Origin of the sequence: Chlamydia ibidis 10-1398/6, assembly GCF_000454725.1 — a bacterium.
Taxonomy (GTDB): Bacteria; Chlamydiota; Chlamydiia; order Chlamydiales; family Chlamydiaceae; genus Chlamydia; species Chlamydia ibidis.
In genome coordinates this window covers 57,672-115,342 of record NZ_APJW01000003.1, presented here as the reverse complement: position 1 = coordinate 115,342, position 57,671 = coordinate 57,672, and the positions used below count along the sequence as shown (strand labels likewise).

The window sequence follows — 57,671 nt, the reverse complement described above, 5'->3', positions numbered from 1 at the left end:
GTATTACTACTTTAGTTGCTAGCACTATAGCCAGTATTAGACGGGCTCTAGATTTCGTATCCGATGACGGAGCGATCACTGTTGTCTGTTATCCAGGCCACGAAGAAGGTGAAAAAGAAACTAGGGAGATAATTGCTTTTGGAGAAACCCTAAGCCCAAAGATTTGGCAAGTGAATTTATTCCGTTTGATAAACAGAACTAAGGCTCCTCAGTTAATTTTATTTCGTCGGGTTAGTCGTTCAATTGATAAGGAATAATACGAATTTCTTGTCGTAAATCTACACCCGTTGCTCTCAGTTTATCACGAATTATTTCAATTAGTTCCTTTACTTCTGCAGAAGTTGCCTTCCCATCATTTATAATAAAATTAGCGTGTTTGCGTGAAACCTGAGCGCCTCCGATCGAGAAGCCTTTGAGTCCCATCTCTTCTATCAGTTTACCTGCAGACTGGCCAGGAGGATTTTGGAAAATGCATCCAGCAGAGGGTTCTTGATAAGGTTGGGTTAACAATCTTCGATGTAAAAGATCTTTTGCTGTTTGAGAAGCCAACGAACTTCTTGTTAAATTAAAAGTAGCTGATAAGATAAATTCTCTGCGATTTTGGAAACAGGAAGTCCTGTAACCTAGTTCCAGAGTTTGGGAAGAGTAGGAACGAATTTCTCCCGATTCGTCAATAACTTCTACACTATCAAGAACAGAAGCTACATCATGCATTCCAGTTCCTGCATTCATAAAAACAGCTCCACCAACTGACCCTGGGATCCCTATAGCAAATTCTAAACCAGAATATCCAGAATCAGATAAAGCTTTTCCTAGTAAAGAAAAAGAAACCCCGGAGTATACTTTAATGCGATCGTTGTCGAGTAGTTCTTTACCTTGGATGTTGTTATATAATACAAAGCCATCTACTCCACGGTCATCAAACAAACAATTTGATCCTTTACCTATGATAACGAAGGGATAGTTTTCTTTTCTAAGGTAGCGAATAACTTGTTTAGCTTCTTCAACAGATCGAATTTCCTTAAAGTAATTGGCAGGGCCTCCAAGACGAAAGGTAGAATACCTGCTTAACCAGACGCCTCGGCGCACAGAAAAAGGAAAATGCGGGATAATAGACTGTTGCACGTTGGAAATTCCGCTTGAAACAATTCAAAGTTGTATTAACAACACATGAGAGAGTGTTCAGGTTCTGCTATTGGCGTATCTAAACAAAAAACATCATTCAAGACAGCGTGTACAAAAGAGCAAGCTTCTTTGTAACTAAATTTTTTCACTAAACGTGTAGCTTCTGCAATTAATACTGATGTACTAATCGGTTGGAGGTAAAGATACTCAAACAGAACAAGGCGCAAAACATTCTTCTCCATAAGATTTAATCTATCAAAGGAGGTATTTTTTATCGTCTTACTAATTAAACTATCTAATTCGGGAGATTTATTCAGTATTTCCCTGGACATATCTAGTGCAGAAAAAGCATGCTTATGAGTGACAGAATTCTGTGCCATGAGGAGAGAGACAAGACCCTGATCCCCACTCATATCCATATTGAGCGCGTAAAGCATTTGCAAAACAATTTCGCGCGTCTTTTGCTTAGGCAGAGGACGAGGAAAACCAATACAAGACTCCGCGGGAGTCTCAGAAGCCAGCGCAGACATGATGACACCAAATTAAATGTTTACAATCAAGCAAGGATTCAGCGGTCGCTAAAGAAAACCCCAGTATGAAAGAGTTCAGAAAATATCAGATAAAGAAGGTTATATGTTGGAAAGTTTTAATTGCAACTAAAAAACTTGGTGGTCGCGGATATAACAAAATCCCCAGCTAACCGAGGTTTAACAGGTGGATGTTCTAAAATAAAATTATACGATTATTTATTTAATCTAGGCATTATCGATGCAATTGTCCATGGATTGGCGTTAATTAAAATATTATTTAATTTAGTTTTTGGTTTGGACTGATAGGAGCTCTAAATTTGGCATTCTACTACTTAGTAGAACATACTCTTTTAGAAGATCTTGGCGGGAAAGTAGTGAATACGTAAAATGTGTGGAAGCTGTAACTAGATAGTTAGATGGTTGATGGTGGTAGATCAAGGCTATCTCTCAATTATTGATGATCTAAGTCAGATTGATTTCCTAAATTGTCAAGGGATTTCAATTGCTTTTCTTTTAAGAATGCTCTAAGATCTTGTGCTTCTTGTCTACTTGTGTGAGAAGTCTCCATTGAATCTTCTTACTAGGACAAAAGGTAGCTCTGATCATTATACAAACCGTGATAACGAGAAATCGGGATAGAGTGTGGCGTTAAATTTAAAAATTAATAGACAGATACGAGCTCCTAAAGTCCGCGTGATAGGGTCTGGAGGTGAGCAGTTAGGCATATTAAACATAAAAGATGCCTTAGATTTAGCCAGAGAGGCTAATCTGGATCTTGTGGAAGTAGCCTCTAATAGCGAGCCTCCTGTCTGTAAGATCATGGATTATGGAAAGTATCGTTATGATCTGACAAAGAAGGAAAAAGATAGCAAGAAGGCTCAGCATCAAGTTCGCATCAAAGAAGTTAAGTTGAAGCCTAATATTGACGACAACGATTTTTCCACAAAACTGAAGCAAGCACGTTCTTTTATTGAGAAAGGTAGCAAGGTAAAAATTACGTGTATGTTCCGAGGTCGGGAACTTGCTTATCCTGAGCATGGTCATAAGGTTGTTCAGAAGATGAGCCAAGGCCTCGAAGATGTGGGGTTCATAGAATCTGAACCTAAATTAAACGGTCGTTCCTTAATTTGCGTTGTAGCTCCGGGAACACTCAAAACTAAGAAAAAACAGGAAAAGTTCCATGCCCAAGATGAAAAGCAATAAGTCCGTTGCGGCTCGTTTTAAGTTGACAGGCTCTGGCCAATTAAAGAGAACCCGTCCGGGAAGAAGGCATAAGTTGTCAAAGAAGTCTTCACAACAAAAGCTCAGTCTATCTAAGCGGCCTCTCGTAGATAAGGGGCAAGTAGGTATGTATAAGCGTATGATGCTTGTTTAAAGATAAAGGATTTTATTATGGTAAGAGCAACAGGTTCAGTAGCTTCTAGACGTCGTCGTAAGCGTATATTAAGACAAGCGAAGGGTTTTTGGGGGGATAGGAAAGGTCATATTCGCCAGAGTCGTTCTGCTGTCATGAGAGCCATGGCTTTTAATTATATGCATAGAAAGGATCGCAAAGGAGATTTTCGTAGCCTTTGGATCGCCCGTCTTAATGTGGCTTCGAGAATTCATGGTTTGTCCTACAGCCGTCTAATTAATGGCTTGAAATGTGCTGGTGTAAATTTAAATAGAAAGATGCTTTCGGAGATGGCGATTCATAATCCGCAAGGGTTTGCTGAGGTCGCTAATCAAGCAAAGAAGGCACTAGAGGCAGCTGTTTAGGAAAAGATATCTTATGACGATCCAAGAAGAACTTGAAGCTACAAAGCAGCAATTTCTTATCGATTTGCGTCGAGTTAGTTCTTCTAAGGAGCTTTTCGACCTCAAGGTACGTTACCTAGGGAAGAAAGGTGTTTTTCGTTTTTTCGCGGATAAGTTAAGGGAGTGCCTTCCAGAGGAGAAAGCTCTGTTTGGTGCTTCTATTAATGAATGTAAGTCTTATGTTGAGGGGCTTATAAGGGAACATGGTCACTCTATTTTAGCCTCAGAGCAGGCTGCGGAATTTTTTAAAGAAAAAGTAGATGTTTCTCTTCCCGGAGAACCCTTTCCTTTAGGAGGCAGGCATGTTATCAAGAAGGTCCTTGATGACATCGTTGATGCTTTTGTTTGTATGGGCTTCTGTGTTAGAGAGGCTCCTCATATTGAAAGTGAAGAAAATAATTTTTCTCTACTAAATTTCGAGGAAGATCATCCAGCCCGTCAGATGCATGATACCTTTTATTTAGATCCCTCTACAGTATTACGTACACACACTTCTAATGTACAAGCAAGGGAAATTAGCGGGTGTCGACCTCCCGTAAAAATAGTTGCTCCTGGCTTATGTTTTAGAAACGAGGACATTTCTGCCCGTTCCCATGTTATCTTCCATCAAGTAGAGGCTTTTTATATAGATCGTGATGTTACTTTTTTTGATCTAACCTCAGTTCTCAGAGAATTTTATCACGGTTTTTTTGGCAGAAAAGTAGAGTTGCGTTTACGTCATAGCTATTTTCCGTTTGTTGAGCCGGGTATTGAAGTAGATGTTTCTTGTGAATGTCAGGGAGATGGATGTGTATTATGCAAATATTCTGGTTGGCTAGAAGTCGCTGGAGCTGGTATGATACACCCTCAGGTACTTCGTAACGGTGGTATCGATCCGGAGTTGTATACGGGTTATGCTCTTGGTATGGGTATCGAGAGATTAGCCATGCTGAAGCATCGTATTTCGGACATTCGTCTTTTTAGTGAAAACGATGTAAGGTTTTTACGTCAGTTTGTTTGATGTTTTTAAGGAAGAATGGCAGAGCGGTTTAATGCACCTGTCTTGAAAACAGGAGATCTGAAAGGGTCCGGGGGTTCGAATCCCTCTTCTTCCGATTCTCAGCTTCTCAAAGTTCTTTAGGTCATTGTTGCGCTACGTGTCTCACATAACACAACAACAATTTCCTTTACGCTGATGCGTTTATGAAGGCTAACATACGGATGGCTTGATCCGTTCCCGGATTTTTTTCGTTACTTTGTGATAGCCATATTTTCCATGTGAATGTGTCATGTGTTAACGTGCTTTTAGATTGTACAGCTTGCATAACTATGCAATATTCTCTTTCTCGATCCTTAATAATATAGATAGCTCCAATTATATCTTTTGGAATGTCAGTAACTAAGGGGATATCCATGATGTTGTCATGTAGCTTCTCTTTCTCCCATATACTTACTTGTTCTTGACTTCCTATATCTGTGCAAGATTTGAGTAAATGATAAGTGTCTAAGGAATACGCAATAATGAGTTTTCCTCCTGCATCCCTTAATTGCCTAATAGTGATTTCCCGTAAATCTAGGGTGAATTGACAAGAACGTTCGAAAATACGATCAGATAGATTTGTAGTTGCCCCATGTTTTCTTAGTGGTGTAATTGGCAAGGGAGTTAAAAATATAGCATCTACTGACTCTAATTGTCCTAAGGATAACATTTTTGCTAGAGAAGATTCTAAAATGCCCTGCAAACTAACACAAATAGACCGACATAATTGATCGTTCCCAAATTGTTCCTCATATCCATAAGTACATAGATTGATGATCATAGCTTTAACGCGATTTACATTTATTCCTTCCGACGACAATTTATCTTCGTTAGAGTCCATGTATTTTAAAGATACATGTTCAAGATTTTGTATTGTGGGGGGTGACATAGTTTTTAAATCTTGATCAGAGGCTATTATCGATGTAACGTGAGCCACACTTAATGTTAATAACAATATGAATTTCATAGTATTTCACTTATTTTGAATTTTCCGACGCACATTCTAACCATGTATTAGATTTATTAGAGAGAAACTCTTTTTATTTTGTAGTGTTTATTATCTATGTATTTGTGTATCAAAGAGTTTTATAAGAAAAAAATATTTCCATATTTTTAAAATAGTTTCTGTTTTTTATTTTTGTTTAATTTTTAATTTTTAATTTCTGCAATTTAGTTACTTGTTATCTGTTAATTATTTTTTCTTATAAAAATTAATTGATATATAATTATTTCTTCTAATAAATTAGAAAGACGATCTCGCGATAATAATTTAAGTTTTTTTGATTACTTGGGGGAAGTATGAGAAAATCTTGCTATAATTTTGAAAAGGCCTTAGAACACCTGGAAAATCTTAAAAAGATGTCCTACGGATCTTCAGAAGCAGGTTTTCTTAACAATCCATGCACCGTCTCGAATGTATCTAGAGGTAACCATTCTCTTGCCGAAATGAAAAATTCTCTTAAAAGTTTAGAGGATTATCTAAAACAAGCCGCGACTTTACCAACAAGTAAAGCTAATAAAGCATTGCAGGAATCTCATTTTTTGATATCTGGGGTTCAAAATATCTCATCTTTTTTAGAAAGCAGAGAAAGAGATTTGTACCACTCTCTTGCTAATGATTTTTTAGAAATTAATAAAATTTATTCTCAAATCCAGGAGGATCTGAGTAGGAAAATAGTAAAAGAAGATCATAGTGAACCTTTAGCTAGAGAACTTACGGGAAGACCCGAAGATGATATCAATTTCTTAAATAATTTGGTCGAAGTAAAAAGAGACCGCTCTTATGAACTTTTTTATATATTAGACGAAAGGAATAAACGATTCTATACGGATGCGTTAGCACAAATTATTTATAAGCAGGGGAAGATTCATGAAACAGCTCATGAAAATGATCCTCTCACTAAAACCTTATTATGGAACAGTGAAGAGGTTAAGAAATTAGCTTCCTACTTAGTATTTACTAACGACATGCCGATACGCCTTTTCTATGAGGAGGCATTGCAAAACTTAGATATTGAGTCCACAGTAAAAGTCCATAATTCCGTAATGGCCCTATTTTTCTCAAGGTATGATGCTACAGCTTTACGTAACAATCCTAAGAAAAATAATACCCACTATTTTAATGATTTTATTCTTTTTCTAAGAGAAGCATGGAAGGCTTTCTTTTCTGAGAGTGTTAAAGACTCTAATCATGTAAAGCAATCGCAAACATTGCTAAATGCTTTGAGTATAGGATTATTTGAAAGTCGGCTAGTGTTTGAAGATGCTGCTCACTATTTGTACTTCCACATCACTAAAAAGTTACAAAGAACGGGAGATAAAAAAGAGTTATCTCCGGGACATTATATTTCAGAAATATATGATGAACTTTATAGATTTTTTGCCCAATATCCTAATGGACCCTTATTTAAAGCAATAGATAGGCTCTTAGAGCCAAGTTCTATCGTTTTCGATCCCATTATTTTGGGGGTGCTACCTTCACTAGAAGGCAAACTACAACTAGGTGACAAATCAATAAATGTTATCCGTACTGCTAATCCTATCACACAAAGTTCTATACTCTATGCTAATTGTAATGACGAATTTTTAGGTTTCTTGAAAGCAAAGGGTGTATTGAATGAGAAAATTCTTGTTCTTAACATTCAAGATAGACAGTCAAAGAAGGATCGTGCTCGCAGTCGTGTTTTAGAAGAAAATCTAGGGCAAGTTGAATATAGAGACTATGTAATTAGTTTCTCTTTTCCAGAACCGGAAGACACTTTAAAACTTCTAGAAAAAGAGCATGGAGAACAGGAGACATTCTCAGGATTTTTCGATGTATTAAAACAAGAGTTTCTGAAGCCTGATGCGCAGTCATCGTTTTTCTTATCTAAAGATATTAAGAAAGAAATCTTAGAATTTTTGAATGACAGCTTGAAGGAGTTAAAAGAGATTTTCTTTTCTAAGAAAAAAATTCTTTTTAAAAACGACAAATTTTTGTTACTTCATATAATTTACTACCTTATAGTTTTTAAGTTAGTTGAAATAACTGACCCGGATAATATCATCGTTACTTCTAAAGATGGGTTAGATTACGCTGCTGTGTTCGTTTCTGGGTTTATCTTCTTTTCAAAAGAGAAAGATTGGGATGAACATCAATTAAAGTTATTTATGACAAAGTTGTTGTCCCCTACCTTAATTGCTAGAGATCGATTGATATTTTCTCAACATATCGATCTTTTGAGTAAATTTGTAAATTGCTTGAGAAAAAACAGACATCATATTTGCAATTTGCAACCTTTTTTCAAATATAATTTGGAACGATGGGATTTTTCAAACTATCTTAATGAAATTATAGAAGTTTCGCATAAGCATAGTTTGTAAATATTATCAAAGCAACCAAAGGAAATAGCATTGCTGGTAAAGTTGGGACAACACTACTGTTTGCTAATACTATGCCGGCTTTTAGAAGTACAAAAAAGATATTGATGGTCCCCAAAGGAACCAAGTAAGCCAAAGTGACAACAGGAACACGACTAAAGCGTAGACATAGATATGCTGATAGTATCATTGCAGAAATACATGCCAAAGGCGATATCAACATATAGTAGAATTTAGATAACAAAGATAGAATGCGTTGAGGAATGGTTGTTGATAGTCCCAGTCCTGTTGCATTCCATGGGATGGCTTGAAAGGATTCAGAAAGTCTATTTTTCCCACCGGCTGTAAATATTTTCGAAAAGGGGTTGTCGTAAAATCCAAACTCAATTTCTGGAAATTCTTTCATGTCAAAAAAATTAGAAATTTCTATCTTCCCAGGACTGGTTTCAGAAAAACAAATAACATCCAAACCAATAGGTAGAGAGCGTGTTGTACACGATAACTTTTCTATGGTGTAAATTGTTTTAGAGTTTTTTATCCAAAAACAATTGTTTAGAGCCAAATTCTTATGATCAATAGAAGAGTATAGTAGTACACTTTGGTCTTTGAGATACAATGCAGGAACCTTATCGTGTACCTTGTTCAAAGTTCCTCGGTCCATGTGTTCTTTAGTAATGGAAATTTTCTCACAAATAGGATGTAGCCATTGAAAATTGGCGTATAAAAAAAGAGTTATCACAAAACTGGAGAAGATTAAAGGAGAAGTTAACGATTTTAGAGACAGCCCAGAAGACTGTAACAGAAGAACCTCCCTTCTATTTTGCATAGAAAATAAAGTGATAGTTGTTGCCACAGCGACAAGTTGGGGCATTAGAAACTCTGCTTTTAGAGCAATTTGTGAGAGGTAGTATAGAACCGAGAGTCTTAATGATGCAGTAGCAGCGATATGTGTAGTATTGCCTTTAATTGCATGTAAAGAGTGGTGTATTGACGCATAGAAAATAAAAGCTAACAATACTAGAGAACCTAAAGCTAGCCAAAACCTTGTAAGTAAATAACGTTTCCAAATTAGCATTTATGCATAACCTTTATTTTCTCGATACGAACGACAAGCAAGTACGCCCCAAGTAATTAATTGGGGAAGAATGAATAACACAATCGCTGAAGGTATTTTTGCAGTATTTTTTCCCACAATCAATAGAATAAGGTTCATTACCGGGAAACTATAGTAAAGAACATTGGCTTTACGGAATCTTGGTTTGTAGGTCCCCAATATCATGCCCGCATAGGTGAGAGTAATACATAAAAGACCTAGAGCAATTCTTCTAAGAATTTCTGGTAAATTGACATAATTATTAAAAGATTGTTTAAACAGCTGTTTCCAAGGTAGGTAATCTGTTCTTGTTTTCATATACGATCTTCCAGCAAATAATGTTGATGTAACCTTGGGAATCAACATTTCTTCTAAAGATTCAATATAATATTCTTTGTGATTGATTGTATCTCGATTGGATAAAGAAGGAGGCAGTTTAGAAATCATTAGGACGTTTTTTGCTTTCACGGAATCTTTTGTGGTATCGGGAATAATCGTTTCTATAATACCAACATTTGAAATTAGATTGTCTCTTTTAAAGGCAATAATTACATTGTCAAATTTGCTTTTTGCACAATGGTCAACAGCAATAAATATCCTGTTATTTTCTTTCTTTTGAAGAGTTTGTAACAGAAGGGCGGGCGAGTTCATTGCCATATTGGCGATTTCTTTGCAGGTTTGAAAACGGCAAATGGAAGCGAGTTCAGAACATGTATAAAAATTAAAACAGCAAATTGCTGAAGAAATCATTAAAATCGGGAAAGATATAATTCCTTTAGATGCTCCAGATGCTCTGAGAAAAGTAATCTGATTGTTTTCAGACAATCCTCGGAAGAGGGTTAGCGCAGATATAAAACAAGATATTGGTAAAATAAATGGTAAAAGATAAGGGATCTGATATGCTGTTAATCGTAAAACTATCGAATAAGGCACAGCTTTGGCAATATAGCTCACAATCTCTTGTAGAGAGCTGATAATTGAAATACAAATTAAGCTGAGTGTACAAAATATAACAGTTTTTAAATAACGGAAAATTAATACTTTCCATAGAATAGGCATGACTTACCCAATTTATGCAGTTACTACTAGAAAACGGGTGTTATGACAATAGTTGTTTTTTCGAAAACAAACACTTATTGACAATTACGTTTGTAAAGGCTTTGTAATTATGGCGCCCTTTTCTTTACTTGAGGATGATAAGCGATTAGAAGTTTTTTTTTCTTCTTTAGATCGCAAAAAAAAGTACCTATTAGGTCTATCGGGGGGAAGTGATTCTCTGTTTCTTTTTTACCTCTTGAAATCTCGAGGAGTTTCTTTTACTGCAGTTCACGTAGACCATGGATGGAGAGAGACTTCCAAGCAAGAAGCTGATAACCTAGTTTCTTTATGTGCTCGTGAAAACGTTCCTTGTGTTGTAGAACGTATCCCTGATGATGTAGATCATACTAGGGATCAGGAGAATACAGCTAGGCAGTATCGTTACAATTTTTTCGAGCGTTTGTGTCGTGATGATGGTTTCGTAGGTGTGTTTCTAGCACATCATGCTAATGATCAAGCAGAAACTATTTTGAAACGTATATTAGAAGGAGCACATCTTCCTAACCTTAAAGGAATGTCTGAGGTTAGTAATTACCAAGGTATTTTGCTTCTTCGTCCTCTATTACATCTTACTAAAAATATATTAGTTGATACTCTAGAATCATATGATATTAGATATGTTCACGATGTATCTAATACCGACGAGAAGTATCTTCGTGCTCGTATGCGTAACAAGTTGTTCCCTTGGCTAGAAGAAGTTTTCGGTAAAAATGTTTCACATCCTTTGATAACATTAGCCGAGGAATCGCAAGAACTCTCACAGTATTTACGGAAACAATCTATGCCGTTTTTATCGTTAATCCAAAATAAAGATGGCATTTGGTATATCGAAATCCCTGATATTTTGTTGGATGAGATTTTTTTAACTAAATGGGTCTGCAAGGAATTTTTCAATCGTGCGGGAGCTAGTGCTTCAAGGTATTTTCTGCAAACGATTTACGAACATTTACAACGTCGGCATACTATAAAAGTTCGTCTCAAGAATAAAACAGTGACCGTAAAAGCTGGGGTGGTAATGATAGAATAGAACATATATAATGATTTCATCCATCTGGTTGGAAGATGATGAATAGTAGTTCATTGTAAGTATTATGTTTTATCTTTTTTGTTTTTAAAACAAGGTTTTTAAACAAAATAATAAAAAATATGATATATTTAATAATTACCTGTCTGATTGATTAGCTTAGTTGTGAAATTTATGTCTAAAGATAAAAAGATGAAGCCCGAATCGAAAAAAAATTTCCCTTCTGTATTTTTTTTCTTTTATTTGGCGTGATTTTTGGTGTGATCGCCGTTCAAAATTTTCTTGTTGTTAGGAAGGCTCGGGTTAGTTTTAGCCATCAGTTGGAACATTTAGTTAACTTGAAGTTAATTGTTCCTGAAGACAGTCGTAAGATGGCTTTGAATGATAATTTAGTTTCTTTTAGTGGACGTTTTCGTGAATCTCCTACACCAGAGGGTCAGTTACGATACCGTTACTTGGAACTTATTGATGAGAAGCATCACTTAGACTTTGATGGTCAAGAGATTAGCAAGAATTTAGTATCTCTTTCCAAAGAAGTGGAAAACTCTATTTTATGGTTTTCTTCAATATCGGGTTCCCCGATACCTGAGACAGGCTATGTCATCAGCAGTGATACAGAAATATCTTCTTCGTCTTTGGATGGTTTGGTTATTTATGGTCCCAGTAAGCACCAGATTATCAACTTAGATGCTCTGGAAAAAAGATTTGTTACGCTGACCAAGTCAATCGAAAGTTTCCGAACTTTTGGATCAGATCTCTACGAATTATTGGGGAAATACTTATCTCCTGTTCTAGGAATAGGTTCTGAGAATTTAAAACGAGAGTTGAAGAGTCTTTATCAGCAAGTAGAAACTTCTCTTACACAGCCGATGAATTTGGTAGAGCTAGAGGTTTTATATAAACAAGTTCTTGTCTCTCTAGGGAACATTTCTTCTTCTCTATCCCTATCTCAGAGTGGGGAACGTTTCGAGCAGCTGCGTTCTGTACGTTTATACAGAGAAGAACGTAGTAAATACATAAAAGTTTTGGAAGCTATTCAGGTTAATCAGGCACAATTAGAGAAGGTTCGAGGAGAGTTGAACCAGGCTGTATGGTATTTTAACAATCAGGAATTATCTTCTCGTGCCCTTGAAAAACAAGATCCAGAGGTGTTTGCACACTGGTTTTCTGGTGCCAAACAGGAATGGTCAGAATTTTCTCACAATCGTTCCTTATCTTTTAAAGCCCCGGATCAACCTCGTAACCTGGTTTTAGAGAAAACCTTTAAGAGCGAAGAACCTGCTCCTCATTATATTGGGTATGTTTTTACTTTCATGCCTATTCTATTTGTTCTTGCTTTTGTGTATTTCATTTTCTCTCGTCAAGTGAAGGGAATGAATGGCTCGGCCATGTCATTTGGCAAATCACCAGCACGTTTATTAATGAAAGGACAGAATAAGATAACGTTTGCAGATGTCGCTGGTATTGAGGAAGCAAAGGAAGAGTTAATCGAGATAGTTGATTTTCTTAAAAATCCTACGAAATTTACTAGTTTGGGTGGTAGGATTCCTAAAGGCGTTTTGCTGATTGGTCCTCCTGGGACTGGGAAAACTTTAATTGCTAAAGCTGTTTCCGGAGAGGCTGATCGTCCTTTCTTCTCCATTGCGGGTTCTGATTTTGTTGAAATGTTTGTCGGAGTCGGGGCCAGCCGAATTCGTGATATGTTCGAACAAGCAAAAAGGAACGCTCCTTGTATTATTTTCATTGATGAAATTGATGCTGTTGGTCGTCATCGTGGTGCTGGTATTGGAGGAGGACACGATGAAAGAGAGCAAACGCTCAATCAGCTATTAGTAGAGATGGACGGTTTTGGTACAAACGAAGGCGTTATTTTGATGGCTGCAACCAACCGGCCTGATGTTTTGGACAAAGCATTGTTACGTCCAGGACGTTTTGATCGTCGTGTTGTTATGAATCTTCCTGATATTAAAGGAAGACAAGAAATTTTAGCTGTTCATGCTAAAAGAATTAAGTTAGATCCTACCGTAGATCTAGCGGCTGTGGCTCGTAGTACTCCAGGTGCTTCTGGAGCTGATCTCGAAAACCTTTTAAACGAAGCAGCTTTATTAGCAGCACGTAAAGATCGTACTGCAGTTACCGCTGTTGATGTCGCTGAGGCCAGGGATAAGGTGCTGTATGGTAAAGAACGACGCAGTTTAGAAATGGATGCTGAAGAACGCAAAACAACAGCTTATCATGAATCTGGTCATGCTATTGTGGGGTTGTGCGTACAGCATAGCGACCCTGTTGATAAAGTTACTATTATCCCTCGAGGTCTGTCTTTAGGAGCAACTCATTTTTTACCAAAGAAAAATAAGTTGAGTTATTGGAAGAAAGAACTTTTTGATCAGCTTGCTGTGCTAATGGGAGGACGTGCTGCTGAAGAAATTTTCTTAGGAGATATTTCAAGCGGTGCCCAACAGGATATTTCTCAGGCTACTAAACTGGTTCGTAGTATGGTTTGTGAGTGGGGCATGAGTGATCAGTTGGGTAAGGTTACCTATGATGAGCGTTCCGATATGTCTACCGGCTATGGTGCTTATCATGAAAAGAATTACTCAGAAGAAACAGCTAAGGCTATTGATAGTGAGTTAAAAACTTTATTAGATTCTGCGTATCAAAGGGCTTTGGACATTATCAATGAACATCGAGCTGAAGTTGAGTTGATGACTCAAATGTTAATAGAGTTTGAGACTTTAGATGCCAAAGATGTCAAAGACATTATGGATCATACTTGGGATCCAGAGAAGAAAAGGGCTCGGTTGAAAGAAGAAGGTATGTTATTTAAAAAACCTTCTGATGATCTTCCTCCGCCACCTCCTCAAGAAGACTCCATGACAGATGGCACTGGTCTAAAACTGAACGCGACGTAGTCGTGCTACCAAAAAGGAAAAGGTAGCCGAAGATTTATCTCCGGCTACCTTTTTATCACAATTTAGTAAAAGAAAGAGCATTTTATAGATTACTCAGACAGAACTGCCTTATGGCTGAGCTTAAACTGTCCTTTTTCATTCACGCTAAGAAGTTTGACGTCCAACATATCACCTTCCTTAACAACATCACGAACATTTTCGATTCGTTGCTTTGAAAACTCTGAAATATGACAAAGTCCTTCTTTCCCAGGGAGAATCTCAACAAAAGCTCCAAACGGTACGACAGAAGTCACGCGTCCTTTGTAAATTTTACCCACTTCTACTTCACCAACTAAGCCATCTATAATTTCCTTAGCTCGATTAATAGCTTCCAGTGAAGATGCGGTAATGCTGACTAAACCCAAGTCATTAATATCAATTTGCACGCCAGTCGTCTCGATAATCTGGCGAATTTGTTTCCCTCCAGGGCCAATGACAGTTGCAATTTTTGCAGGCTTAATCTGCATTGTCTCAATACGAGGAGCATATTTTGAAAGATCATCCTTAGGTTTAGATAAAGCTTGGTACATTGTTTGAAGAATATCTTGACGCCCGTATTTTGCTTGAGCTAAGGCAGCACGCATAATTTCCGGAGTTATACCTTCAACTTTGATATCCATCTGAAACGCGGTTATACCCTCCACATCACCAGCGACTTTAAAATCCATATCTCCAAGATGATCTTCTATTCCGGAGATATCTGAAAGGATGGTAACACTATCTTCATCTAAAATTAATCCCATAGCAATACCAGCTATGGGAGTCTTTATTGGAACACCAGCATCCATTAGAGCTAAGCAACCACCGCAGACAGATGCCATTGAAGAAGAACCGTTGGATTCTGTGATATTAGACTCTATACGTATAGTGTACGGAAACTTATCAGATAAAGGAAGGATATGACTTAATGCTTTTTCAGCTAATTTACCATGTCCAATCTCTCTACGTCCTGGTGATCCAATTCTGCCAACTTCTCCCACGGAAAAAGGAGGGAAGAAATACTGAAGATAAAACCTAGAAGTACCTTCTCCATTTAGATCCTCATAACGTTGGGCCATAGTTTCACTGCCTAACGTACAAACCGCCATGGTTTGAGTTTCACCTCTAGTAAACAGAGCACTACCATGTGTCCTAGGAAGAAAAGCTGTGTGGATAGAAATAGGACGGATTGTAGTCACGGAGCGCCCATCGATACGCACACCTTCTTTGCGTATCATAGAGCGCATGTAATCGGACTTTGCTGTTTTGAAAGCTGTTTTAATATTCAAAGATGAAAAGATCTCATCATTTTCTACCTCTAAAGCAGAAAGGACTTCTTTCTCCAAACTTAAAGAAGCAGACTCAAGGGCTTTTTTTTCTTTGATCTTCAGAAGAGAAGAAAATTTATCTTTTAAAAAGTCATCTACCGCACTTCGAACCTCACTTGGCAATGGAATAATGGCCGAAGTATTCTTTGGCTTCCCAGATTGTTGCTGCCAAGCTAGTAACGCAGAGCATATGGTTTTAATATGCTTGTGGCCGTAATCAATCGCTTCAAGTACTTGCTCTTCTGTGAAGAAGTCACAATGACCTTCGATCATTAATATGGCATTCTCACTGCCTGCTAACACCAAGTCTAGACGCGAATTCTCCATTTCCGATCTGGTTGGGTTTACTACCCACTTTCCATCGATATAACCCACGCGCACCCCAGCAACAATGCTTAGCTGAGGAATGTTTGAGATTGTTAGAGCTGCTGAAACACCGCAAATAGCGAGAGGATCGGGTAAGGTTTGACCATCATACGACCAAACATAAGACAATGCCTGAACATCTTGCATCAAGCGATTTGGGAAAGAGGGGCGAAGCGACCTGTCTATGAGGCGAGAAACGAGAATTTCTTTTTCAGTAGGGCGGCCTTCCCGTTTTACAAATCCACCGAGAGTCTTACCTGTTGAAGAGAACTTCTCTTGGTAATCTACTCGAAAAGGCAGGAAATCCACAAAATTTTCTAAATCAGAGGAGCATACTGAAGAAAATACCCAAGTTTCCTGGCACTTTGTGAGAACAGCTCCATTAGCTTGTCGAGCTATCTGTCCCGATTCAAATACTAGAGTTTTACCCTCTTCAAGGGTGACAGAGATACTTTCAAGCGTCATAGAGCTCTCCTAGGGCATGGCAAAATGTCAATTTAAAACTATTTTCTTAAGTTGAGGCGTGTAATCAAATTTTTATATCTCTCGGTGTCGGTAGAATTTAGGTATTCTAAAAGTTTTCTTCTTTGACCTACAAGTTTCAATAATGCTAAACGAGAGTTTTGATCTTTAGGAGATCTTTTAAGGTGCTCTTTAAGCTCAGTGATGTGTTCTGTCAAAATGGCAATTTGCACATCTGCAGAACCAGTATCTTTCTCGTGTAATTGAAACTTTTTTGTGATTTCTTCTTTAGTTCCCTTATCCAAAGACATCGGATGTCTCCTTAAAATAAAATAATTGCCACAAAGGCCAATTATACTTGAGAGGTTTGTTAATGTACACCTTTTGGTATATGGTAGGGCATTTTTTGGTTGGTGAATAAAAAATATAATCCACATGACTCTATTCTTATCTGCCTAGATATAGATAAGAATATTTTTATTGTTTACTAGTTACTATCCCTTCTAGATATATTGTGAGAGGCAAATTCTTAAATTATATTTCGTGTGTTAACTATTTTCAGGGGGATGATAGATGGATATTGTTAGAGATATGTTTTTTATGAAGGAGGCTATAAAAGAAGCAAGAAAGGCTTATACAAAAGATGAGGTTCCTGTAGGCTGTGTAATTGTGAAAGACGATAAAATAATAGCCAGGGGACATAATGCTGTCGAAGGATTAAGAGATCCTACTGCCCATGCTGAGATTTTATGTATAGGCGCAGCATCAGAATATTTAGAAAATTGGCGTTTGATAGATACCACGCTCTATTGTACCTTGGAGCCGTGTTTAATGTGTGCTGGTGCCATACAACTAGCTCGCATTCGAAGAATTGTTTGGGGAGCACCAGATTTACGTTTAGGCGCAGCGGGAAGTTGGATTAATGTTTTTACGCAAAAACACCCATTTCATGCTGTTGAATGCACCTCAGGCATATGTTGTGAAGAGTCGGAAAGAATTATGAAGGATTTTTTCTTAGGAAAGCGTAAAGGAAAGCATGAAAAATAAAATTAAAAATTTATTGGATGACTTATACAACAATCAACAAGAAAAGTTACACAATCTTGGACAAGAAATTATTCCAAATTTAACAACAGATGACGCCCTACAACCTATGGATTTCTCTATATTAGAAGAAAATTCGTTTTTTCGTTTTGAAGAGGGCGTGCTGATGGGACTGGGGGAGGCCAGAGCAGCGGTTCTTGCTTTTTTTGCCGAAGAAAACTCAGAAACGCGATAATCGGTAAGGATTAGGAATTTTTTCTTTGTGACAAAAGATTATGCCAATAAGTATGGAGATGACCGAACCAAGAAAAACGGCAAAAGCACCAGAAACAAGTAGTATGAAAAAGTAAAAGCCTAGCAAACCAATAAAGCCCCATTTCCTAGATAGGCTGGTTGGCAGAGGATACATTGCTAGACGTTTTTCTGGATCAAGAAAAACCCAAACTAATACAAGAGTGGCGATTAAACATTCAGGACCAAAGAATGCTTGCGAGCTGTGAAGAAGGTGTAGTGCAGCCCATACGATTGTCCCGGTGATAAGAATTTGTGAACTAATTAGGGCTAAATAAGGCAAAGAGCCTAACTTTCTCACAATATGGTCTGTAGCTTTGTAGAATAAAACAAAATCTAAACAATTTCTGATTAGAAGGCGCTGCGTAACTTCTAAGCATCTCTCATTTGAAATTGATAAGCAATCCGATGTCACTAAAGGATATGTTAAGAACTGCCAGAACTTATGTTCGCACACCCCTTTTGTGGATAACGCTAGAGTTTCAATAACGCCCGGACATCCGAAGACCTTCTTCATGACATAGGACACGAAGGGAGCCGTACAAGAAATAATGAGCACAAAGAGGGGCACTCGTTTTAGCAACCGTCCGAAAAAAGGTGTTTTCTTGTGTTTGTCAGGGAAAATTATCCTCATTGAGGCCTTTACCTTTTAATATTCTCTCGTCACTATATGACAGATTTTCGATATAGAAACACCATCATATTCGGGGAGTTGTCAATCTCACAACGTAGTTAGGTCATCATTTTTTGCTTCTTGGACTGAATGGAACGTTTCCTTTAACGCTTGTGTCATCGAAAAAGATTCAAACACCCAAACAGGACGTGAGACCAAGGTTACGCTTAGGTGATAAATTTTTCTATATTAAAATTTTCCTTTCCTGGTTCAGGTTGGAAGAAATTTTTATAACTAAATTTTTGTTTTTTAACATGTTATACATAATTTACTCATCTCCCTCTTAGACTTTAAAATATAATAGAGGGAGATATATTGCTAGTTAGATGCCGATGTAGTTAAATTTGCTTTAATAGTGAGCTCGTTTAAAGTGCTGAGCAAAGCATTAGCTGCTTGAAGTAACTTCATAGATTGTGTTGAAGTAGCATTTACTGCTTTTTGATTTGCTTGAGCTCTTTGTTGTGCAGCTGATAATTCTTGTTGGATCAATTGTCTGTTTGCTGTTATTTGTTGGTTGGATGTTTGAAATGCTTGTACTTCAGTCTGGTTAGAGTATTCTTCTTTTTCTTCGTTAGCTTTAGTTTTCTTTTTCAGATCGGGAACTTTGAGTAATGGTAGGTTAATTAGTTCTTTAGTTTTCTTTTGTTGTTCTGTCGTGTTGTCTTGTAATACAGCCATGATAGACTTAGCAAATTCTGTTGTTGCTACTGATAGTTGTAACATTACTTTGATGCAGAAATAAATAGCTGAACTTTTGTTTTCTGTAATGTTTTCTGAGACTACTGTCGTTGATGGAGGAATAACAGTAGGGACTTGATTATCTATAGTGAGTTTAGATGTGCCGCTCATGATAATTTGTTCCTAGAAAGTGATCATTAAATATTTGCAATTAAGCTAAAGATTTGTGAAAACGTTTGGATTAGAGCTTGTCCTACTTGTAGTGATTGTTGAATAATATTGTTATTAGTATTTAGGTTGCTGGAAATAACTTGAGAGGCATTTCCTAAGCCAGAAATCTGGTTTTGTAGTGCTTGTCTAGAAGCTCCTACAGCTTGGTTTGTGGCTTGAATGTTTTGTAAAAAGCTTGAAGAATTGTCATTTAGCTTATTTTTTGGGATCGTTATGTATTGATACAAGGCTTCTTGATTGTTTAAGAATGTTTGAGCAGCAGCATTAGCTTGAACTTCTTCGGCAATGATGGCCAGATTGTCTTGCGCAACTAGTACAGATTGGTATACGTAATAGACAGTGACAATCAGAGGATTAGAGTCTTTAGCAAACTTTGCAATAATTTCATCGGCTGTTGCCGTGTTAGGGCCACCAGAAATAATTGTGGGCGCATTTGGAGTTTGGATTTGACCATTAGTTGATGTTACAGTATTTGATAACCACATAGTTTTCTACTTACATTTGTATTTAAATTTTTATTTTGTTTTATGATAAAGGCTTATTCAGTTGGTTTACTGTGCTTCCGATAGTGTTGGTGGTCTTTAAAAAAGTAGAATCCTGTGAAGCTAGTTGCTGAATAATGTTGATATTTGTAGATGCGTGCGAGAGGATGATCTGTCCATTTTGTCGAGCTGTTACCAATTCGTCCTGGATATTTGATCTTTGTGCAGAGTAGTTTTGGTTTTGGTTTTGTACTCTGGTAATTTCATCTTCTTTTGCTCCAGAACTTACTACTGCAAACTTGATTTGATTAGTTTCTTGGTTTAATTGTTGTTGAATATTAGTATTGTCATTTAATTGTTGTGATTGAGTCAGAACTGTTTGTTGGCGAATTTCAATTGCTTGTAAAAGAAGCTTATAAATACTAAAAAGCAGGGCACCTATTGGAGGTGTGTTTAGGGGGTCTAGAGGAGGTATCTCTTTGGATGGTATGGTCTGTGGTGATACTAAATTAAAACTAAGGATATTTTTTCTCATAATCAAAAAAATAATTTATTTTAGTCTTATTTTATCAATAAAACCCAGAGTTGCGTAAATAAAAATTAATTGAAATTGTTTGTTGTTACTTTTTAAGTTTTTTAACTTCAGAAAAAAAGGTTTAATCTTTGCTAAATTTATCAGAAATTTTTAGTTTCTGTTATTTAAAGCTTCTAAAGAAAAAAAGGAACTTGTTATCAACCAATAGCAGAGGTTCTATTGAACATTCTAGCTTGTTAGCTAGTGAGGAGAAGAAGGTGTCTGGAAACGAATGTAGTGACAGTACGGGAACTTTCAAAGAGGAAAGCGTAAGCGCTTACGTTTTGGTTACTTGTGGCCATGCTTCTATGGATGGCACTATGGAAGTAGAAATGACCTATGAAGGAGATCCAGCTGTTATCAGCTATTTATTAACTAAAGCTCAAGATTCTTTAGAAAATTCTTAAGAGTATTTGTTTATTGGATTTAAAGTCATGTGGTTGTTTAGGAAACGTCTTTTTTATACAGTCTATCGTAAAGGCGCGCTAGATGGCTTGCTAGATAGGTGTCGGTCTTTTTCTGTAAAGTGGGCGTTTTTATTTTCTACGATTCTCTCCCTTTTCGGCATAAGTTGTGCAACTATTTTTGAAGTATCATTGGTTTCGTTAATATCTTTGTGTTCTGTTCTAGCTCTTTTGGCTATAGGGTTACTCCGATCTACAGGTTATTTGATTATTTCTTCAGGTTTTCTTTTACTGTATTATTTTAAACAACCAGCTCATTTTTCTCTGTTTTCTAGTTTCTGGTCGTTAGGTTTAGCTATATCATTGGTCCTATCTTGGGCTATTTTCCTTGGATGTATATCTCTAGTTGAAAAAGAGGACCTTGAAAAAAATCAAGATTTATCTCAGCTTACTCGGGACTATTCTGATTTACAAGTTGCTTATGACAAACTGCTTAGTGAAAAAGCAACTGCTTGTGATTTTCTGGAAAAACGTGCTGAATCCTTAGAATGTGAACTGCAACAGTGTCGTGTTCAGTTAAAAGAAGCATTACGTAAACAAGATTATTTATCTTCGGATTTGAAAGTATTGTCTGATCAAAAAACGGCATGGCTAGAGGATTATGCGTCTCTTCATAACGAATATCTCAGATTGGTATCCGGTGACGAAACAACGTCCCTATTTTCTTGGGTTTCTGCGTCTCCTGTAGTTACAAGTAGTAAAGATAATAGCGATATGCAGTTATGGGTTTGTGCTGTACAGGAAAAAGATGAGAAACTTCGCCTTCTTGAAAATGAACTAAATCAAGAAAGACAAAAGAATAAGTCTTTAGAAGAAAGCTGCTGTAATTTGAAAATTCGTATACAAGAAGTAGACTCTTTGAAAAGTCGTTTAGTCGATTTACAGTTATTAATTAGTGAAAAAGATAATAAGATTGCCCAGTTACGTGACGAAATAAAGAATATGTCGCCTCATTTTCTAAATGATGGTCTTTCTAGTAAAGGAAAGTCTTATAAGGATATGTATTTACAACTAAAGGAGCAATTTGCTGAAAAAAATAAAACTCTATCTTTAGTTCGTAAAGAACTATTTACAGTTCAGGAAGAATACTTGACTCTACGTAAATACGAGGAAGTTGAAGGTGCGATTATAGATATGCAAGACATACAAATAGTTCATCAATTACTGGCATATGCAGAATCTTTGGAACAAGAGATAGCTAATCTAGAAGAGTTAGTATCTCGTAGCCTGTTTCAGTGATTAGTAGAGTATGTTCCCATTGGGCGCTAGGAAGATTATCTATAGTTTTTGCTTCCCACATATTTCGTGAATCAATGATGCCTTCTTTCCTGCCCACATTAATCATAGGTTCAATTGTGAAAGTCATTCCTGGGGCTAACGGAATGCGGCAGTCATTTCTATGGTGAGGGATATAAGGATTTTCATGGAACTCAACTCCAACACCATGCCCTACAAATTGATCCACAACAGAGAATCCATACTGTGAGGCGCAATCTTCGATAACTTCTCCGATCATATATACAGGGAGATCAGGTTTAAGAATAGCAATCGCAGCGTTCAAACAATCTCGCGACGCTTGGCATATCTTTTGTTTAATTTCCGATACATTCCCGATCATAACCATTCTACTACAATCACCATAATAACCGTCCACAATACAGGAGACATCAATATTCATAATATCGCCATTTTTTAAAGGAATGTCATTCGGAATGCCATGACAAATTACTTCATTTAATGAAGTACAAATAGTTTTCGGAAAAGGTGGGGTCCCATAATTTAGAGGAGCAGGAATGGCACCATACTCCTTATGTAGTTTGCGTGATAAATGATCTAGCTCTTCAGTGGTGACTCCTTCTTGTGCAGCTTGACATAAAGCATCAAGAATGCGTGCTGTAACCTGGCAAGCAGTGCGAATTTTCCTAATTTGCTGCGGTGTTTTTAAAATAATATCATATTGTGAAAGATAGGCCTTCTTCTGCATTTCCCAGGATATTTTCGGGTAGTGACAGTGTTTCCATTTACGTTTACTACCGCACCAGCAAAGATCATTTCTTCTCACAATACTTACCTGACGTAAAAACCTATATTAAAGGCGACAGAAATACCTTTTAGCATCAAATTAGCAGACATTAGTAATAACACGATACCGAAGAGTCGTTCTAGGGCTAATAGTCCTGCAGTACCTAGAATACGATTGAAAAAACTAGAACTTAGTAAAGTAAATAACGAACAAGCCCAAGCGATCACTAATGCACCAAGAATCATTTCTTTAGGGTATAAACCCTCTTCCATATAGCTAAGTAATGAAGTAATTACTGCTGGCCCGGTAATAATAGGGAAGGCTAGAGGAAAGAATATGGGTTCCGAATCATCATCTGCGGAGTCATCAACACTCGGTGAGGATAGCATCATTTGTAAGGAAACAGAGAATAGCAGTACCCCCCCAATAAATTGAAAAGCATATAAAGAAATATCTAGGAAATGAAAAAACTTTCTTCCGAATGTTATGAATAACATCAATGTAACAAGAGCGAGTAAACATTCCCGAAATATGATGTGCTGTTGCTTCCTTCTACAGTAACGTTTGAGTAAAGACACAAAAACAGGAATAGACCCTGGGGCATCGAAAAGCATGTAAAATAGGAGACTGAGGTTTATCAATGTCAACATAATGGTACTCTTATAAGAAGGCTTTCTGTAATCCCGATATCAGGAATTGGGTGCCTACAATAGTAACAAATAAACCTAGTACTGTTTGTATAGCGAGTAGGACCTTACCCTTACCGCGGTTCCCAATCGACACTTGTAGAATAATTGTGGCAATCGTAACAAGCAGCCAAGATGAGAACAGGATACAAGAAGTAACTAAAACACTATAATTTTTCCCAACGAGAATACAACAACCGGCTAACCAGGAAGGGCCTATAATTAGGGGCACAGCTATTGGTGTAAAAGAGGATAGGGATGAAGGGTTGCGTTTTACGCATGCAACCCATCCCTTATCATTAGAAAGACGAAGAATAGCACGCATACCTGTAAGTGTAACAGCAATACCAGCAACCACAAAAATCGCACACAATGGTGTCCTTAGGACAGAAATCGTTCCTCTAGCTAAGCCATATAGACAAAACATGGACAGGAGAGCAAACAAACTCTCCCTAATTAATAATTGCAAACGTTTTTTAGGAGAATAATCTCCAAGAATTTGGCTTAACAAAGAAGAGTTTGTCAAAGCATCCGTAGAGAGTAACAGTGTGCACGCTTGAGGCAATAGAAAATAAAACCAGTCCATGAAAAAAATTCGTACATGTAAAGACCATTATTTTTCAAGCAGACACATTCTTCGATCTGCGTGGCTGTAGTGAATATAATCACACAAAGCGCTATGAAAATGTAGAACTAAGCTCAATTTGGTCCGTTTAGGTTAGCCGCATACTAAACACTCGAATAGCACGTCGGAGAGAGTAAGGTTACCTTTAATCGATAAATTTTTCCTAGCATAAAAAGAAATTATTAGTTTCTGATCTCTAAGAAAGATAATCTCTTAGAGATCATTTCAAGAGATTTGAAAATCGATAACTCGAATTTTTTCTGCAAGATCAGGGTATCTTAGGGCTATTGCATGGCGTAGCTCACTTACTAAAGAATCACTTAGAGGATCTTGATTTTTAGCTAGAAGAGGCAGGGTAGCCTTCCACTGTTTTTTTTCGTCTTCTATCAGCTTAGGAATGTCTTTTGTAGCTTCTAGGTAAATTTGGAAAGCAAGTTCTGGTTCTTGAAGACAAAAATCTATGCTATTTTGCAATGCTCTACGAATAGAGGAAATTATTTTTTTCGACGTAGCTTTAGTATTGGATTTACCGCATAGTAAAAGTTGAGGACCAGTTGGTAGACCATAAGCATCGGATAAAAAATGCCCGACAGGAACTCCTAGATTACTAATTTTTACTCCCTCGATGTTATAAAAAGCTCCATAGAGAAAGTCTATTTTCTTTAAAATCATTGGAGAAATTAAATCGCAACTTACGTTTCTAACTTTTGAAGGCGTGACACCATGTCGGCTTAGGGTTTCAAGCAAAGAGGTCAGGTCTCTAGAGCTATTTAGACAAAATCCTAAGATTTTATTATTAAGGTCTCGGAAATTAGATATGTTATCTTCTTGTCTATAGATAAAGCCTTGTAGGCTAGTATCAATTAGTCTACCAACTATTTGGATTGGTGCTCCTTTCGCTATAGTTTTCATAATGCCTAGAGCGTGGTATAGGGTGAGATCAACCTGCTCAAAGAGTACATGAGGAATTACAGATCCAGTGTCCGTGTTCTTTTTTATGTATAAATCAATTCCTTCTTGTTCAAAAAAATGTTGATGAATTCCTACATATAGAGGCACGTGATTAGGATTCGGACTCCAGTCTAATAAAAGAGATAAGGAAGTTAGATTTTGACTATCAACTTGATGCGTAGCACCCCGTTTTCCTATTTTTCCTATAGGTATTAGACACAAGAAAATTATTGGAAGTAGGATGCTAATATATTTTTTTTTGTGTTTTTTGATTCTATATATTTTTTTCTCGATACGAAAAAGAGTAAATACTAATTTTTCAATAAGAAGAACACTTTGAAATAATAATAACGTTACTATAGTAAGAGTTGCTAATCCAGCAAATGTAAGTTCCATATCATAGTTTCTTCGACTCTCGAGTATAAGTATACCAAGTCCGGACTGAGACGCTACCCACTCTCCAGCTATAGCTGCAAATCCTGCGGATCCTATTGCTATTTTTAGTCCTGAAAAAATATGAGGAAGAGCGTAGGGTACACGTAGCTTCAGAAATATTTGTAACTTCGTAGCTCCGTGAAGGACAAATTGCTCGATCAGATTCTGAGGGGTTGATTTTATGCCCTGATACATTGTTAAGGTTAGAGGAAAAAACACTGTAAGGGCTGTGGGAATAATCACCGCATTTAATCCCCAACCAAACCAGAGAACAATTAGAGGTGCTAGGGTAAACATGGGAATGCACTGTAAGACAACGAACAATGGCTGTAAAAAGCTTCTAGCTGGTTTGTAAGACAGCATGGTGGTTGCTAGGGAAATAGAAAGTATAAATGCTAAAAAAAAACCGCCTAAAATTCCTTTAACAGTATACCAAGAATGGTGAAGAAGAAGAGGCAGGGAGTGAGTCGCACTGCAAACTATCCTAGAGGGAGGAGGAAAAACAAATGTCCAGGAGGGACAATTAAGAGAAGTAATTTCCCAAACGAAGAGTAAAAAAGAGATAGTTAATATGTAATAAAAAAAACTTCTCTTCATTGTTTTAAACAGAATTCCAAAGAATAGATAAATATCATAGAGGAATAAACTATATGCGGCAAGAGAATGATAGTTTTGGTCCTATAGAGGTCCCAGAAGATATGTTGTATGGGGCACAAACAGCTAGATCCCAAAAATTTTTTTCTTGGGGGTCAGAAGTTATGCCGAAGGAAATAATTCATGCATTGGTATGTATTAAAAAATGCGCTGCTAAGGCTAATAGAGATCTAGGTATTTTAGATTCTAAATATTGTGATATGATTGTTGCCTCTGCTGATGAAATATTGAACGGTAAATATGATGATCACTTTCCTTTAAAAGTTTGGCAAACTGGAAGTGGCACCCAAACTAATATGAATGTTAATGAGGTGATTTCTAATTTAGCTATACAAAGACATGGGGGACAAGTAGGTAGTAAACAACCGATCCATCCCAATGATCATGTCAATAAGTCTCAGTCATCAAATGATGTTTTTCCCACGGCTATGCATATAGCATTAGTCATAAGCATAAAAAATAGGTTAATTCCCTCCATAGAATATTTTATGAGCTCTATTCATCGTAAGGAGGAGGAGTTTCGTAATTGTGTGAAGGTTGGTAGAACGCATCTTATGGATGCAACTCCTATCACTTTGGGACAAGAGTTCTCAGGATATTATCACCAAATGCGACAGAATTTAGAAAGGATCGGATTTTGTTTAACTCATTTATATGAGTTGGCAATTGGCGCTACTGCTGTTGGCACGGGATTGAATGCCCCTAAAGGATTTGTTGATAAAATGATTCATTATCTCAGAGAGGAGACTGGAGAGCCTTTTATGAAATCATCTAACTATTTTGCTTCTCTTGCATGTCATGATCCAATCGTATTTGCGCATGGTGCCCTTGCTACGTTAGCATGTTCTTTGACTAAAATTGCTACTGATTTAAGTCTTTTAGGTTCTGGTCCTAGATGCGGGTTAGGGGAGTTGTTTTTCCCGGAAAATGAGCCGGGATCTTCTATTATGCCTGGTAAGATTAATCCAACGCAATGCGAAGCTTTACAGATGGTTTGTGCGCAAATTTTGGGTAATAACCAAACAATTATTATTTCAGGTAGTAGAGGGAATTTTGAACTTAATGTGATGAAACCGGTAATGGTTTATAATTTTCTACAATCTATTGATCTATTATCGGGGGGTATGCGTGCCTTTTCTGATTATTTTTTGTTAGGCCTTAGAGTAAACAAAACGCGTCTGGAAGACAATCTTAGGAATTCGCTGATGCTAGTGACAGTTTTAGCACCGATCATAGGATATGATAAATGTTCTAAAATTGCTTTAAAGGCGTTTCATGACAATATTAGCTTGAAAGAAGCTTGCAACCAGCTTGGATATTTGTCAGAAAAGGAGTTTGATCGTCTTGTTGTTCCAGAAAACATGACAGGAAATGTCTAGATTTGTACCCATGGCTGTTTTCAGTCATGGGAAGATGACCGATTTTCTAGATTAATCAGAGCCTGAGCAAAGAGAAGAGCTCCTTTAATATTCGAGAAAATATGATCAACTCCAATCAGCTCATCTAAGTGATAACGCTTCAGATCGTTTAAAGGAGTTTTTTTAACTCCAGCTAAAAGAAGCAGAGTCCCCTGGCGATTACATTCGAGGAAAAATTCCTCTAAAGCATGCATTGCGGACGCATCAATGGTAGGTACGCGATTCATGCATAAAATAAAAATTTTTGGTGGGCGTTCTATTTCATTAAGAAGATTTTTTAATCTATCAGCAATTCCAAAGAAGAAAGGACCGTTAATTTCATAAATCTCTGTATGTGCGGGAACTTCTGATTTTGAGAATAGATCTCTATCTTTCTGTTGATTATCCTCGTCAAAGTAGGTTGCTGTTGATATCACATCGGAAAGATCGCTCATTTGCTTCATAAATAAGAAGGCTGCCAGCATCATGCCTACTTGTACAGCAGAAGTGATCGTAGTCATGACAGTAAGAATAAACACAGTGAGTAAAACAACCACATCTTTTTTAGGAGCGGTGAATAGGTGGATGAAGTGATGAATTTCGCTCATGTTCCAAGCGATTAAAATCAAGACTGCTGCTAAACATGTTAAGGGAATTTTTACAGTCAAGGGGGCAAGTAATAGGAGGATAAGGCATATAAAAACAGAGTGAATTAGTCCTGCTACTGGGGTTACTGCTCCAGATTTAATACTTGCTGCAGTTCGTGATAATGAGCCCGTTACAGGCATACCGGCAAAAAGAGAAGTACCTATATTTGCAATTCCTTGGGCTACGAGTTGGCAATTTGATTGATGACGCCAACCAGTCATTCCGTCGGCAACAACCGCGGCAAGTAGTGTCTCTATTCCGGAAAGCACTGCAATAGTCAGAGCATCAGGCATTAGTTGTAGTATTTTTGTTAAACTCAAGTGGGGAAGGGAGGGCATTGGAATAGATTGTGGGAGAGTTCCATATCGGCTGCCAATAGTAGGAATATCAATTTTTAGTGCCCACACAAGGGTAGATGCAACGATAATTGCAATCATTACTCCAGGGTAACGTGGCTTGTAGTTTCGGAAATAGATCATTAACAATAATGTGAACAAACCAACAGCAAATGCCTTACTATCCCAAGTCCAAAGATAATCCCAATAGGCAATCCATTTAGCAATGAAGTCGGTAGGGATAGTGTCTCCCATTTGTAGACCTAGGAAATCTTTGATTTGAGAAGAAAAGATAATAACAGCTAACCCTGTAGTTAATCCTGTTACCACGGGGTAGGGCATGTACTTAATGAAGGTACCCAAACCTGTAAGTCCGAAAGCAACAAGGAATATACCTCCCATGAGAGTAACAGTAAAAAGCCCCTCTAGTCCGTATTTTGCTGAGATGCAGTAGAGTATAGAGATAAAAGCACTTGTTGGCCCCGATATCAGTACCTGGCTGCCTCCTAATGCAGACGCTATGAAACCACCGATAATTGATGCTAATAGACCTTGTATGGGGGAGATGCCTATACCTATGGCAATAGCAATAGCGAAAGGAAAGGCTAGTACACCTACCGTAATCCCTGCTAAGAAATCTTTTTTAAACATACTAAATGTATACCCATCCTTTATGCATGTATAAAGTTTGGGGATTAGTTTTTTGAAAGACAACGAGAGCTTCACTAGACACCTAAATTGGCTCAGAACTAGAGACTACATCATTGTTCGATACTCCAGTATCTTTGTCAAATGGTTCGTTAATTTTATAGTTCTTGACGTCGGAAAACTTAAATGTTTATCCTTGACCACAGAAGCTGTGTCCTGTCTGGGGTTTTGTTGTATTAGGCACGTAGTCGAAATCAGGGGGATTTCAACTTACATCCGCATCATTTGGGGGAGTCTGCCTCAATTGAGGTCTTTAAGTTTACTCTTTGTGCTGGCTTATTCGTTTTTTAAGTTGGACAGCAATGCTAATGACAAGTCAAATAGGGGGCTAGTTTCGTAAAATTATCCGAGGTCATTTATGTTGAAGTTTCAATTATGTGCTCTTTTTCTTTTCGGGTATGTAGCGATTGTTTTTGAGCATATTGTCCGCGTGAATAAGTCGGCAGTAGCTTTGGCGATGGGAGGCTTAATGTGGCTGGTGTGTTTTTCTCACATCCCAGAGGCCGACCACATGTTGCTTGCCGAAGAAATTGCAGATATGTCTCAGGTAATTTTCTTTTTGTTTGCTGCTATGGCGATAGTTGAGCTTATAGATGCGCATAAGGGCTTTTCGATTATAGTTCGGTGTTGTTATATTCAGTCAGGACCTTTGTTGCTCTGGACTCTCATAGGGTTGTCTTTTTTCTTGTCAGCAGCTTTAGATAATCTAACTTCTATCATTATTATTATTTCTATTTTAAAGCGTTTAGTTAAATCGCGCGAAGATCGACTTTTGCTTGGAGCAATTTGTGTAATTGCTGTCAATGCTGGTGGTGCTTGGACTCCCCTAGGAGACGTAACCACTACAATGTTATGGATTAATAACAAGGTTTCTTCTTCCGGTATTATCAAGTCATTGTTCGTCCCTAGCTTGGTATGTGTGACTATTGCTGGAATTTGTGGTCAGCTATTGCTGAAAAAGCGAGCTGTTTCAATGATTGCTAAAGATACTGAGATTCAAAGTTCTCCCCCTAAGAGTAGTCTAATTATTTGTGTAGGATTAGGTTCTCTACTTATGGTGCCCATCTGGAAAGCGTGTTTGGGGGTGCCTCCATTTATAGGTGCTCTATTAGGCTTAGGATTAGTATGGTTGGCGAGTGATTGGATACACTCACCACATGGTGAGGATAGATATCATTTGCGCATACCTCATATTCTTACAAAAATAGATATATCTTCTATTACGTTCTTTATAGGCATCTTGTTGGCGGTCAATGCGTTAACTTTTTCTAGCGTTCTTTCTGATATTTCTTTGTGTATGGATAAGCTGTTTTCTAGAAGTACTGTGGCTATTCTAATAGGTCTTATTTCTAGTGTATTAGATAACGTTCCACTTGTTGCAGCTACCATGGGAATGTATCATTTGCCTATAGATGATTCACTTTGGAAACTCATTGCTTATGCTGCAGGAACTGGAGGTAGTATTTTAATAATTGGTTCTGCGGCTGGTGTTGCTTTCATGGGCATCGAAAAAGTCGATTTTCTCTGGTACTTCAAGAAAATTTCTTGGATCGCCTTAGCTAGTTATTTTGGAGGTTTAATTTCTTATTTCCTCATAGAGCGCTTATATATTTTAGTTTAACCGTTTTGGTTTTTCTAAAAATACTGTCACCTAATTTTTAAAACTCTGTTTTAAAAAAATGTTTTCACATCTATCATGCTGGGTCCTTTAAAAGCATTCTTTGGGTTCAGAGAGAGGAGAGGTTAATATGAGAGTAAAAAGGTTAGCAGCGTTTGTTTGCGCTTTGTATGTGTTTTTTCAGGTGCCCGCATTTTCCAAAAATTTGGTCCGTGATAATGCGTGTGCGGATTTGCAATTTATAGAGCACCTACTACAAGTGAAGTATGCTCCACGTGTTTGGAAGCAAGATTTATTGAGTTGGAATCTTGAAGAAGAGACAAGACGTGCTCGTCTTCAATTCTTTTTAGAAGAAGAACCCTCGACTAAGTACTGTCAACAGGTTTTAGCGAATTATTTTGTCTCTTTGAACGATTACCACGCAGGTATTGTATTTTTTGCAACCGAATCATCTTCTCTTCCTTACACTCTAAAATTGAGCGAAGATGGTAAGTGTTTCGTAGTCGATGTCCATACATATAATTCGGAAATTAGCAAGGGAGATGAAATATTAGAATTTGATAACATGGACATATCATCTGCGATAGAGAGTGTGCGTACAGGTAGAGGGACATCTTCCGATTATGCTACTGCAGTTCGCACCTTGGTATCACGTTCTGCCTCTTTGGGGCATACAGTACCGGTTGGTATTGTTAATTTGAAAATACGACGACCTAGTGGTTTAGTTCGTACAATCAAAGTTCGCTGGAGACATACTCCTGAGAGTATAGCAGATCTGTCATTGATCACTCCTTTGATTAAGGAGCCAAAGTTGTCTTTCAATTCTTGTATTGCAAAAAATCACAATACTTCTTGCTTGAAGAGCACTGATAGTTTGTTTACTACTTCTATGGTTCCTTATTTTTGGTCAGAATTGCGTAAGCAGTATCGTTCCGGATTATCAAGTGACTTTAACATAGGGAGTAAACGAGGTTTTTTACCAGATTTTGGTTTGCCTATTTGGAAGCAAAGTGATGGACCGTATCATGCTTATATTTTCCAATTAATGGGTAAAAATGGGCATATGTACAACATAGGATTTGTACGTATTTCTACATATGCTTGGGAGGAAATGGAGGATCGTGATCCAGACAATTTGGACGCACCTTGGAAGAATTTTGAGCAAATTATTTTGCATATGCAAGCAAATACTGATGCGTTGATAGTTGACCAAACTAACAATCCTGGAGGCAGTGTCTTCTATCTTTATGGTTTGATTTCCATGCTTACTGACCGCCCTTTATCCGTCCCTTTGCATAGAATGATACTTACTCAAGATGAGGTCAGTACTGCAGTTAACTGGTTGAATATGTTAGATGGTGTTGATAATGAAGAACAGGTTCATACTGCTTTAGGGGAAGATATGGAAGGGTACGTCATGGATATGAATGCCGTGGGGTATCTCCAATCATTTTCACATCGTGTTTTAGACTGTTGGGGCAAGGGAGATATTAATCTCTCATCACCCATTCCTTTGTTAGGATTTGCTAATGTGCATCCTCATCCTCGTGCTAGTTATGATAAGCCGATATGTGTGTTGATCAATGAGGACAATTACTCTTGTGCTGATTTGTTCGCGGCCATCATGAAAGATAATAATCGAGCCCTTCTGATTGGAAAGTGTACTGCTGGTGCGGGTGGGTTTGTATTCAATGTAGCATTCCCAAACCGTAGTGGAATCAAAAATTGTTCTTTAACAGGTTCTTTAGCTATCAGAAAAGATGGGTCCTTAATCGAAAATTTAGGGGTGTCACCACATGTTTCTCTTGATGTGACCTCCAGAGACGTACAAACAGGACGCTACAGTGACTATATCGGTAAAGTCAAAGAAACGTTGTTAACTTTTTTGGAAGAGGAGAAGGCTAAAGGGAACTCCTCAAACCAAGAAATGGAGAATATTTCTTAAGGAGACAACAAGATAATCGAATTGTGGTATCATTAGTGGCCTTTAAGAAGAGAGTATCTTTTTAAAGGCTTTTTGTTTTTAAATTATAAGGCTTCCTATGCGTAAGATTATACTATGTAATCCTAGAGGGTTTTGTGCTGGAGTGGTTAGGGCTGTCCAAATTGTAGAATCTGCTTTAGAAAGATGGGGAGCACCGATCTATGTGAAACATGAGATCGTCCATAACCGTCATGTGGTAGATAGTTTAAAAGAAAAGGGTGCTATTTTTGTAGAAAATTTAGAAGAAATTCCTTATGGCTCTAGAGTAATTTACTCCGCGCATGGTATTTCTCCGCGTGTTCGAGAAATAGCTAAAGAGCGTTGTCTTCTTGATATTGACGCAACATGTGTTTTAGTGACTAAAGTTCATTCTGCTGTTAAGCTATATGCTAGTAGAGGATATAAGATCATTTTAATAGGTAAAAAGAACCATGTTGAAGTGATAGGTATTCAAGGTGAAGCTCCTAATAGCGTTACAGTAGTTGAAAATGTGCAAGATGTAGAGAAACTAACGTTTAACAGCAATGATCCTTTGTTTTATATAACTCAAACAACTTTGAGCTTAGATGATGTGTCTGATATTTCTCAGGTGTTGAAAATGCGTTATCCTCAGATTATTACTTTGCCTAGTTCTTCGGTATGCTATGCTACTCAGAATCGCCAAGGGGCATTGCGTTCTGTATTGAGTAGAGTAAATTTTGTTTATGTTGTTGGTGATACGCAGAGCTCTAATTCTAATCGTTTGTGCGAGATCGCAAGAAGAAGGAACATCCCTTCTATTCTAATTAATAGTCCCGAGCATATTACTGATGAAATTCTACGCTATTCTGGAGATATTGCAGTAACAGCAGGAGCATCTACTCCGGAGGATGTTGTACAAGCATGCGTATCTAAACTAAAGATACTTTTAGGTGATGTGCAGGTTGAGGAGGATATATTCGTTACAGAAGATGTTGTATTCCAAGTTCCAAAAGAGATTTCCTGTTAAAAAGCGACTTTTACTGCTTACACGAGCATTTTGGTTGCGAGTTATCCGAGATACCTTCTTCATTAGAGAATTGTTCTATTCTTGTGTTATCTTATATCCAAGGTATCCTAAGTTATTATTTTTTGACTGTTTTAAGTTTTTATATTGTTTGCGTCATAATCCCTACGATTTACTCAAGCGTTCCGCATATTCTTCTCTTTTGATTCACGGTAATGTGTATGGAGAGACACCTTGGTCAGCCTTAAATAAAATTTGTAGAGAATTTGGAATAACTTCCAAAGAGACGATTTATGATCTCGGGTGTGGACTAGGGAAGGTTTGTTTTTGGTTTGGTCATGTTATTGGTGCTACAGCAGTAGGGATAGATAATCAAGAAGCATTTATAAACAAGGCAGCACAACTACAAAAGTTTTCAAAAAATCCAGCATTATGTATGCAGGGATCTTTTGACTCTATAGACTTAACCGAAGTTTCATATATTTATTTTTATGGTTCTTCTTATTCTTTAAGAATATTAGGTAATGTAATTAGAAATTTAAATAATTTACCTCTAGGCGCGGTAGTCATCAGTATATCTTTTCCACTGGATTCTTTATCTTATGGAAAGGAGACATTTTATACTGAGCAAAGCTGCAAGGTGTTTTTCCCTTGGGGACAAACTACGGCGTACAAAAATATACGAAAGAATATCTAATTCTTATTGGTATAAGTGGCGTATAGTGTCGTAATCATTTTGAATGATTTGCATTAACAAATGCTCCATATTCTTCCACTCATCTTTAATTTCTTCTATGGATCGGATCATTTCGTCATGCATCATTCTGGCATTCTCTTTCATTGCTTCATGAACTGAGCGGTAGGCAGATTCTTTCAGTTCGTATACTCGATAAATTTGCTCACAAATTTGTGACAAAGAAGAGAAGAGATTCGAAAACGAATCAAAAAATGTTTTAGGACTAGCGTTTTTGAATAACCCCAAACCACGTTGCAAAGAACTTAAAAGACCTTCTCCAAATATTTCTCCAAATACTTTGCCAAGCGAACCTACTATACTGCAGACCGCCATAGCTACCCCAGTAACCTGACACATTTTAGCCTGACGGATATAACTATCTGCAATTAGTAGGGACTCCTCTATAAATATTCGGCGCATTTCTAAACGCTCAAAATACGCATTTTTGCGACTTTTAAGCATGATTTTCATAATTTCTGCACACATTCTAAGAATATCAATATTTGCAATGCGTTTGCCTATAGCAACACTCAATTGCGACTCTGATAGAAGAAACTCTTTAAATTCTTTAGGAGCTACAGTGTCTTGATATTGAGTAGATAGAGAAGAAGTAGTGTTAGCAGAAAGGCTTTCTATTTCCTCATTTTCTTCCTGAGGGTTATCGGATGAATTTTCAGATTCTTCATGATCTGTACCTCCACCATAACCTTCGTCACGATCACCAGATTTATTTTTATTATTTAGATGAGTATTTGTTTGATGATTAGAGAACAACGACATCGGAGTAGATGTCGAAGTCCAGGATTTATTCGTAGAAGATTTTTGTGCATGAGAAGACTGTTTTGTTGTTTGCTCACGATTAGATAGAGAGTTACGTAAATTGAGTACCTTACTACGATAAGTAGGTATATGAAGTTGTGTAGTGAACCATGATAGCAACAGGAGGTTATCTTTACTCTCTTTAACTGTAGGTAGTTGGATAATTATTGTTGTTAACTTCTGTCCGTCTTTAGAATTTTTTAAAGATGAGGTAGAAAATGGTAAAGACAAACTTCTTATCTTACTACCATTTGGTAGGTAAGAGGGAGAGGAAGAACCAGGTTGCGTATATAACGTCGTCTTCCCTTCTTGAGAAGAAGAAGACAACATCGGAGCTTTTGGACAAGTCTTAGGTAAAGATGAGTTTCTAGCAAGTATTCCTTGTTTTGCTTGCAATAGCTCCTTTGGATTTGGTTTGTTTTTAGATTCATTTTCAGAAAATTTCTCGCTAAATCGTAAAAGAGCTGTCTGGCAGCACTCTGTCATCGGCTTTAATAAAGCAACCTGACAACTACTTGGCAAAGATATTTCAGCAAATACTTCTTCAGATGCTCCCTCTGAATTAGAACTTGTAGTGCCAGTATGTATCTCTTCTTCTGGCAAGGAGGAATTGCTTGTTATTGTGCAAGATAGTGTCATAAGTCCTTATCTAATACCTTCTACGAATGTACGCTCGATGTCTCTTTGTAAATGTAATACTTCAGATAGTTGTTCAAAATCGGAAGATAGCTGATCCAAGAGATCCTCCATACGTAATGTTAAAGCATCTCGTTCCATTGCTATATTACCTATTTTTGCATTAATCCTTTCTAGAATCCCTTTAAGATCTAAATTCTTAGATCTCTCTAAGTATTCTGCGCACTTTATAATATTTACTCCTAAAGTCATTTGAGTATTAATATTGGATATCGCTGACTGAAAGGCGGTGTTAAGAGCAGGTTTACTAAGAACAATAGAGACTGCCGAGAGTATAACAACAAGGATAAACAAAGCAAGTTTGATACAACGTAGTATTTTAGCCCGGGTTTCTTTATCACCCGGAAGTAGTTTGTCTATTTTCCCTGAATCAGAAAACATCTGCAATATTTCCAGGACAATCGAAATCAGAGCAGTAAACAAGAGACAGTATGGGACCACTCCAATGCCACTAGCTAGCCCAATAGTAACGCAACAAAAGCCTATCCAGCTACCTACCCAATAAACTAATCTTGCTAGAGCTCCCCAGGTTTCAGCTTTCCTTTCTTTCTCAATAGCTTTTTCAATTTTCTTGATTCTTTGATTGTGTAAAGCGTTCATCTCCTTTTCTGTGCTCTCTAAAGAATCTCGAAACGCACTATAAGATATAAAATCAGAAAGAATACCTTGTTTCGTAAGCAAGTAACAGAGAGAGAAGATTCCAATAGTAGGTGGACTAATTATGGGGACAATGGAGGAGGCATGTTTTTTTCTTTTTCGCTGAACTTTGTTAGTTTTTGTTTGTGCTTCCTTGTCTTTTTGATTTTGACGAGAATCTTTTTGAAAGAAAGATTGAAAATTGGATTTTGTATGGTGATCTTTTAATCTTTTCTGTTCTGGAAAAATGCTATGTTTATAGTTCTTGTGGTTATCTTGAGCTTTTTCTTCTCGTTGTATAGCTTCCTTCTGCAAATCGTATCGGGATTCGTCTGGCTTAAATTGTTTAGGCAGCTGACAAGAAGTCGAACTATTTGATTGTTTAATTGGTGCGTGTAGCTGACTAGAACACGGATTAGAATCCTTATGAGAAAATGGCATCTTTTGTTCAGAAGGCTGATATGTTTCTTTAGATTCTAACAAGCTTTTAAATAATGCTAACTTCTCTTGCTTAGAATGTGTAGTTGTAAACAAATGCCAAGGAGAAGAGGACGTGGTAGATTCTTGATTTTTAGGCAACTGAGACGATAACGAACTGCCGAAATATAGTATTTTCTCTTTAGGAGTCGCTACTGTAACAGACTTGCTGATAGTTTGACTACTGTTATCCTTGACCGAAGAGGTTTGTTTGTTGAAGAATCGAGAAAGAAGAGAAGAAAGAGGAGGAGTTTCGGGAGAATAGGTGATAGTATAATTAAAATTTTGCGACACCTCTGTACAGTTATCAGAGATATAGGGAGACTGTGTCAACATTATCTCTGTTGCTTGTGCTAGCCAAGACGACATTTAAATTTCTCCCATAGATTTAGTGCTCGCTACAATTCTTAATATTCAATATTTCTTCCTTAAGTTCCGCATAAGCAGGGTGGTGTTTAGAGCGTTCCCAAGCAGATTCTAGAGCTTTATCTGCTTCTTCTTTGTCGTCTATAAGAGTGTAGCAAATGTAGGCATAGTAATGTGGGTAAGGATCTTTGTCACGCAATAAAGCTGTTACACCGTACGCATGAAGGGCTTGAGAGTACTCACCGCTCATATGTAAAGAAGCGCCCAATGAAAACCAGAATTTAGATATGAAGGGATTAAAAAAAACTAACCAACGAAAAACTGAAATACTTTCTTCGTATTTTTTATCCAAATACAGATTATACCCCTCCTTATAAACTTTTTCTAGATCCTCAGATGGGATTTTGAATACCTTTTGATAGGTGTCTAAAGGAACACCCTTATCAGGGAAAAAACCTCGAAGATAGTTTTCTAGATCATCAGGAAAAGGAAAATCTTCCTGACTTTGATGAGCAATTCTTTCTAATAAGTAGGTTAAATAAGACATTAGGGGCGTAAGTTATAAACAAATGTGTCCATTACTTCTTTCATAAGCTTCAAAACATTTGATCGTGCTTGGTGACATTGGGAAACTTCTTGCAAATGTCTTTGCATATCTGTTCGCTCTAGTTGTGTGATTTTTTCTAAGTTTTCTTTGCGAATCTGAACATTCTCTTTGAAAAGTTTTTTAGATTCTTCTGACCATTTGGCAGGAGAATTTATTGTTATGCCATGCGCCTCTGCTGTTTTTAAAAGAGGAATGACTGTTTCGTTATTACTCCAGTCGATGTCGCCTGGGCAAGCATTAATTTGAGAGATTAATTCAGTCAACTGATCTACATCATCAGTACGTTGTTTGACTCTATTGTAGAGCTCATTAGCTTCAGCCTCGGCTTGTCCCAGAATTCTGGCCATTAGTTTCATAAAACGAATAAAAACATTCTCAATTTTTGGAGTTTTTATCAAAGAAGACTCGTGTTCGTTGCGGTTTGCAGAGAATAACGAAGTCTGACTATGAAATAAGCTCATAGGAGAGACAGGACGTTTTTTTAAAGCTCCTGATATAATACATGTATTAGCGCTAACTTGTTCCATCTGGCGCATTTCGTGTGCGTAACGTAGGTCGTTAATAGATAACACTTTATTTGTAGATGGTTTAACAATGCTTTGAAGCCTAATAGAAGATTTTTTTTGTTTTTTTCGTCTTTTTCTTCCTGTTGTTCTTGCTCTTGTTGATCCTGTTTCTGGTTTCTTTCTTGAGAATGATTATCCTTATTGCTTTGCTGCGACTTCAAAACTGAGAGAGGGCTCATTTTATGATCAGAAGATGCAAGCTTGTGGTGAGCAGATGCGAGAAGCTCATTATATTTTTCCTTTGATTTAGGTTGTTCCGGAATAGAACCTCCTTTACCAAAGGGAGCCGTGATTTGACTTTTCTCTGAACTGGCAACGGATGGACTTTGAGAAGATGTTCGAGTGGAAATAAGAGACTGGTTCTTAGAGGATTGATGCGCGCCATGCGTAGAATGATTAGAAGAAGAATAAGCAGGAGACTCTGTACGTACAAATTTGGGGAAGGAATCCGTGAGGAAATTGTCGTCTTTAGGTGGAAGGGCTTCCTTAGATGTTGAGGGATGTTTATGGCAAGGTTCTTCTGAATTCAAGGTTTCTGCTTGTCCTAGGGCAGATATTAACTCAGCAATCTGTATTTCTAATTCTATGGTTTCTGGAGAGAGAAATGCTATATTAAAGTTGTCAGGATTCTGTTGCATAAGAGATGTCCCAGAAGACGAGGAAAGGAAAATGGGCAGAGAAAGTTCTGATATGCAACAGGAAGAAGAGTTAGCAGTTTCGGATGCAGAAGTTGTAAGAACAATATCTCCAGAAGCTGTTTTTATTATTCCAGAGGATTGTGTTTGAGAGGAGGCACTAGCATCCTCTTTTAAGGTAGTGTTAGCTGTAGACGTTGCAACAGGCACGGGCGTATTCATAGTTTGGCAAGCACAAATTCAGAGGATATAGGGCGATGAAACTTATAAAAAAGGATATTTTCCTGCAAGTTTGATTGTGAATGGTTTAAACGATTATGACTAATCCTGAGGGAGACGCGAATTTTTATTTACAAAAAGGAAGTAAGAAGACAAAATCACTGTATTCCCAAGTTGGGGATCTCTCCCAGCTTTTTCTGTGCCCAGGTGGTGAAATTGGTAGACACGCTGGATTTAGGATCCAGTGCTTCGCGGCATGTAGGTTCAAGTCCTATCCTGGGCATTTCTTCATTCGTCATAAAATTGTTAATTCGTAGTAAAATAAAGACTAGAGTTTTAGTTTTTTTTGGTGATTTTATGAGGAAGATGCGGAGAGTTTTGTCTTGTCTTGCTCTGATGGGTTGTTTGTTTACCTCTACGGCTGCGCAATCTGCCAGTTCTGTAAAGAAACCTTATGCTTTGCCTAGGAAAATCCAGGTTATAGGGTTGGAGTTTCAGGAAGATGCTCAGCAGGTCCCCTATAGTTTCTACTATCCTTACGATTATCGCTACTACTATCCTGAAACTTCAGGTACTGTTAACGCTGCTCAAGATAAGGAGGATTGTCGTTTGCAAAGAGAGAATGGAGTATGGTTTTATTATTGCGATTAGATATTTCTAGGATGATGAGATAGAAATTTTTCTACTACAGTTTCTGATGCTACATGCGTGTAAATCTCGGTAGAAGAAATGCGTGCATGCCCCAGCATTTCTTGGATGATTCGTAGGTCTGCTTTATTATTTAAAAGGTGTGTAGCGAACGCATGTCTTAAGGAATGAGGGGAGATGCGCTTGGTAGTGATATGACTGGCATAGATTTGAATCCTTCTCCACACGCATGAACGGTCAATTTTTTTGCCTTTGGATGTTAGAAAAAGGTGATTTTCTTCGGAGTTATTTTTCTGAAGTTGTTCTCGAAATGGAAAAAGGTAACGGTCAATAGCATCCATTGCCAAGCGACCTAAAGGTACAAGGCGAGTTTTAGACCCTTTACCCGTCACGCGGATAAATTCGTCGTTAACATCACTAATGCACAGTCCGCAGAGTTCTGAAACACGAATGCCTGTAGAGTAAAGAGTGTTGAGGATTGCTGAATCTCTGAATCTAAGCATGGGGGATATATTCCGCAGTTTTGTAGGTACGGATAATAGAGCATTAACTTCTTCTATCGATAAAACAGAAGGTAAGCGTTTCCAAATTTTGGGATGCTCTATAATGGGAGTAACCGAAAGATACTTAGCGTCTTTCAAGAAATGAAAGAACACTTTTAAAGAAATTAGTCGTCGGGCTAAGGTGGTCTCAGCTTCTTTTCTTTGATGTAACTCCTCTACGAAGTGAAGAACAGTTTCTTGTGAAATATGATCGCAAGATTCTAAGGCATTGATTTTTAGAAACAACGTGATATCTTGGCAATAAGCAGATATAGAATTCCTACTCAATCCTCGATCTACAGAAAGAAATAATATAAATTGTTCTAAGATAGAATCACAAAATTGTTTAGAGATCATTGCAAGGAACTTGGTTATGTGTACTATGAGGATTATAGCTTAACAAGTTTTTTAGACTAGATATGGATGAAGTATGAATAAGACTAGTTTTTGGAATACCCCATCAGCAAAAATACTAAGAGAATTAGCTCAACAACCTATTGATCTTACTTCTCCGGCAATCTTATCTAGAGAACGTATAGAACAATTTGCAGTAAATCGTTTAGGCATCACCTTAAGTTATGCTACGGAACAAGTAGATGATGTAGTTATGTCAACCTTAGCCACGTTATCACAAGAACGTGATCTTATTGGGCAGATGCAAGCTATGCAGGAGGGACAAACTGTTAATTATATTGAGGGGTTCCCTTCTGAATCTCGACCCGCTTTACATACAGCAACACGTGTATGGGTGCGAGGTATGGAAGGTATTGGACCTAATGCTAAAGATATCGCTATAAAATCAAAAATAGAAAATGAGAAACTTAGAAAGTTTTTAAGTACTATAGACCACTTTGATACTATAGTGCAGATTGGTATAGGAGGTTCTGAATTAGGTCCTAAAGCCTTGTATTTTGCCCTTAAAGGATTTTGTAGTTCGAACAAGACTGTCCATTTTATTTCTAATATAGATCCTGATAATACAGCAGAAGTTCTACGCACTATAAATTGTGCTAAAACTCTTGTTGTAACTGTTTCAAAATCAGGAACTACTTTAGAAACAGCTGTTAATGAAGCATTATTAGCTAAGCACTTTTCTAAACAGGGTTTAAAGTTTCAAGATCACTTCATTGCAGTTACTTGTGAAGGAAGTCCTATGGATGATACAAACAGATATCGTGAAGTTTTTCATATTTGGGAGAGTATTGGGGGACGTTTTTCTTCAACTTCTATGGTCGGAGGAGTGGTCCTAGGTTTTGCTTTTGGTCACGATGTGTTTCAAACTATTCTTGAAGGAGCAGCAGCTATGGATGACCACGCACTCACACCTATAGTACAAGAAAACCTTCCTATGCTGTCAGCTCTCTTAGGTATCTGGAACAGGAATTTTCTTCAATACCCAACTACTGCGATTGTACCCTACTCAACGGGCTTAACATATCTCCCAGCGCACTTACAGCAATGTACTATGGAGTCAAATGGGAAGAGTATTGCTAAAGATGGTGAACGTGTGGGTTACAAAACTAGCCCGATTATTTGGGGAGAGGTGGGGACTAATAGTCAGCATTCATTTTTTCAGTGTTTACATCAAGGTACGGATATAGTCCCAATAGAGTTTATAGGTTTCTTGAATAGTCAGAGTGGGCTGGACATAACTCTTGATGGTTGCACATCTTCACAAAAATTGTTTGCTAATATGGTTGCGCAGTCGATAGCTTTAGCTAAGGGAAAATTTAGTGATAATCCGAATAAGAATTTTGATGGTAATAGACCATCATCTTTGCTTGTGGCTAAGCAATTAGACCCATATACTTTAGGGTTGCTTTTAGCTTTTTATGAACACAAAATTGTCTTTCAAGGATTCTGCTGGGGCATTAATTCTTTTGATCAAGAGGGTGTTACCTTAGGGAAAGAAATCGCTAATCAAGTTCTTAACATTATGCAAGGAAAAATAACCAACAGCGCTCTTCCCGAAGCCGAAGCATTGTTAAGGTTATTTGACAAAATTACTTGACCTCTCTAAACATTATTCTCTTCCCTACATTTTTAGTAGATATGGTATAATTGTCTCCTAATTTTTTCTGGATTAGTCTGGGGAGGAAGAGGAAGATGTTTTTCATTCGTGTAAGATCTGTTGGATTTCTAGATATCCACGGAGTTTTGTCTAAGAGGAAGGGAGAACAAGTGCTTAAATCTTCAGCTAGTATTTGGTGTGGGGCTCGAGGAGCGATCTTTTATCGTCTGGCTTTCTAGCTGCTTTATTTCCTTTGGGTTATATCTAGAAAGTTCTCAAACCCTGCCTTTATCCTCTCCTTTTCTTGAATTATGCGGACGGGAGTCTATATCTAACTACCGTTTGACATAAACTTTCATAAAGCATAAGTCTTGTTATTAAATTCGATACTTGTGCATGTTGAGTCGGAACTTGCACGCTCAATGTCCATCTTGTGTTGAGGTTAAATTGCTACCTAAGGATACAGATTATTTCTTACTTAGAGAATACAGGTGATTGTCTTCCACACTATATTAGGGAAGGAAGCGGCGTTTGTAATGACGTACTTGATTTTGTTGTTATTAAGAGATTATAGTGATTTTTTTTAGGAGGCGCGGTTATGCAGCTCAAACGGACTATCAGTGTTGCGGTTACTGGAGGAACTGGACAAATAGCCTATAGTTTTTTATTTTCCCTCTCTCGTGGTGATGTCTTTGGAGATGATTGCGGCATAGATCTGCGTATCTATGATCTTCCCGGGACTGAAAGAGTGCTCTCTGGGGTCCGTATGGAATTAGATGATTGCGCTTATCCTTTGTTACAACACTTACACGTAACTACGTCTTTAAATGATGCCTTTGATGGTATCGATGTTGCTTTTCTTATTGGTGCTGCTCCGCGTGGTCCTGGGATGGAGAGAAGCGACTTATTAAAGCGTAATGGAGAGATTTTTTCTACCCAAGGAACTGTATTAAACACCTGTGCTAAAAGGGATGCTAAGATTTTTGTTGTAGGTAATCCTGTAAATACTAACTGCTGGATTACTATGAATAATGCTCCCAGGTTAAATAGAAGAAACTTTTATGCCATGCTACGTTTAGATCAAAACCGTATGCATAGTATGTTGGCACATCGTGCGCAAGTTGCTCTCGATGAGGTTTCTCATACCGTGATCTGGGGTAATCATTCTGCTAAACAAGTTCCTGATTTTACGCAAGCATTGATTTCCGGCAGACCCGCTGTTGAAGTAATCAGTGATCGTGACTGGTTAGAAAATGTGATGGTTCCTTCAATACAGAATCGAGGAAGTGCTGTAATTGAGGCACGAGGCAAGTCTTCAGCGGGCTCGGCTGCTAGAGCACTAGCCGAGTCAGCACGTTCTATCTTTATCCCTAAGGAAGGAGAATGGTTCTCTGTTGGGATATGTTCTGATTACAATCCTTATGGTATTCCTGAAGACCTAATTTTTGGTTTTCCTTGTCGTATGTTACCTTCTGGTGATTACGAGATCGTCCCCGGATTGCCTTGGGATAATTTCATAAGCAGTAAGATTCAAATATCCTTAGATGAAATTTCTCAGGAAAAGGCAAATATTTCTTTGCTATAACGTGATTCCATGGGGGTGGTTATGTCGCAATCTTTTGATATGCTATGCCAAAGCGCTTTTAGAAAAATTTTCAATAAACAAAGGTTCGTTTTTATTTTTTCTAGTTTGTGTTGTTTTGGTTTTGTATTTTCATTACTTTTTAAACTATGCTCTGACTTTATTTCAGAATTATCAATATTTACACTAGGTTTGGTGGCATTTTTTTCCGCTTTTTGTGTAATTTGTGCTTCTGCTGTAGTTGTACAGTTCTTACTTAGAGCAGAAGAAGAAGAACGATACCAAAGTATTAAAGAAGTTTTCTGTAATCATTGGAAATCTCTTTGGCTTTCTTTGCTAGTATCTATGCCATTTTTTATTTGTATGGTGGTTATAAGCACGGTAATAATTTTTTCCATATTTTTGAATTCTCTTCCTTGGGTCGGAAGAATATTTCATACTTTGCTAATTTTTGTTCCCTATCTCTCTTCAATGGCGCTTATTCTCCTATTTTTAACAGCTTTCGCATCTTTATTTTTCTGTGCTCCGGCTTTGCACGTATGTGAAGGCATAGCTTATATGAAGTTAATAGATTGCTTCAGAGGTAGCGTCCTTAGGCAGGGAACAGGATTTATCATAGCTATAATGCCGTTGATCCTTTCCGGATGGCTTGTGTGGGACTCTTTTTATTTAATGTCTTATTTAGTTGATATGTCTGAAGTACATACTTGGTCGTTTTTAGTGGAAATGATCGTCTTAGTTATCCCTGTGGCATTGACATTAACTCCAGCTTTATCCTTTTTCTTCAACTTTTCCTTCAATTTTTACCAGGATAAGGAAAAACAACAGGAGGCTAGCGAAGCTCTATTTCGAGGGTAGAAGAAATTCTTTTGCAATGTAACCCGTGGATTTCTTAAGAACAGCTTTTGCAAGCATATCACCTGTGATCCCATGATATAGTAAGCCTTTGGATCCTAGCCCACCTAGGAACCAAAGGTTTTCTTTTATTCTACTGATTATAGGTAGACGGGTTGAACTTGACGAACGTATACCTGCGTAATAGTTGAGAATTTCGGCGTTTTTTAGTTCAGGGAATAATGCAAGAACGGGAGGCATAATTTCTTGATAAGCTATTTTTTCGTCAGTTACAGCTTCAGTTTGATTATGTTCGAAAGTAGCACCTAAAATACATGTATGATTTTTAGTATTTGCGACCATATATTTTGGTCCGTTAATACTAAACTCAGGCATGGGAATTTCCTCAGGCCATGCAATCTCAATGAGTTGCCCCTTCACTTTAGATAAAGGAAGATCTCGTAATTCAGGAAGAATATCAGCATTTGCTCCAGGAGTAACAATAATATGATCGTAAAATTCTTCTATGTCCGAGATATTTTCAATTAATTCATCATAGAACTGTGTACCTAGAGTAGCACAAGCATTCCAGAGACCATTGATATAGACATCATTATCTATAGTAATCCCATTCTTAATGAACAACCCGCCAAGATTTTGAGGGATCGTTATACTGGGAATTGATGTTTCGCAACGAGCTTTTTCCCACCACTCAACTTCATTAGGAAATTCTTCCGCCCTCTTCATAAATAACTCAGCTTGTTCATTATCAATGGCAGGACGAAGAATCCCTCGAGATAACACTACAGGAGTATCTAGGGATTTGCTTGCTTCTGTAATTAATGCATGCGTTGCTGTGATACCTTCATTAGCAAGAGGAGGCTTTATTGCTTTTTTCCCTGTAAATCCATGCAGTAAACCTGAAGACATACCAGAAGCGCCGTTACCCAAAGGAATAGGATCAAATAGGTCTATTACTGCTGTCCCTTGAGTATGAAGAAGAAGGTGCCAAGTTACAGAAAGTCCAGCATATCCTGCTCCTAAAACTGCTATACGCATAATCCTACCTTTGAATTTAGAACCCTTTAATGCACACAAGTCTATGTATCTTCTACTTTGAGCATAAGAGAAGAAGGTATTAAAAAACAGATAGGAATCTTATCTATATGAAGGAATACAAAACAAAATTTACTTTCTAATAGAAATGGGAGTAAAAAGACAGGGAGGCTTTCGCCTCTCTGTTTTGAATTAAAGGGCAATTTTACTTGTAGAAAACATAAAAATTGCTATCAGAGCTAAGACGCTGACGACAGCCATTTTAGCTATCTCTTTCTTGCTAAAAAATACTTTAGAATTTTTTCCTTTTTTCCCAGCATCTATATAAAATGGAATACCTAGAGCTAGTAAGATAATCGCCATGAATGAGTAGTGCAATCCTCCAGCATAAATTAGCCATATTGAATAGATAACTCCTAAAATCCCAGTGATCATGGCAAATCGTGATTTTGTTTGAGCATTTTTAGGATACTTTTTATCTCTGCTAAACTTAACTAGATAAGCAGCGCTAGCTAGATAAGCGGGTAGTACCATCACACCTGTAATGCTTAGCATAGTATTCCAGGCATCTGTGAAAAAGTAGACTAGAAGCATCGTTACTTGCATAAGAGCACTTGTTACATACAGTGATACCTTAGGAGAGCTGACAGAATTTTCAATAGCGAATATTTCAGGAAAAGTACCATTTTTTGCAGCAGAATAGGGGATTTCTGCAACAATCATTGTCCAGGATAACCAGCTAGATAGGATAGCTATTAACAATCCTATATTCATCATGATAGATCCCCATTCTCCTACAAGTAATTGTAAAACACCTGCAGTAGACGGGTTAGGAATTTTTGCTAATTGGTATTGGAATAACGAACCGAAAGGTAGTACGGATAAAAGTATATAAATACTTAAACAACTTAGAAATCCAAACAGAGTTGCTTTACCGACGGCCGCCGCGTTTTTTGCTCTTCCAGACATTACTACAGCACCTTCTATACCTATGAAGGCCCATAAGGTAACTAGCATAGTGCTTTTTAGCTGCCCAGTTAGAGATCCCAACAGGGGTTGAGTTTTTGTCGATGTATGTCCCCAAAAATCGGTTTTGAAAATCGCAAGTTTGAATAGAAATGCTGTGATTATGATGAATACAATAAGAGGAACAAGCTTGCATACTGTTCCGATAACATTAATAAAGGATGCTTGCCGGATACCTTTAAGAACAATAAAATTGAAGATCCAAATCAATAAAGAGCCGCCAATAATTGCGGGGACAGTGTTACCTCCTTCGAAATATGGTGGGAAAAAATAGTTCAAAGCGTCCATCGTCATGACTGCATAACCGACATTCCCGAAGATTTGACATAACCAGTAGCCCCAGCCAATTGTAAACCCTACATAAGGTCCAAACCCCTCCCTACTGTACATATATATCCCTGTCGTAAGATCAGGGCGAACTAAAGATAGTGTTTTGAACGTATTGGCAATGAAGAACATTCCTATTCCCGTTAGTGCCCAAGCAAGAAGAATGGCTCCAACACCGGCTGCAGCCGACATATTTTGAGGGAGGCTAAAAATTCCTCCCCCAATCATTGAGCTAATCACCATACCTGTTAAAGCTATTGCTCCCAGGTTTTTTCGAGATTTATCCCCTTTAGAGATCATTGTTTAACCCTATTTAATTATTACTGGATCAGCATTTTCAAAATTGAGAAAACCTAATGCCGTTAGACAAAAGCCATACTTTTGCCTAATGTTGATATAGTTATGGAAATATTGAAATTCACTGTGTTTTGTTACTGATCTCAGATCTAACTCATGTTGTAAAGATTTTTTCAACCACATTTTTGCATGAGACTCAGCAATCTCATCGTCAATCCATGTTGGGAAAAATTCTACATATTCTGCTGCCCAACCACCTATAAGTTGTCCATTGCTATCTTGTCCCCAGCAAATACCTACACCAGTAGCAATTGCGTGATGGCCATCAGAGATGGCTGCTCCTCTTCCAGCCATAATTACCTCCAGGACAGCGCCGTGCTTAAAATGTTTAACGCACTGATCAACCGGAACGATGTTTCCAAACAATTCCTTAGGTAACACTGAGGTGTAGGGAACAATATTAAAATTTTCAATTTTTGCTTGTAATAATGCTGAATCGTAGCAAAATGTTTCGAATGGTTGCGGAGGCATCCCATCTTCCGATTCTCCGGCACCGCCAGTATGAAACGCTAAAGTTGGGTATCGGGTTCCATAGGTCATAGTACTAGGCTCCTGAATTTAGAATAAAAATGGAAGTTTTTTAAATAGATATATTTGCTCGTATGCCATACACCCTTACGGAGCGCTTGTCTAGTCTCTGTGCAGGATGAATGTAAATTTGTAAATCTGGAGTTACAGAAAAATGAGGACCAAAACCTACTGTTGCAAACGTTTCGATAACAGTCTCATATTTTCGCACTTTTTTAGCAGTCAGTACCTTGCGATTAACTTTATTTCTAGCTGCAGCTATGCCCAATAGATCTTGAGAATTACGATTTATTGGATTAGCTGAAGCTAAACCAAGAACATAAGATCTGTTAATACTATAAACAGAACCAGTTGCTCCGTTCCATCTTCCGAATAGATAGAGTTTTTTGCCTAAATCTTGTCCGAAGTTTAGAGACCATCCTGTTGTCTGTGAAAGTTGATCAGGTACTTTTCTTGTAGCATAGACGAGAGCAGAATATTGACCGCTACCGAATCTATTTTGTGGAGACCAGGACAAATATCCATAAAAATTATACTTGTTTTTTTGTAAATTCTTTAGCTCGAAAGCTGTTCCCAGGATGTTATAGGCATCTTGGCAACCTACTTGAATTGCAAGATTTGGTATTGGATTGACTTGCACATAGGCACCAATACTTCCGGAAGAATAAGTTGCACTCGCGTTTTGCGATAAAGAATAACTAATAAAACCTGTTAGCTGATCATTATCATAAAGTGTTCCATCTATATTATATAGACTGTACTGGCCTATGCAAACTGTCAGAAACTTACCGGGGAAAGTTTGTGAGAAGCTTAGCTGTGATAATATATTTGTCCGTGAACTATAATCATTAATTTCACAAGCGATTCCCAAACAACGATTGGCATTTTCTGCATTATTCTTCCAATAGCGTATCAATGTATAGGAAAACTCAAAGGTTCCTGTTCCTGCTATTGGTGTGTTATATAATTCCCAAGTTACTTCCGGGGACAAGAATACCTGACAGGACGGTGATTCTTCATCTATTGCAGATCCTAAAGCTCGATGAGGATAAAACCATTGGGGCAACACACCACATTCTAAAGAAATTTCAGCATTCGTAGCGTTTTGTAAGGATTGCGTCAGTTTAGTAAATGAGAATCCTTTGTGCCAAGGCCTGTCTTCCAATACTTCTTTCACGGGAGAAAGAACATGACGTCTTTCTGATTTGTTGCAGTTTTGATCATCATTGAAAGAACAGTCGACAGACGAAAAACATCGCTTCTCTAATTTAGAGTGCTCACTAGAATCATCCTTAGAACACGAAGCATACGCGGAAAGTGAAAGAACATTACATGCGTATAAGCTAGTCAGTAGAAGAGAACGAAAGAACACCATGAAGCAAACACAATAGAAGACATGCCCTTGCTCCAGACTCTAAAAAAAATAGTTGTTTTAATTCCATAATTTTCGGGTTTTAGAAGAATAGTTATTCTATCATTTGATGTCTTAGCAGTAGGGCAGCAGCTTCATTACTAAGCAGTTTTTTAGAGTAAGTATATTGAATTTTAGCTATTTCAGATAAATAGATTGGTGGAAAGAATTTTTGTGCTCTATAAACAATACCGAAGAAAGAAATATTACGAGATTTACATAGCTCTCCAACACGAACGACATTATAGTAATCGTTATCAACATAGATAATTTTTTCTGGATGGATAGTTAGGGCGTCCAAAAATAGGGACAACCCGCGACCCTTGTGTATCTCATTACCAAAAAGAATTCCTGAGGCAAATAATATAGAAGTAGGTAACTGGTCAGGTAAATTTAGATTAGGTTTGAACTGTATTTGTACAGATGCGAGTTGCTTTAGAGTAATAGCTTGTGTTTCTTTTCTTCTTTCAGTATATGCGAAGCAGGGTTGGCCCTTCTCTTGTATTTTTTCAATTAATAGCTTCATTGCAGGTTCTATAGGTTTGACCGAGCCTTTTTCTTGAAATTCTAGCCAGTAAGGATAGGTCGTTTCCCAAGATTCTTGTTCTGAAAAGCCTAGTTGTTGAAATCCTTCTATTGTTTTTGTCATCCACATGGAATGAGTTAAAGCTTCTGCGCCCTCTAGTAAAGTATCATCGATATCGAGGATAAGCCAAAAGTTTGTAGTATCGAACAAAATATCTCCAGCAACTTCGTGGATAGATTTTACTTCAACTTTACGAAAAGATTCTGTGGATAAAAGACAGCTAGGGAACCAAAGAAAGCAGATAAACAACCAGAAGCCAAACATATTTACACCCCGTTTAAAAGCTGAAGAGATAAAGAGATAATATGAAAATGAGGGCAATTTTTATAGAAATTCCTTGAGATGATTAAGCAATCGCTTTGATTTCTTTGTTTGCATACTGTGATTCCTCAGTCATAATACGCGTTACTTCTTGCCGGAATTGTGCACATAAAGTAGGTGATAGTCTTCCTGGAAACCAGAACGCAAATTGAAGAAGAGCCTGCTCCATAAACATTTGGTATCCGTATAAAACCACACTCCCGTATTCTCTAGATTTTTCTAAATAGGGGCTTGTTCTTGATTGTGTATTAATATCGATGACAATAGGAGCAAAGATTTCCTTGAAGGGTATATTTGGAGGAAGGCAATTAATAATTATATCTATAGGGAAAGCATCCGAAAGCATATCAAGGGGGAAAGATTTACCTGAACAGAGATCGGCGAGTTCATCTCTTGCTGGTTTACTACGATTGAATATATAGACATTACCTCCAAAACGAGAAAGAGTCGTTGCTATAGCCTTCGCAGCTCCTCCTGCACCTAAAATTGCAATACTCTTGTTTTTGATAGATATACCATAATTACACATCAAGTTAAGAAGACCGAGCCCATCAGTATTGTAGCCTACGATTTTGTTCTGATCAAAGACAAGTGTGTTGCAAGATTGACAGGATAAGACTGTGGGATCAAGGATATCAACATGTTTTAATACCTCAGTTTTTAAAGGCATTGTCACACTAACTCCTTTGAAATTTAGTTGGTGTGCTAGTTTGAAAAATTCTGGTAATTCCTCGGCGTTTAGGAGAATTTTTACATAGCTTGCCGATATTCCGAGTAAGGAGAAAAAATGATTATGTGAACGATGACTGATGCTACGATTGACAGGATTGCCAATTAATGCATAGATATTTGCATCCGGGGTTAGATTGGAATAATTATAGGATAGTAGTTCTGTAACAGATAATTGCCCAGGAGCAGCTTGAGGAGCCCCTATACCAGAGGAGTAATTAATGTTGTTGTTGACTAAAGGAGAAAGAACGCGGGCGGGAATACCATAGTTGCCCATACAAATAGCAGTTACGTTATCTGGTAGTGACTGCTTTTGACACATACATTGTAGAGTTTCTAGAGATGATTGTGGAGTCACTGCAATTTTGTAATAATCTACCTGAGTTTTACTTATTACATTGTACAGTTCATTGATAGGTTCCCAAGTATTACTGTGGTGAGAGAGTATGATCTTGATTTGAGGATGTTTACTGCGAATTCGATTTAGGATATTTTTAGGGAAACTTTTATCAACATCTAAATAGTCAGGACATAGGTCAGCTAGTTCTTGAATTTTTAGAACCCACTGTGCTCGTGTTAGCTGTATAGGTTTTTGAAATGTTAGAATAGTTCTTTTTGCTAGCCGTACCAATGATGCTAGCTCGTTATTAGAAACTTCTGAAAAGCGATCAACCCGCAGTTCTATGGCATCAACCAGAGGTAAGGAATGTAAAATTTGTGTTTTTGCTTCTAGGAAAGAAGGGCCGCTAATTGTTGCACATAACATGACATTCTTCTGACAAAATTTGGTATAACAGATCTATTTTGGGAGCAATGCAATATGTGCCATTAAAAGATGCAACTTTTCCCAAATGTTCTAACATAACAATTTTAGGACAGTATTTTATAAGGTTTTTTTTGTCATAACTTAGTGTGTGAATGATATTTTGAGGACAAAATACATTTTTTTGGAATTCTTCTGGTATTAGGGATGATAAATCCTTCAAGTGTGTAGGCAAATGGAATTTACTCAGTAGGCAAGAGAGCTTATCTATTAGCTGCGGATTTTTCATAATTCCCGATCTAAGGGATATTTTCATCTCGATTACCATACCTACACTTACTGATAGCCCATGACTGACATAGCCAAAAGAGAGTGTTTCTATAGCATGTCCTATTGAATGACCAAAGTTAAGAATTTTTCTAATCCCACGATTTTTTAGATCTTGTGCGACAATAGCAGATTTTATTAAACAATTTCTTTTGATAAATTCATTCAGTACCGGTGGTGAAGAAAACAATGTTTCACTGTAATTTTCTAAGAATTCCCAAAGATATGCATCCGCAATACACCCATGCTTGATTGCTTCGGCAATACCATTGTGCCATTCATGCCTAGGTAAAGTAGATAAAAATTCTGGGCAAATCCATACGCTTTTGGGTAGGTAAATGGTCCCCAATCGATTTTTTAATCCTCGAAAGTTGATTCCATTTTTTCCCCCAATACTGGAGTCAATCATAGCAGTTATCGTCGTAGGAACAAGAAATAGCCTCATACCACGACAGTAAGTAGAAGCAAGAAATCCTGCCATATCTAGAACAATACCACCGCCAATTCCTATCATAGTGGCACCTGGGGAGATATTCATTTCTACTAACTGGTTTTGAAGAGAAATAAACGTTTCCCAGGTTTTATTTTGCTCTCCTGGGGGAAAGGACAATATATTCACCTCGTATCCTATCGACTTTAAAAAATCAGTAATAGGAGGAATAACCTTATCTTTTACACAATCATCAGTAATGATCACCAAAGGAGATGATGTAGGTATCGAGCTAAATAGCTTTTTATGAAAGAAATTGTGAACTAATTTTACAATGTGGGGATTATTGACAATATTTTCTATCATAACTGCGAACACCGTTGTTGTAATAACAAATCAGCTAATACTAAATTTACCATTGCCTCCACTACTGGCACAGCTCGTATTGCTACACAAGGATCATGTCGTCCCGATGTTTCCGTAACATACGACAAGGAGTCTCCAGTTTTACTTATAGTAGCTATAGGTAGGCGTATCGATGATGTAGGTTTAAATGCCACGCGGCCTTCAAGAGGATTACCAACAGTGATACCTCCAAGCGTCCCGCCACAGCGATTTGACTGTAAAGAAATACCTTTTTCTCTAGAGTTAATGAAGGGGTCAGTGTACTGTGAGCCATACATTTCTGCACAGTCAAATCCTAATCCTATCTCAAAACCTTTTGCTGCAGGTAATCCCATAAGTGCTAGAGCGAGGGCAGCATGTGTTTTATAAAATAAAGGTTCGCCTAACCCCTCCATGATGGGAGAGGTGATGAAAGTAACTGCACCTCCTATAGAATCTCCACGCTTTTGTGTCTCTTCTATAAGAGAAAGAACATCCTCTTCAGGTAGTAAAGAAAAGAACTTTGAGAGATAAATTTTTTCTGCCAGTTGTTTAGAAAATTGGGGATAACAATTTGACTGTAGTGGTCCTATTTGTGAAAGGAATGCTAAGCTATAAATGTCGTAATGTGCAAGTAATTTAGCTGCAATAACTCCAGCTGCTACACGACATGCTGTTTCTCTTGCGGATGATCTTCCTCCTCCTAAATAATCAGCAATTCCGAATTTTTTTTCATAAGCATATTCTGCATGTCCTGGGCGGTAACAATGATTTTGATAAGAAGTACTGTTAACGTCGATATTACGAATTAGTAAGGAAATAGGTGTCCCCGTTGTTTTCCCTTTGTAAACCCCAGAGAGAATCTCTACATGGTCAAGCTCACAGCGTGGAGAAGTTCCTTTTTTTCCAGGACGTCTTCTCGCCATTGCTGGTATAAAATCTTGGGAAGATAATTCGATACCGGCTGGGCATCCATCAATAACAGCACCTATCGCTGGGCCATGAGATTCTCCCCATGTAGTTAAAGAGAACAGTGAACCGAAACGATTTTTCATAATGCTAACTTGTTGACTAAAGATTCACATGCTGAGAGCAATTCTTGTTCACTTAGAATGTCGATATCGTCCATACGGAATACATAGTCGGAAATTTCTTCCATATATGCGACACGTTTATGCATAACTTCCTCTAAATTAGAAGCTGTCTTTAATCTTTCAGGGAGACCACGTTGAGAGAGTCTTTGATAGATTACAGGTAGGGGCGTGGATAGGAAAATCAAAATGCCCTTTGAGTTAATTATCTGATAAGCAGATTTTTGCATCACTGTTCCTCCTCCTAAAGATACAACACTGATCTCATAAGGGGAAGAAAGAAGCACATTCATCTCGTAGCGAGAAAATATTTCTTCTCCATAACCTAGAAAGATTTTAGAAACAGAAGAATATATTTCACAACCGTAGTTACTTACAATTAAATCATCAACATCTTCATGAGGTAATGAGAGGTAACTAGAGAGAGCTTTTCCAAATAAAGTCTTTCCTGATGCTGGAAGACCGCATAGAAATATCTTCATAGTATTCTTTTATATTGGCTTGTAATGATTGCATAGTATAACAGAAGCCTGGGAAAGTTTTGTTTATACATTCTGTATCGTGTAATAAGCTTTCACTAGATGCGTACATAGCTGCTATTGTTAATGCCATAGCAATTCTGTGATCATTATGAGAATTTAAAGAAGCTCCATATAAAGGAGTGGGATTAATTAGCAGACCATCATGGCAAGGCTGAATACAGGCTCCCATTTTCTGTAGTTCTTCAGTAATCGTAAGGATACGGTCACTTTCTTTATTTTTTGCACCAGTCGCATTGTATAAGTATGAAGGACTTTCAGCAAAACAACAAAGTACTGTAAGGATAGGAAGCGCGTCTATGAAAGGGTCCATGTTAATTACGCCTCCAGAAAACTTAGAAGGATATACGGTAATACTATCCTCTTCGAACAGGATATTAGCCCCTAGATTTTTTAAAACAAAAAACAATTCCTTATCTCCCTGGATATCAGAAACTTTTAAATTTTCCAAACGGGTAGGATACGGAGACTTAGACAGTAACGCAGCAGCGGCAATGAACGATGCGCTGCTAAAATCACCTGGAACAGTATAGGTGAAGGACTGAGGTTTTGCATACCCTGGGAAAGAGTAAGTTGTTTCTGAATTAGTATAGGGAATATGCATCTTGTCTAACCACCAAAGTGTTAAGTCAAACCAGGGACGTTCTTTAGGATTTACGATAGTAAAAGAAAAAGGACCAGGTGATAAGGAGCACGCTATAGCTAGGGCTGAAGCATATTGGGAATCGCTTCCACAAATTTCTGTATAACCGGAAGATAAGGGGCCTGATATTTTAAAAGGTAGGGGGTTCCCCTGATAAGTAAATTTCGCTCCGAAATTTTGTAGGGCTTTTATAAGAGGAATTATGGGGCGCCTGGCAAGTTGTTCGGATCCTGTGATCACTATATTTTCCGATGCTATGGCAGCAAATGCTGTAAGAAATCGGAATGCGATTCCTGAGTTGCCGGCATCTATTACTGTACCTTCTGGAAAATAAGGAGATTTCGCCCCCTTGATTTTTAAAAGTGACCCATGTTTAGAAATATCTGCACCCATTTTTTGACACGATAGTATCATAGATACAGTATCAGGAGAGGGAAGATAGTTGTATATGTATGAGTTTCCTTGAGAAACGGCCGCCCAAAGAACGGCCCGTAGAGTATGCGACTTAGAAGGAGGAATACAAGCATTCCCACAAACTGAAGAGGGCAATATCTTATAAATAAGCATTATTCTTGGACTTATTTATTTACCTAAGAAGAAAGGTTGCCTGAACCGTCTATTTCTAGTCTAAGATTTTCGACAACCATTACTAGATTGAATGATAAAATAACTGTACATCATTTTTTAAAGTATTGATGAGATTGGAACAAAGATTGCTTTCAATTTGACATGCATAGGATAAAAGAGTTTCGTAATGGGGAATGTGTGTAAGTTCATTCTCCATTTCTTTTAAATGTTCTTGTTCTTCTAGGATGATAGATTTTACTGTTATTTTACTTTGCTTCGATTTAAGTATGTCCTGATATAATGGATATAACTCTGATGCTCGTATTTCTATAGCCGATGTAACGAGAATATAGGCTGTAGTTTTAAGCTGTTGTCCTAGAAGACAGTAGCGATTTTTTAGCAGTCTACATGTGTATAAGTCCAAGTTATTCAAATAATGTAAAGACGCAAATCCCCCTAATATTCTGTTAAGAGAATAGTTAGGTAGCATTTGATTAGGAATTTTTGAGATTTGTGTCTTCAGATAAAAAGCATGACGGAACTCTTCTGAAGCATGTTTAAGAACTTCTTTTTGTACTTTAGTTGGGTGCTCACTAAGAGATATCTTCTTTGCTCCACAGTTTTCTAAAAATGATAGGGTATTGATCCACTTAGCATGTAACTCATCTGATTCTACGATTGATTCAAGGAGATTCGATAGCTGTTCGGCATAGGATATGAATGTTGTTATTTTAGATGTAAGCATAGGGTATCCTGAAGGCAATGATAAATTGTTTTAAGATCTTTTTTACTAATGCAATAGGGAGGTACAACATAAATAGTATTTCCCAAAGGACGCAAAAGAATTTTTTGTTTTAAGAAGAAGTGATGAAGAGGATCTCGTAAATCAGAGAAATATCCAGAGGAGGAACTTGGATAATCCAAAGCTAAAATTGTTCCTAAAACATGACACCGTTGCCACTGTGATCCATAGCTTTTCTGGAATTCCTTATGACAATTCTCGATCATGGTACGCTGATCTTGGCATCTTGGTGAGAGTGTAAGGTCTAAAGATGCAGATGCAGCAGCACATCCTAGAGGATTAGCTGTATATGTATGACCATGAAGAAAGGACTTGTCTCTTTGTTGTGATACGAATTGTTGATAAACTGCTTCAGAGGTTGCTGTAATTGCTAAAGGAAGGAACCCACCTGTTAATCCTTTTGACAGACAGATAATATCGGGAGGGGTCGACATGTAATTTGAAGCAAATAGGGGGCCTGTACGTCCAAAACCTGTAAAAATTTCATCCGCAATGCAGAGGACTCCATAATGTTTTGCAAGTTTGATAATAGCATCTAGACCTTCGGGGTTATACATTCTCATCCCCGCAGCACCTTGTACAACGGGCTCGTAAATAAATGCGGCTATTCTATTTGTCGAGAACAGGGATTCTGCTTGTTTTATTGATTTCTCTTCCTGCCCATAGATAGGGGGATCTATGATGTCACTTTTAAAAAGTAATCGGTGAAATGGTTGCGAAAATACAGTTGGTGCTACTAAGGACATTGCTCCTATGGTATCTCCATGATAGCCATCACGTAAGCAAACGAAAC

At 37.6% G+C, this 57,671-nt stretch carries 54 protein-coding genes, 2 tRNA genes and 2 pseudogenes (2 of these 58 cut by a window edge); 24 read left to right on the top strand and 34 right to left on the bottom strand.

What is annotated here, in order from left to right; translation table 11 throughout:
- Window positions 1-257 carry the 3' portion of a class I SAM-dependent methyltransferase gene (locus H359_RS04040; RefSeq protein ID WP_020370482.1) on the top strand. 340 nt of this gene lie to the left of the window's left edge, so only the last 257 of its 597 coding nucleotides appear in the window; its start codon lies off the left edge, out of view; it ends in the stop codon at window positions 255-257.
- Here H359_RS04040 and murB read toward each other — a convergent pair.
- Complete coding sequence (gene murB, locus H359_RS04035; RefSeq protein ID WP_407918997.1) at window positions 232-1,113, bottom strand: UDP-N-acetylmuramate dehydrogenase; 882 nt, start codon at window positions 1,111-1,113, stop codon at window positions 232-234. The genes H359_RS04040 and murB overlap by 26 nt on opposite strands.
- A 47-nt stretch (window positions 1,114-1,160) precedes the next feature.
- The gene (gene nusB / locus H359_RS04030; RefSeq protein WP_020370480.1) at window positions 1,161-1,655 is read right to left on the bottom strand and encodes a transcription antitermination factor NusB; all 495 of its coding nucleotides are present in this window, start codon (window positions 1,653-1,655) and stop codon (window positions 1,161-1,163) included.
- 642 nt (window positions 1,656-2,297) lie between these two features.
- Between nusB and infC the strand changes: the two genes are divergently transcribed.
- From infC to H359_RS04005, 5 genes are all read left to right on the top strand, one after another.
- Entirely contained in the window at window positions 2,298-2,858 is a 561-nt protein-coding gene (infC, locus tag H359_RS04025; protein WP_020370477.1) for a translation initiation factor IF-3, read from the top strand.
- Window positions 2,836-3,030 carry a 50S ribosomal protein L35 gene (gene rpmI / locus H359_RS04020; RefSeq protein ID WP_021119613.1) on the top strand — a complete coding sequence of 65 codons (195 nt, stop codon included), beginning with the start codon at window positions 2,836-2,838 and terminating at the stop codon, window positions 3,028-3,030. The genes infC and rpmI overlap by 23 nt, the downstream gene beginning before the upstream one ends.
- Before the next feature lie 17 nt (window positions 3,031-3,047).
- A complete protein-coding gene (gene rplT, locus H359_RS04015) occupies window positions 3,048-3,413 on the top strand; it encodes a 50S ribosomal protein L20 (protein WP_020370476.1) in 366 nt (121 codons plus the stop codon).
- A gap of 13 nt (window positions 3,414-3,426) precedes the next feature.
- On the top strand, window positions 3,427-4,452 hold the full coding sequence (gene pheS, locus H359_RS04010) for a phenylalanine--tRNA ligase subunit alpha (protein WP_020370475.1): 1,026 nt from the start codon (window positions 3,427-3,429) through the stop codon (window positions 4,450-4,452).
- A 9-nt stretch (window positions 4,453-4,461) separates the two neighbouring features.
- A tRNA-Ser gene (locus tag H359_RS04005) sits at window positions 4,462-4,546 on the top strand.
- 72 nt (window positions 4,547-4,618) lie between these two features.
- Here H359_RS04005 and H359_RS04000 read toward each other — a convergent pair.
- A complete protein-coding gene (locus tag H359_RS04000) occupies window positions 4,619-5,437 on the bottom strand; it encodes a hypothetical protein (protein ID WP_020370474.1) in 819 nt (272 codons plus the stop codon).
- 332 nt (window positions 5,438-5,769) lie between these two features.
- On the opposite strand from H359_RS04000, the gene H359_RS03995 reads away from it, so the two are divergent.
- On the top strand, window positions 5,770-7,833 hold the full coding sequence (locus tag H359_RS03995) for a hypothetical protein (protein ID WP_020370473.1): 2,064 nt from the start codon (window positions 5,770-5,772) through the stop codon (window positions 7,831-7,833).
- On the opposite strand, the gene H359_RS03990 is transcribed toward H359_RS03995, so the two are convergent.
- On the bottom strand, window positions 7,802-8,905 hold the full coding sequence (locus H359_RS03990; RefSeq protein ID WP_020370472.1) for an LptF/LptG family permease: 1,104 nt from the start codon (window positions 8,903-8,905) through the stop codon (window positions 7,802-7,804). The two genes, H359_RS03995 and H359_RS03990, sit on opposite strands and share 32 nt — an antisense overlap.
- Window positions 8,906-9,982 carry an LptF/LptG family permease gene (locus tag H359_RS03985; protein ID WP_020370471.1) on the bottom strand — a complete coding sequence of 359 codons (1,077 nt, stop codon included), beginning with the start codon at window positions 9,980-9,982 and terminating at the stop codon, window positions 8,906-8,908. It lies immediately after the preceding gene.
- Window positions 9,983-10,091: 109 nt separating this feature from the next.
- Here H359_RS03985 and tilS point away from each other — a divergent pair, with 109 nt between their 5' ends.
- Both tilS and ftsH read left to right on the top strand, forming a co-directional pair.
- On the top strand, window positions 10,092-11,048 hold the full coding sequence (gene tilS / locus H359_RS03980) for a tRNA lysidine(34) synthetase TilS (RefSeq protein WP_020370470.1): 957 nt from the start codon (window positions 10,092-10,094) through the stop codon (window positions 11,046-11,048).
- 171 nt (window positions 11,049-11,219) lie between these two features.
- Window positions 11,220-13,957: pseudogene (ftsH, locus tag H359_RS03975) on the top strand (ATP-dependent zinc metalloprotease FtsH).
- An 89-nt stretch (window positions 13,958-14,046) separates the two neighbouring features.
- Here ftsH and pnp read toward each other — a convergent pair.
- Together pnp and rpsO are read right to left on the bottom strand one after the other, a co-directional pair.
- Window positions 14,047-16,134, bottom strand: coding sequence for a polyribonucleotide nucleotidyltransferase (pnp, locus tag H359_RS03970; protein WP_020370468.1), 2,088 nt, complete (start codon window positions 16,132-16,134; stop codon window positions 14,047-14,049).
- Window positions 16,135-16,172: 38 nt separating this feature from the next.
- The gene (gene rpsO, locus H359_RS03965; protein WP_011006716.1) at window positions 16,173-16,442 is read right to left on the bottom strand and encodes a 30S ribosomal protein S15; all 270 of its coding nucleotides are present in this window, start codon (window positions 16,440-16,442) and stop codon (window positions 16,173-16,175) included.
- Window positions 16,443-16,704: 262 nt separating this feature from the next.
- Between rpsO and tadA the strand changes: the two genes are divergently transcribed.
- Window positions 16,705-17,178: a tRNA adenosine(34) deaminase TadA gene (gene tadA / locus H359_RS03960; RefSeq protein ID WP_020370467.1), complete on the top strand. Its 474-nt coding sequence runs from the start codon at window positions 16,705-16,707 to the stop codon at window positions 17,176-17,178.
- Entirely contained in the window at window positions 17,168-17,410 is a 243-nt protein-coding gene (locus tag H359_RS03955) for a hypothetical protein (RefSeq protein ID WP_020370466.1), read from the top strand. Before tadA ends, H359_RS03955 begins: the two co-directional genes overlap by 11 nt.
- Here H359_RS03955 and H359_RS03950 read toward each other — a convergent pair.
- From H359_RS03950 to H359_RS03935, 4 genes are all read right to left on the bottom strand, one after another.
- Window positions 17,396-18,100: a hypothetical protein gene (locus H359_RS03950; protein ID WP_020370465.1), complete on the bottom strand. Its 705-nt coding sequence runs from the start codon at window positions 18,098-18,100 to the stop codon at window positions 17,396-17,398. The genes H359_RS03955 and H359_RS03950 overlap by 15 nt on opposite strands.
- Window positions 18,101-18,457: 357 nt before the next feature.
- Complete coding sequence (locus tag H359_RS03945) at window positions 18,458-18,988, bottom strand: CT847 family type III secretion system effector protein (RefSeq protein WP_020370464.1); 531 nt, start codon at window positions 18,986-18,988, stop codon at window positions 18,458-18,460.
- Between the two features lie 26 nt (window positions 18,989-19,014).
- Entirely contained in the window at window positions 19,015-19,533 is a 519-nt protein-coding gene (locus H359_RS03940; RefSeq protein ID WP_020370463.1) for a DUF720 domain-containing protein, read from the bottom strand.
- Between the two features lie 40 nt (window positions 19,534-19,573).
- On the bottom strand, window positions 19,574-20,065 hold the full coding sequence (locus H359_RS03935; protein WP_020370462.1) for a DUF720 domain-containing protein: 492 nt from the start codon (window positions 20,063-20,065) through the stop codon (window positions 19,574-19,576).
- 257 nt (window positions 20,066-20,322) lie between these two features.
- Between H359_RS03935 and H359_RS03930 the strand changes: the two genes are divergently transcribed.
- Entirely contained in the window at window positions 20,323-20,511 is a 189-nt protein-coding gene (locus tag H359_RS03930) for a hypothetical protein (RefSeq protein WP_020370461.1), read from the top strand.
- 27 nt (window positions 20,512-20,538) lie between these two features.
- Window positions 20,539-21,807 (top strand): MFS transporter, encoded by a 1,269-nt coding sequence (locus H359_RS03925; protein ID WP_020370460.1) that lies wholly within the window; start codon window positions 20,539-20,541, stop codon window positions 21,805-21,807.
- Here H359_RS03925 and H359_RS03920 read toward each other — a convergent pair.
- From H359_RS03920 to H359_RS03905, 4 genes are all read right to left on the bottom strand, one after another.
- Window positions 21,767-22,630 (bottom strand): methionyl aminopeptidase, encoded by an 864-nt coding sequence (locus H359_RS03920; RefSeq protein WP_020370459.1) that lies wholly within the window; start codon window positions 22,628-22,630, stop codon window positions 21,767-21,769. The two genes, H359_RS03925 and H359_RS03920, sit on opposite strands and share 41 nt — an antisense overlap.
- Before the next feature lie 5 nt (window positions 22,631-22,635).
- Window positions 22,636-23,244, bottom strand: coding sequence for a MarC family protein (locus H359_RS03915; RefSeq protein ID WP_238318218.1), 609 nt, complete (start codon window positions 23,242-23,244; stop codon window positions 22,636-22,638).
- 7 nt (window positions 23,245-23,251) lie between these two features.
- On the bottom strand, window positions 23,252-23,863 hold the full coding sequence (locus H359_RS03910) for a MarC family protein (protein WP_020370457.1): 612 nt from the start codon (window positions 23,861-23,863) through the stop codon (window positions 23,252-23,254).
- A 264-nt stretch (window positions 23,864-24,127) separates the two neighbouring features.
- Window positions 24,128-25,885 carry an ABC transporter substrate-binding protein gene (locus tag H359_RS03905; protein ID WP_020370456.1) on the bottom strand — a complete coding sequence of 586 codons (1,758 nt, stop codon included), beginning with the start codon at window positions 25,883-25,885 and terminating at the stop codon, window positions 24,128-24,130.
- A 53-nt stretch (window positions 25,886-25,938) separates the two neighbouring features.
- Between H359_RS03905 and fumC the strand changes: the two genes are divergently transcribed.
- The gene (fumC, locus tag H359_RS03900; RefSeq protein WP_020370455.1) at window positions 25,939-27,321 is read left to right on the top strand and encodes a class II fumarate hydratase; all 1,383 of its coding nucleotides are present in this window, start codon (window positions 25,939-25,941) and stop codon (window positions 27,319-27,321) included.
- 20 nt (window positions 27,322-27,341) lie between these two features.
- Here the strand turns inward: fumC and H359_RS03895 are convergent, their stop codons facing one another.
- Window positions 27,342-29,048, bottom strand: coding sequence for a solute carrier family 26 protein (locus H359_RS03895; RefSeq protein WP_020370454.1), 1,707 nt, complete (start codon window positions 29,046-29,048; stop codon window positions 27,342-27,344).
- 340 nt (window positions 29,049-29,388) lie between these two features.
- On the opposite strand from H359_RS03895, the gene H359_RS03890 reads away from it, so the two are divergent.
- From H359_RS03890 to H359_RS03875, 4 genes are all read left to right on the top strand, one after another.
- Entirely contained in the window at window positions 29,389-30,651 is a 1,263-nt protein-coding gene (locus H359_RS03890) for an NhaD family Na+:H+ antiporter (RefSeq protein WP_020370453.1), read from the top strand.
- Between the two features lie 127 nt (window positions 30,652-30,778).
- Complete coding sequence (locus H359_RS03885) at window positions 30,779-32,593, top strand: protease-like activity factor CPAF (RefSeq protein ID WP_020370452.1); 1,815 nt, start codon at window positions 30,779-30,781, stop codon at window positions 32,591-32,593.
- Window positions 32,594-32,690: 97 nt separating this feature from the next.
- The gene (gene ispH / locus H359_RS03880) at window positions 32,691-33,620 is read left to right on the top strand and encodes a 4-hydroxy-3-methylbut-2-enyl diphosphate reductase (RefSeq protein ID WP_020370451.1); all 930 of its coding nucleotides are present in this window, start codon (window positions 32,691-32,693) and stop codon (window positions 33,618-33,620) included.
- A 148-nt stretch (window positions 33,621-33,768) separates the two neighbouring features.
- A complete protein-coding gene (locus tag H359_RS03875; RefSeq protein ID WP_269146480.1) occupies window positions 33,769-34,314 on the top strand; it encodes a class I SAM-dependent methyltransferase in 546 nt (181 codons plus the stop codon).
- Window positions 34,315-34,317: 3 nt separating this feature from the next.
- On the opposite strand, the gene H359_RS03870 is transcribed toward H359_RS03875, so the two are convergent.
- From H359_RS03870 to H359_RS05020, 5 genes and pseudogenes are all read right to left on the bottom strand, one after another.
- The gene (locus tag H359_RS03870) at window positions 34,318-35,811 is read right to left on the bottom strand and encodes a hypothetical protein (protein WP_020370449.1); all 1,494 of its coding nucleotides are present in this window, start codon (window positions 35,809-35,811) and stop codon (window positions 34,318-34,320) included.
- A gap of 6 nt (window positions 35,812-35,817) precedes the next feature.
- A complete protein-coding gene (locus tag H359_RS03865) occupies window positions 35,818-37,350 on the bottom strand; it encodes a hypothetical protein (RefSeq protein WP_020370448.1) in 1,533 nt (510 codons plus the stop codon).
- A 19-nt stretch (window positions 37,351-37,369) separates the two neighbouring features.
- Complete coding sequence (locus tag H359_RS03860; protein ID WP_020370447.1) at window positions 37,370-37,894, bottom strand: SycD/LcrH family type III secretion system chaperone; 525 nt, start codon at window positions 37,892-37,894, stop codon at window positions 37,370-37,372.
- Window positions 37,894-38,340: pseudogene (locus tag H359_RS05265) on the bottom strand (hypothetical protein); the annotation flags it as partial. The gene H359_RS03860 and the pseudogene H359_RS05265, both read right to left, overlap by 1 nt.
- Before the next feature lie 95 nt (window positions 38,341-38,435).
- Window positions 38,436-39,377 carry a hypothetical protein gene (locus tag H359_RS05020; RefSeq protein ID WP_051149446.1) on the bottom strand — a complete coding sequence of 314 codons (942 nt, stop codon included), beginning with the start codon at window positions 39,375-39,377 and terminating at the stop codon, window positions 38,436-38,438.
- Window positions 39,378-39,575: 198 nt separating this feature from the next.
- On the opposite strand from H359_RS05020, the gene H359_RS03850 reads away from it, so the two are divergent.
- Window positions 39,576-39,657 (top strand) — tRNA-Leu (locus H359_RS03850).
- 74 nt (window positions 39,658-39,731) lie between these two features.
- A complete protein-coding gene (locus tag H359_RS05100; RefSeq protein WP_020370445.1) occupies window positions 39,732-40,025 on the top strand; it encodes a hypothetical protein in 294 nt (97 codons plus the stop codon).
- Here H359_RS05100 and H359_RS03840 read toward each other — a convergent pair.
- The gene (locus H359_RS03840; RefSeq protein WP_020370444.1) at window positions 40,022-40,921 is read right to left on the bottom strand and encodes a site-specific tyrosine recombinase XerD; all 900 of its coding nucleotides are present in this window, start codon (window positions 40,919-40,921) and stop codon (window positions 40,022-40,024) included. The two genes, H359_RS05100 and H359_RS03840, sit on opposite strands and share 4 nt — an antisense overlap.
- Window positions 40,922-40,994: 73 nt before the next feature.
- Here H359_RS03840 and H359_RS03835 point away from each other — a divergent pair, with 73 nt between their 5' ends.
- The 4 genes from H359_RS03835 (at window position 40,995) to H359_RS03820 (ending at window position 45,015) form a co-directional block, all read left to right on the top strand.
- Entirely contained in the window at window positions 40,995-42,575 is a 1,581-nt protein-coding gene (locus H359_RS03835) for a glucose-6-phosphate isomerase (RefSeq protein WP_020370443.1), read from the top strand.
- Between the two features lie 95 nt (window positions 42,576-42,670).
- On the top strand, window positions 42,671-42,814 hold the full coding sequence (gene ltuA / locus H359_RS05160; RefSeq protein WP_021119620.1) for a protein LtuA: 144 nt from the start codon (window positions 42,671-42,673) through the stop codon (window positions 42,812-42,814).
- Window positions 42,815-43,173: 359 nt separating this feature from the next.
- A complete protein-coding gene (locus H359_RS03825) occupies window positions 43,174-44,160 on the top strand; it encodes a malate dehydrogenase (protein ID WP_020370441.1) in 987 nt (328 codons plus the stop codon).
- A gap of 21 nt (window positions 44,161-44,181) precedes the next feature.
- Window positions 44,182-45,015 carry a hypothetical protein gene (locus H359_RS03820; RefSeq protein ID WP_020370440.1) on the top strand — a complete coding sequence of 278 codons (834 nt, stop codon included), beginning with the start codon at window positions 44,182-44,184 and terminating at the stop codon, window positions 45,013-45,015.
- On the opposite strand, the gene H359_RS03815 is transcribed toward H359_RS03820, so the two are convergent.
- From H359_RS03815 to bioA, 12 genes are all read right to left on the bottom strand, one after another.
- Window positions 45,001-46,050 (bottom strand): FAD-dependent oxidoreductase, encoded by a 1,050-nt coding sequence (locus tag H359_RS03815; protein ID WP_020370439.1) that lies wholly within the window; start codon window positions 46,048-46,050, stop codon window positions 45,001-45,003. The two genes, H359_RS03820 and H359_RS03815, sit on opposite strands and share 15 nt — an antisense overlap.
- Window positions 46,051-46,239: 189 nt before the next feature.
- Window positions 46,240-47,700: an arginine/agmatine antiporter AaxC gene (aaxC, locus tag H359_RS03810; protein WP_020370438.1), complete on the bottom strand. Its 1,461-nt coding sequence runs from the start codon at window positions 47,698-47,700 to the stop codon at window positions 46,240-46,242.
- Between the two features lie 9 nt (window positions 47,701-47,709).
- On the bottom strand, window positions 47,710-48,297 hold the full coding sequence (gene aaxB, locus H359_RS03805; RefSeq protein WP_020370437.1) for a pyruvoyl-dependent arginine decarboxylase AaxB: 588 nt from the start codon (window positions 48,295-48,297) through the stop codon (window positions 47,710-47,712).
- 40 nt (window positions 48,298-48,337) lie between these two features.
- Complete coding sequence (gene aaxA, locus H359_RS03800) at window positions 48,338-49,660, bottom strand: porin AaxA (protein WP_020370436.1); 1,323 nt, start codon at window positions 49,658-49,660, stop codon at window positions 48,338-48,340.
- 91 nt (window positions 49,661-49,751) lie between these two features.
- A complete protein-coding gene (locus tag H359_RS03795; protein ID WP_020370435.1) occupies window positions 49,752-50,546 on the bottom strand; it encodes a DUF2608 domain-containing protein in 795 nt (264 codons plus the stop codon).
- 82 nt (window positions 50,547-50,628) lie between these two features.
- The gene (locus tag H359_RS03790; RefSeq protein ID WP_020370434.1) at window positions 50,629-52,098 is read right to left on the bottom strand and encodes a bifunctional 3-dehydroquinate dehydratase/shikimate dehydrogenase; all 1,470 of its coding nucleotides are present in this window, start codon (window positions 52,096-52,098) and stop codon (window positions 50,629-50,631) included.
- A complete protein-coding gene (gene aroB, locus H359_RS03785; protein WP_020370433.1) occupies window positions 52,079-53,218 on the bottom strand; it encodes a 3-dehydroquinate synthase in 1,140 nt (379 codons plus the stop codon). Before aroB ends, H359_RS03790 begins: the two co-directional genes overlap by 20 nt.
- A complete protein-coding gene (gene aroC / locus H359_RS03780; RefSeq protein WP_020370432.1) occupies window positions 53,215-54,291 on the bottom strand; it encodes a chorismate synthase in 1,077 nt (358 codons plus the stop codon). The genes aroB and aroC overlap by 4 nt, the downstream gene beginning before the upstream one ends.
- Window positions 54,288-54,809, bottom strand: coding sequence for a shikimate kinase (locus tag H359_RS03775; protein WP_035392181.1), 522 nt, complete (start codon window positions 54,807-54,809; stop codon window positions 54,288-54,290). Before H359_RS03775 ends, aroC begins: the two co-directional genes overlap by 4 nt.
- The gene (gene aroA / locus H359_RS03770) at window positions 54,745-56,076 is read right to left on the bottom strand and encodes a 3-phosphoshikimate 1-carboxyvinyltransferase (protein WP_020370430.1); all 1,332 of its coding nucleotides are present in this window, start codon (window positions 56,074-56,076) and stop codon (window positions 54,745-54,747) included. Before aroA ends, H359_RS03775 begins: the two co-directional genes overlap by 65 nt.
- 82 nt (window positions 56,077-56,158) lie before the next feature.
- Window positions 56,159-56,821 carry a hypothetical protein gene (locus tag H359_RS03765; RefSeq protein ID WP_020370429.1) on the bottom strand — a complete coding sequence of 221 codons (663 nt, stop codon included), beginning with the start codon at window positions 56,819-56,821 and terminating at the stop codon, window positions 56,159-56,161.
- Window positions 56,803-57,671: the 3' portion of an adenosylmethionine--8-amino-7-oxononanoate transaminase gene (bioA, locus tag H359_RS03760; protein ID WP_035392178.1), read on the bottom strand. The gene runs 391 nt beyond the window's last position; only the last 869 of its 1,260 coding nucleotides appear in the window; the start codon falls outside the window, past its right edge; it ends in the stop codon at window positions 56,803-56,805. The genes H359_RS03765 and bioA overlap by 19 nt, the downstream gene beginning before the upstream one ends.

Coding starts and splice junctions, on each gene's coding strand:
- nusB (WP_020370480.1), bottom strand. CDS start 1,655: ATGTCTGCGCTGGCTTCTGAGACTCCCGCGGAGTCTTGTATTGGTTTT.
- rpmI (WP_021119613.1), top strand. CDS start 2,836: ATGCCCAAGATGAAAAGCAATAAGTCCGTTGCGGCTCGTTTTAAGTTG.
- rplT (WP_020370476.1), top strand. CDS start 3,048: ATGGTAAGAGCAACAGGTTCAGTAGCTTCTAGACGTCGTCGTAAGCGT.
- pheS (WP_020370475.1), top strand. CDS start 3,427: ATGACGATCCAAGAAGAACTTGAAGCTACAAAGCAGCAATTTCTTATC.
- H359_RS04000 (WP_020370474.1), bottom strand. CDS start 5,437: ATGAAATTCATATTGTTATTAACATTAAGTGTGGCTCACGTTACATCG.
- H359_RS03995 (WP_020370473.1), top strand. CDS start 5,770: ATGAGAAAATCTTGCTATAATTTTGAAAAGGCCTTAGAACACCTGGAA.
- H359_RS03990 (WP_020370472.1), bottom strand. CDS start 8,905: ATGCTAATTTGGAAACGTTATTTACTTACAAGGTTTTGGCTAGCTTTA.
- H359_RS03985 (WP_020370471.1), bottom strand. CDS start 9,982: ATGCCTATTCTATGGAAAGTATTAATTTTCCGTTATTTAAAAACTGTT.
- tilS (WP_020370470.1), top strand. CDS start 10,092: ATGGCGCCCTTTTCTTTACTTGAGGATGATAAGCGATTAGAAGTTTTT.
- pnp (WP_020370468.1), bottom strand. CDS start 16,134: ATGACGCTTGAAAGTATCTCTGTCACCCTTGAAGAGGGTAAAACTCTA.
- rpsO (WP_011006716.1), bottom strand. CDS start 16,442: ATGTCTTTGGATAAGGGAACTAAAGAAGAAATCACAAAAAAGTTTCAA.
- tadA (WP_020370467.1), top strand. CDS start 16,705: ATGGATATTGTTAGAGATATGTTTTTTATGAAGGAGGCTATAAAAGAA.
- H359_RS03955 (WP_020370466.1), top strand. CDS start 17,168: ATGAAAAATAAAATTAAAAATTTATTGGATGACTTATACAACAATCAA.
- H359_RS03950 (WP_020370465.1), bottom strand. CDS start 18,100: ATGAGGATAATTTTCCCTGACAAACACAAGAAAACACCTTTTTTCGGA.
- H359_RS03945 (WP_020370464.1), bottom strand. CDS start 18,988: ATGAGCGGCACATCTAAACTCACTATAGATAATCAAGTCCCTACTGTT.
- H359_RS03940 (WP_020370463.1), bottom strand. CDS start 19,533: ATGTGGTTATCAAATACTGTAACATCAACTAATGGTCAAATCCAAACT.
- H359_RS03935 (WP_020370462.1), bottom strand. CDS start 20,065: ATGAGAAAAAATATCCTTAGTTTTAATTTAGTATCACCACAGACCATA.
- H359_RS03925 (WP_020370460.1), top strand. CDS start 20,539: ATGTGGTTGTTTAGGAAACGTCTTTTTTATACAGTCTATCGTAAAGGC.
- H359_RS03910 (WP_020370457.1), bottom strand. CDS start 23,863: ATGGACTGGTTTTATTTTCTATTGCCTCAAGCGTGCACACTGTTACTC.
- H359_RS03905 (WP_020370456.1), bottom strand. CDS start 25,885: ATGAAGAGAAGTTTTTTTTATTACATATTAACTATCTCTTTTTTACTC.
- fumC (WP_020370455.1), top strand. CDS start 25,939: ATGCGGCAAGAGAATGATAGTTTTGGTCCTATAGAGGTCCCAGAAGAT.
- H359_RS03890 (WP_020370453.1), top strand. CDS start 29,389: ATGTTGAAGTTTCAATTATGTGCTCTTTTTCTTTTCGGGTATGTAGCG.
- H359_RS03885 (WP_020370452.1), top strand. CDS start 30,779: ATGAGAGTAAAAAGGTTAGCAGCGTTTGTTTGCGCTTTGTATGTGTTT.
- ispH (WP_020370451.1), top strand. CDS start 32,691: ATGCGTAAGATTATACTATGTAATCCTAGAGGGTTTTGTGCTGGAGTG.
- H359_RS03870 (WP_020370449.1), bottom strand. CDS start 35,811: ATGACACTATCTTGCACAATAACAAGCAATTCCTCCTTGCCAGAAGAA.
- H359_RS03865 (WP_020370448.1), bottom strand. CDS start 37,350: ATGTCGTCTTGGCTAGCACAAGCAACAGAGATAATGTTGACACAGTCT.
- H359_RS03860 (WP_020370447.1), bottom strand. CDS start 37,894: ATGTCTTATTTAACCTACTTATTAGAAAGAATTGCTCATCAAAGTCAG.
- H359_RS05020 (WP_051149446.1), bottom strand. CDS start 39,377: ATGAATACGCCCGTGCCTGTTGCAACGTCTACAGCTAACACTACCTTA.
- H359_RS05100 (WP_020370445.1), top strand. CDS start 39,732: ATGAGGAAGATGCGGAGAGTTTTGTCTTGTCTTGCTCTGATGGGTTGT.
- H359_RS03840 (WP_020370444.1), bottom strand. CDS start 40,921: ATGATCTCTAAACAATTTTGTGATTCTATCTTAGAACAATTTATATTA.
- H359_RS03835 (WP_020370443.1), top strand. CDS start 40,995: ATGAATAAGACTAGTTTTTGGAATACCCCATCAGCAAAAATACTAAGA.
- ltuA (WP_021119620.1), top strand. CDS start 42,671: ATGTTTTTCATTCGTGTAAGATCTGTTGGATTTCTAGATATCCACGGA.
- H359_RS03825 (WP_020370441.1), top strand. CDS start 43,174: ATGCAGCTCAAACGGACTATCAGTGTTGCGGTTACTGGAGGAACTGGA.
- H359_RS03820 (WP_020370440.1), top strand. CDS start 44,182: ATGTCGCAATCTTTTGATATGCTATGCCAAAGCGCTTTTAGAAAAATT.
- H359_RS03815 (WP_020370439.1), bottom strand. CDS start 46,050: ATGCGTATAGCAGTTTTAGGAGCAGGATATGCTGGACTTTCTGTAACT.
- aaxC (WP_020370438.1), bottom strand. CDS start 47,700: ATGATCTCTAAAGGGGATAAATCTCGAAAAAACCTGGGAGCAATAGCT.
- aaxB (WP_020370437.1), bottom strand. CDS start 48,297: ATGACCTATGGAACCCGATACCCAACTTTAGCGTTTCATACTGGCGGT.
- aaxA (WP_020370436.1), bottom strand. CDS start 49,660: ATGGTGTTCTTTCGTTCTCTTCTACTGACTAGCTTATACGCATGTAAT.
- H359_RS03795 (WP_020370435.1), bottom strand. CDS start 50,546: ATGTTTGGCTTCTGGTTGTTTATCTGCTTTCTTTGGTTCCCTAGCTGT.
- H359_RS03790 (WP_020370434.1), bottom strand. CDS start 52,098: ATGTTATGTGCAACAATTAGCGGCCCTTCTTTCCTAGAAGCAAAAACA.
- aroB (WP_020370433.1), bottom strand. CDS start 53,218: ATGATAGAAAATATTGTCAATAATCCCCACATTGTAAAATTAGTTCAC.
- aroC (WP_020370432.1), bottom strand. CDS start 54,291: ATGAAAAATCGTTTCGGTTCACTGTTCTCTTTAACTACATGGGGAGAA.
- H359_RS03775 (WP_035392181.1), bottom strand. CDS start 54,809: ATGAAGATATTTCTATGCGGTCTTCCAGCATCAGGAAAGACTTTATTT.
- aroA (WP_020370430.1), bottom strand. CDS start 56,076: ATGCTTATTTATAAGATATTGCCCTCTTCAGTTTGTGGGAATGCTTGT.
- H359_RS03765 (WP_020370429.1), bottom strand. CDS start 56,821: ATGCTTACATCTAAAATAACAACATTCATATCCTATGCCGAACAGCTA.